Below are 57,671 nucleotides of genomic sequence, written 5' to 3'. Positions count from 1 at the left end.
ACGAGGGCCTGCACGGTCAGGGACAGGCCGTGCATGCCGCCGTTGGTGATCAGGATCCGGCGCGGGTCGACGCCCTCGCGCTCGGCGATCCAGCCGCGCAGCCCCTCGAAGCCGTGCGAGCCCGAGTACTGCAGGGACGCCGCGGCGCCGCCGGCGTCCCAGACCTCGCCGAGCGCCTCGCGCAGCTCGTCGAGAGGCAGCGCGGACGGGTCGGGGATGCCGCCGAGCAGGCGGATCGCGTCCCGGCGCGGCGACAGCAGGCTCTGGTCGCCGAAGCCCTTCGGGACCGTCAGGCCCCGGGCGAGGGCGGACGGGACGAGGGAGATCGGTGTCGTCGGCGACGGTGCGGCAGAGTCCGGGACTGTCGGGTCGGTGAGCGTCATGTCGTCTCCTCAGGGGTCGGGCGGTCGGGCGCGGGCGTCGGGCATGGGCAGGTGTGGCGCGCAGCCAGGGCGGGTAGCCGCGGCGTGCGGCTACGGCGGGCAGGTATAGGGCACGTCGCCCCGGACGCCACCGCCGGGCCGGAACTTCTCAGTCCCTGGACAGCGCGCCGCCGCCGGCCGCCCAGGATCCGAGACGTCGCGGCGGACCGTTGACTCGCGGGCGGGCGCCTCGTAGAACCGCCTCATGTCGACCCCCTCCGTGACGAAACCGGCCCCGCCGCCCACGACCCTCGCCGCCGCGCTGCTGGCGCACCTCGACCCGGCCGACGTGCTGACGGCCCCCGACGACGTCGAGCCCTACCGCTCGGACAGCACCGGCGTGCGCGCCGCCCGGCCGCCGGCCGTCGTTGTCGTCCCGCGCACCGTCGAGCAGGTCCAGGCGGTCGCGCGGGTCGCGAGCGCGCACGGCGTGCCGCTTGTCGCGCGCGGCGCCGGCACGGGCCTGTCCGGCGGGGCGACGGCGCCGGCCGGCGGCATCGTCCTGTCGACCCTGGGCCTCGCCGGCCTCCGGATCGACCCGGACGACCAGGTCGCCGTCGTCGGCCCGGGCGCGATCACCGACCACGTCGACGTCGCGGCGCGCGAGCACGGCCTGATGTACGCCCCGGACCCGGCGTCGTCGCAGACGTCGACGATCGGCGGCAACATCGCGACCAACGCGGGCGGTCTGCGCTGCGTCAAGTACGGCGTGACGCGCGAGTCCGTGCTGGCGCTGGACGTGGTGCTGGCGGACGGCACGCTGCTGCGCACCGGGCACCGCAGCGTCAAGGGCGTCACGGGCTACGACCTGGTGAGCCTGATAGTGGGCAGCGAGGGGACGCTCGGGATCGTCGTCGGCGCGACGCTGCGGCTCCTGCCCGCACCGACGGTGGTCCGCACGCTCGTCGTGTCGGTCCCGAGCCTGCCCGACGCCGGCCGCGCGGTCGGCGTCGTGACCGGGTCGGGCGTGCGCCCCTCCACCGTCGAGCTCCTCAACGCCGCGACGCTGGAGAACATCGACGCGCACAGCGGCACCGACCTGGTGGAGCGGCACGGCGGCGGCCTGGTGCTCGTCCGCACGGACGGGCCGGGGGCCGACGCCGAGATCGCGGCCCTGGCCGACGCGCTCGCGGCCGCCGGCCTGACGGCGCAGGTGCTCGACGACGCCGAGGGCGAGCGCTACCACGAGCTGCGCCGCACGGGACGCGGCCGGCGCGACGACCTGTGGTCCGTGGGCGAGGACGTGGCGGTGCCGCGCTCGGCCCTGGTGCCCGTGCTGGAGGCGATCGAGGAGATCGGCCGCCGGTTCGACGTCGGGGTGACCGCCGTCGCGCACGCCGGCGACGGCAACCTGCACCCGGGACTGAGCGTGCCGCGCCTGCCGGGGGAGACGGCGCCGCCGGCCCGCCTCCACGAGGCGGCCGACGCCCTGGTCCGCGCCGCGCTGGCGCACGGCGGCACGCTCAGCGGGGAGCACGGCGTCGGCTCGGCCAAGCGCCCCTGGCTCGAGGACGAGCTCGGGCCCGAGCAGGTCGCCCTGCAGCGCGCGATCAAGGCGGTCCTCGACCCGGCGGGCATCCTCGCGCCGGGCGGCTTCCTGGCCGACGACGGCAGTGCCGTGAACTGACCGGGCGGGCTGTCTCAGAAATGTGTCTCAAAATGTGAGAAGTCCGGCGTGAGGCATGGACGTGCGGCGTGCGCTCGCTACCGTCCGCGCCAGTTGCCAGACCACAGCACCTCAAGGAGACACCGATGACCACAACGCATGCCGGCCGCTGGGCCGGGCGTACGCGCAGGGCGATCCAGGCCGCCGTCGGCGCCCTCGCCACCGTCACGCTCGCGGCGGCCTGCGCGGCCGGCGGCCCGGCGTCGTCGGGCGGGGGCACGGGCGAACCGCACGACGGCGGGGACATCACCTTCCTCATCGACTCGCTCGGCGACACCTGGATCCCCAACAACAGCTCGATCTCGAGCTTCCAGGGCCACATCTGGGGCCACGTCGCCGACAAGCTCGTCTACGTCGACGAGGTGGGCGAGGTCAGCCCCTGGATCGCCGAGAGCTGGGAGCAGGACGACGACGCGACCGAGTTCACGCTCCACCTCAAGAACGGTGTGACGTTCTCGGACGGCAGCCCCCTCGACGCGGACGCGGTGGTCAAGAACCTCGACACCTGGGCGTTCGGCGCCCCGGACGCCGGGATCAGCCCCATCGGCCTGTTCCCCAAGACGTACGACCACGCCGAGGCCGTGGACGACACCACGGTCAAGGTCCACTTCGACGCCCCGACCCTCGGGTTCGTGCCGACCCTCGGCTACCACGGCTCGATCCTCATCTCGCCCAAGGCCCTCGCCCTGCCGGCCGAGGAGCAGGCCGACCTGTCCAACGACATCGGCTCCGGCCCGTTCGTCGTCGAGTCGTGGAAGGAGGGCGACAGCGTCGTCCTCAAGAAGCGCGCGGACTACGACTGGGGGCCCGAGGCGGTCGGCCACACCGGCCCGGCCTACCTCGACACGATCACCTACAAGCTCGTCGCCGAGTCCTCGACCCGCACGGGCGCTGTCCGGTCCGGCCAGGCCGACGTCGCCTACAACGCCACGCCGCAGGAGCTCGACTCGTTCAAGGACCAGGGCTTCGTCGTCGCCGTCCCGCGCTACCTCGGCTTCGTCAACGGGTACCGGCTCAACACCCGGGTGGCACCGTTCGACGACGCGTTGGTGCGGCAGGCGTTCCAGCACGGCATCGACCGCGACGAGATCCTGTCGACCGTCTACACCGACGACTGGTCCCCGGCCGAGTCGCTCATCCAGAGCAACGTCCCCGAGGCGACCGACCACTCCGACTCGTTCGCCTACGACCCCGAGCTCGCTGCCTCCCTGCTCGACGATGCGGGCTGGACCGAGGGCGCCGACGGCGTCCGCACCAAGGACGGCAAGAAGCTCGAGCTCACGCTCTACCCCAACCCGTACCTGGCCACGTCCAAGGCGATCGACGAGCTCGTGGCCCAGCAGCTGGGCGAGCTCGGCTTCGACGTCGACATCCAGGCGTACGACGTCGTCACGTTCGGCGAGCGGGTCTCCGACAACACGTCGCTGTCCAACTACGAGGTCACGCGCAGCTTCATCGACGTCGGCACCGTGGCGAGCATCCTCACCGACGCCGAGAACGGCGAGGACTGGTTCGGCCTGGGCGAGAGCGACCCGAGGACCAACAAGCTGCGCGACGCCGTCGCGCAGGCCACCGACCTGGACGAGCGCGCGAAGTCCGTCGACGAGCTGCAGGAGCACCTCCTGGACCAGGCCTACTTCGCGCCGGTCACCCAGATCGTGCAGCGCATCTACGTACAGAACCCCGAGCTCCACGACGTCACGTACAACGGCGTCGCCTACGCCAGCTACTACACGGCCTGGCTCGAGGACTGACGGCGGGGTGCGGCAGCCATGAACGCGAGCTATCTGCGGTACGCGGGCCGGCGCCTGGTCCAGGCGGTGGTGGTGGTGCTCCTGGCGTACGTGTTCACCTTCGTGGTGATCAGCGTGCTGCCGGGCGACCCGGTGACCAACACGCTCCGCAACCCGGAGAACGGGTTCACCGAGGAGGAGATCGCGCGGATCGTCTCCTACTACGGCCTGGACCAGCCCATAGCGGTCCAGCTCTGGCAGTCGCTGTCCCACTTCCTCGTCGGCGACCTCGGCGTCTCCCTGCGCTCGAACCTGCCGGTGACCCGGCTGGTCGCCGAGGTGGTGCCCTCCACGCTGGCGCTCGCGGCGTCCGCCCTGGCGGTCGCGCTGGTCCTGGCCTTCGCGATCGCCTACGGCACCCAGAACCTGCCGCGGAGGTACGGGCAGGGCGTGCTGCGGGCGTTCCCGTCGCTGTTCCTGTCGGTGCCGGCGTTCGTGGTCGGCCTGCTGCTCATCCAGGTCTTCGCGTTCCAGCTCGGGCTCTTCAGCGTGATCGAGCCGGACAGCGCGTGGGCGACGTTCTTCGCCGCCGTCGCGCTCGGCATCCCGGTCTCCGCCCAGGTGGCCGAGGTGCTCATCACGGGGCTCGACCACGAGTCGCGGCAGGAGTACGCGGCGGTGGCCCGCTCGCGCGGGCTCGGTCAGGCCCGGCTGTTCGCGAAGCACCTGCTCAAGCCGTCGTCCCTGCCGGTGGTGACCGTCGTCGCGCTGACCGTGGGCGAGCTGCTGGGCGGCGCGCTGATCATCGAGACGATCTTCGGCCGCACCGGCATCGGCAGCCTGGTGCAGCGGTCGGTCTCCACGCAGGACCTGCCGGTGCTCCAGGCGGTCGTCTCGCTCGCCGCCGTCGTGTTCGTCGTCGTCAACCTGCTCGCGGACCTCGTCTACCCGCTGCTCGACCCGCGGGTCCGGACGGAGCCGGCCTCCGCCTCGGGGAAGGCCGGGCTCGGGGAAGCCCCGGAGCAGCCCATCCTGGAGAGGCAGGTGAGCGTGCCATGACCGCCACCACCACCGTCGTCGGCTCGCGGGGTGTTGCAACGGTCCGCGGCTGGTCCGCCGTCGTGCCACCCACCGTCCTGGTCTCGTTCGCCGTGCTGCTGGTCGTGCTGCTGTGGTCGCTCCTGCCCGGGGTCCTCGCGAGCCAGGACCCGGTCAACGGCGTGCCGGCCGACAAGCTCCTCGGGCCGAGCGCCGACCACTGGTTCGGCACCGACCACCTGGGCCGCGACCTGTTCTCCCGGGTCGTGCACGGCACCGCCTCGTCGGTCGCCAGCGCGCTGGTGGCCGTGACGATCGGCGTCGTCGTCGGGGGCGCGATCGGCCTGGTCGCCGGGTCCGCCGGCGGCTGGGCGGACATCGTGCTGGCCCGCATCGTCGACGTGCTCCTGGCCATCCCGAGCTTCCTGCTCGCGGTGGTCATCGTCAGCTGGCTGGGCTTCGAGACGGTCAACGCGGCGATCGCGACGGGGGTCTCCGCCGTGGCCGTGTTCGCCCGGGTGATGCGCGCGGAGGTGATCAAGACGCGCCGCGCCGTGTTCGTCGAGGCGTCGGTCCTGCAGGGCGGCTCACGCACGCACGTCCTGCTGCGGCACGTGCTGCCCAACGCCTCGCGCTCGCTGCTCGCGCTGGCCGTGCTGCAGTTCGGCCTGTCGATCCTCGTGATCGCCGGCCTGGCGTTCCTCGGCTACGGCGACCCGCCGCCGGCGTCGGACTGGGGCCTGCTCGTCTCGTCGGGCAAGGACTACCCGACGGCGCCGTGGCTCGTCTACGCCCCCGCCCTGGTCGTCGTCGCGACCGTCCTGTCCGTGAACCGGATCAGCCGCTGGCTGCGCCGGACCGACTGATCTCGCCCTGTCCTTCGTGACCGGCCACGCCGTCCCCGTCCGCCACCCTGTCCCGACCAGCCACCTGTCCGGCGAGCCACCTGTCCCTACCCACCAGTCCCGACCCGCCCGCCGCCCTGTCCCATCACCGAGGGGGAGCACCGCCATGACCGTCACCGCCACCGCGCCCGCAGCGGGCGTCGTTGCACCCGCTTCGTCCGCCCTGCTGTGCGTCGAGGGCCTGTCGGTCGCCTACGGCCGCACCGAGGTCGTCTCCGACGTGTCCTTCTCCCTGGAGCGGGGCGAGAGCCTCGCGCTCATCGGTGAGTCCGGCTCCGGCAAGTCCACCATCGCCCGCTCGGTCCTGCGCCTGCTGCCCGACGGCGGCGCGGCTCGCGGGCGGGTCGAGTTCGAGGGGCGCGACGTCCTCGCGCTCCCCGAGCGGCAGTTCCGCCCGCTGCGCGGCCGGGCCCTCGGGTTCGTGCCGCAGGACCCGGGCAGCTCGCTCAACGCGGTGCGCACCATCGGCGCCCAGGCGCAGGAGGCTGCGGCGCTGACCGGCGAGCGCGACGCCGGGGTGCGGCAACAGCTGATCCTCGACACCTTCGCGCAGGTAGGCCTCGACGACCCGCGGCGGGCGTACGACTCCTATCCCCACCAGCTCTCGGGCGGGATGCTGCAGCGCGTCCTCATCGGGCTCGCGGTGCTGCCGCGACCGGCGCTGCTGGTCGCGGACGAGCCGACGTCGGCCCTCGACGTGACCATCCAGAAGCGGATCCTCGACCTGCTCTCCGAGCTGCGGGCGGACCTCGGCATCGGCCTCCTGCTCATCACGCACGACCTGGCGATCGCCGCCGAGCGGGCCGACTCGCTCGTCGTCCTGCGGGACGGCGCGGTCCAGGAGGCGGGGCCCACGGCGACCGTGTTCGCCGCGCCCAGCTCCGCCTACGCGCGCGAGCTGCAGGCCGACGTGCCTGCGCTCAACCCGGACCGCTACCGGGCCCTGCGGGAGGGCCGGTCTCCGTCGGCCCCGGCCGTCGCTCGGTCCGTCGACCTGGCCGTCGCCGGGGGCGCCGGCCTGGCCGTCGCTCGGGACGTCGACTCGGTCGCCGTTCGGGACCTCGACCCGGTCGCGGTTCGGTCCGTCGACCCGGCCGATCCGGCGGCGACCGCGCCGGTGTCCCCGCCGGTCGCCGCTTCCGAGGACGCCCCGGACGCCACGCCGAAGATCGAGCTGCGCGGCGTCACCAAGTCGTTCACCGTCGAGGGCCGCCGCCTCACCGCGCTCGACGGCGTGTCCTTCGCGATCGAGCGCGGCACGACGCACGCGCTGGTGGGGGAGTCGGGCTCGGGCAAGACGACGGCGGTACGCCTCCTGCTTGGCCTCGACCAGGCCGACGACGGCGAGATCCTCGTCGCCGGTGAGCCGGTCCACGGCCGGTCCGCCGCCGGACTCCGCGCCGTACGCCGCCACCTGCAGCTCGTCTACCAGAACCCGTTCACGTCGCTCGACCCGACGTGGCGGGTCGAGCAGCTCGTGCGCGAGCCGCTCGACCGGTTCAGGATCGGCGGCCGCGCCGTGCGCGCCGGCCGGGTACGCGAGGCTCTCGCGGCCGTCGGCCTGGCCGAGCACCTCCTGTCGCGGCGCCCCGCCGCGCTGTCCGGCGGGCAGCGGCAGCGCGTGGCGATCGCTCGCGCGCTGGTGCTGCGCCCCGACGTGCTGGTGCTCGACGAGCCGACGTCCGCCCTCGACGTGACCGTGCAGGCCGACATCGTGGAGGTGCTGGTGCGCCTGCAGGCCGAGCTGGGCCTGACCTACGTCTTCGTCTCGCACGACCTGGCCCTGGTGCGCCAGCTCGCGGACACGGTGTCGGTGCTGCACCGCGGCCGGGTCGTGGAGGCGGGCCCCGTCGAGCGGATCTTCGCCGACCCGGAGCGGGACTACACGCGCCGCCTGCTGGAGTCGATCCCGCGCCCGGGGGTCCCGGACGCCGTCGCCTCCTGACGGGAGACGCCCGTCCGGCCGCCCCGCGGTGGGCAGCCGGACGGGCGCGTGGTCCGGCCCGTCGTCCGGCTCGCCGCCGGTCCCGTCAGGAGCCGACGACGTCGGCCACGTGGGCGAACCAGCTTGCCCGGCCGCCGCCGTCGTACCCGACGGAGTTGAAGTACTCCCAGCCGAAGACGCCGCCGAAGTCCGGGTGTGCCGCCACCAGCGAGCCGACCGTGGCGTCGAAGGTGGGCCAGTCCACGTATCCGCTGCAGTTGGCGGGGTTGGTCACGGTGCCCGCCACGACGCGGTCGGGGGTGAAGCCGTTGGCGAGGATCTGGTCGTACACAGTGGTGGACCTCAGGTCGCCCCAGCCGCAGTAGAACTGGGTGTTGTACCAGTCGATCCGGTCGCCCGCCTGGCGTTCGAGCTCGGCGTACGAGAAGCCGCCGGAGAAGCTCGTCCGGCCCGCCATGTCGGTGGCGACTGGGGTCAGGGTGATGATGAAGTCGGGGCCGAAGTCGGCGCGCAGCGTGTCGACCAGGTGGATCGTGTCCGCCAGGGAGAACGTCTCCTCGATGTCGAGGTCCACGCCGTCCAGGCCGTAGGTGCGCAGGAAGTCACGCAGGACCGGGTAGTACCGGTCGAAGTCCTCGCGCAGGTACCGGTAGGTACCCGGGGCGGCGCCGCCGACGAACGCGCTGACCGTCACGCCCTGGTCCTGCATCGTCGCCAGGTCGTCCCACATGACTCCGAGCTCGGCATGGTTGGCGGGGATGTCGTTGACCGTGAGCGAGGCGTCGGAGTTCAGGTGGATCGCGCCAACGTTGACGTCCGTGACCGAACCGAGCAGCGGCTTGGGGTCGACGTAGCGGCGTATGCCGTCGGAGCCGGTCTCGTAGATCGTCTGGTAGAAGGCCAGGACCCGGTGGGAAGCCGCGGTCGGCGCCGGCTTCGGGTCGTGCTTCGGTGCCGAGGCCGCCGGCCCGGCCGCTGCCGTCAGTGCCAGCAGCCCGGCCGCGAGAGCGGCGCCAAGTCGGATGAGCGAGCGAGACATCGTTGACTCCCTTGTTCTCGATGCGGTGATCGTGGGGCGTCGTCCAGCGCTAAAGCGCTTTAGGACACCTTCGGGACCGTAGCGGCAGCAAACGCCGTCGGGCAAGAAGGCTGCCCAGATCCTGCGGATATCCCTGATGCCAACTCGGCGCCGGGATGCGGACGACGGACCGGCCGAACGTAGGGGTGGTAGGTGCATGAGCCCCGATAAGGCGACGAAGTCTACGTTCGGCGATGGAGCGACTATCCCGGAGCAGCGCGAAGGCCGGGCTCCCGTCCTACGGCGGGGGTCCCGGCCTCACTTCCGATCCTCCCAGCGGGAGGTGGCTGTCTTCAGTTTGCGTGGCGTGCTGACTTCGCGCCAGTCGTCCACGCACCTCGCGCCGCTGTCGGGCAGCCCAGGCTGCCCGACAGCGGACGGTGGATCATCAGGCCGCGACGGCCGCGCGGAGCTTGGCGCCCAGCTCCTCATCGACGTTCGTCCAGTACTGGAAGAACCGCTCACGGATCTCGTCGATCGTGATGGACTGCCCCTGGCCGGTCAGGGTCTCCAGCAGACGGGCCTTGGCGCCGTCGTCGTAGACCTCGCGGTAGAGCGTGCCGGGCTGGACGAAGTCGGAGTCCTCGCTGTGCAGCGTGGCGGCGGTGCGCACCAGCTCACCGTCCGACTCCCAGGTGCCGTCCTGGCCGCGGGCCGGGTCGGCGACGGGGCCACCGAACGAGTTCGGCGCGTAGTTGGGCGTGCCCACCTCGTTGAAGTGGTGCCGCTGCGAGCCGTCCTGCGAGTAGTTGTGCACCGGCGCGGCGTGCGGCTGGTTCACCGGGACCGACTGGTAGTTGGTGCCCACGCGGTAGCGCTGCGCGTCCGGGTAGGAGAACACGCGGGCCATCAGCATCTTGTCGGGCGAGATGTCGGTGCCCGGGACCTGGTTGGCCGGGGACAGCGCGATCTGCTCGATCTCCGCGAAGTGGTTCTTCGGGTTCCGGTTCAGCGTGAAGTGGCCGAAGTGGATCAGCGGGTAGTCCGCGTGCGGCCAGACCTTGGTCAGGTCGAACGGGTTGAAGCGGTAGGTCTTCGCGTCGTCGTACGGCATGACCTGGACCTTGATGTCCCACGTCGGGCTGTCGCCGCGCTCGATGGCCTCGTACAGGTCGCGGCGGTAGTAGTCCGCGTCCGCGCCGGCGATCTTCGCGGCCTCGTCGTTGTCGAGGAACTTGACGCCCTGGCGGGAGATGAAGTGGTACTTGACCCAGAACTTCTCGCCCGCGGCGTTGGTCCACAGGTAGGTGTGCGAGCCGTAGCCGTTCAGCTCGCGCCACGAGGCCGGCAGGCCACGGTCGCCCATGAGGTAGGTGACCTGGTGGGCCGACTCGGGCGACAGGGTCCAGAAGTCCCACTGCATGTCGGCGTCGCGCAGACCCGACCACGGCAGGCGCTTCTGCGAGTGGATGAAGTCCGGGAACTTGATCGCGTCGCGGATGAAGAACACCGGCGTGTTGTTGCCGACGATGTCGAGGTTGCCCTCGGACGTGTAGAAGCGCAGGGCGAAGCCGCGCACGTCGCGCCAGGTGTCGGGGGAGCCCATCTCGCCGGCGACGGAGGAGAAGCGCAGCGCCACCTCACCCTTGGCGCCCGGCTGGAAGGCCGCCGCACGCGTGTACTGCGACACGTCACCGGTGATCTCCCACTCACCGAAGGCGCCGCCGCCCTTGGCGTGCACGATCCGCTCCGGGATGCGCTCGCGGTTGAACTGGGCGAGCTTCTCGACCAGGTAGCGGTCGTGGAGGACCGTGGCGCCGTCGGCGCCGACGGTCAGCGAGTGCGCGTCGCTGACGACCGGCGTGCCGGTCTGCGTGGTGGTGTAGGGAGTAGTCATCTCAGACGTGCCTTCCTTTGCTGCTGCTTGCGGGGGTTCATTGCGGGGTTCCAGCGGGCTGGAAAGTCTTCTCGGTCAGGTACTTGGGGCGGCGCCCGAGGCGCGGCAGGCGGGACACAGGCCCCAGTAGGTGACCTCGGCGGTCTCGACCACGAAACCGTGGTCGTCGCTCGGGGTGAGGCACGGCGCGTGGCCGACCGTGCAGTCCACGTCGCCGATGGTGCCGCAGACGCGGCAGACGATGTGGTGGTGGTTGTCGCCGGTGCGGCGCTCGTACCGAGCGGGGTGGCCGGCGGGCTCGATGCGGCGCAGGAGGCCGGCGTCGGTCAGCGCGTGCAGGACGTCGTAGACCGCCTGCACGGACACGGTGCCGAGCTCCGCCCGGACCGAGCTCAGGACGTCGTCGGCCGTGGCGTGCTGGTTCTCGCCCACCGCGTGCAATGCCGCCACGCGGGCGGACGTCACGCGCAGGCCGACGCCGCGGAGGAGGTCCTCCGGCATGGCGGCAGCGGGAGCGGGTGAAGTCACGAACAGGAGCCTAGACCCTAAACTGGAATCGTTCCAGTTGTGGTGCGACGTCACATCGCCTGAACTGGGGATGACGGCGCCACCGTGCTAATCTGTTCCGCGACCGACCCGGCACCGTGGTAGACGCTACGAGGCTGGGTGCACCAAGTGGATTCCATCCCACCCGAGTCGCGACTGTGCGTCGTCCTGTTGATCGCAGGAGAAGCGCCGACAGTGTCCGGGTCCCGGTCGGACGGCACGTTGTTTCGTGTCGTCCCTTCCGTGCGATGGCTTCCACCTGTGTTCAGGGCGGGAGCCATTTCCCGTTCCTGGTGGTCAATCAACGACTTCTTAGGAGCATCACCATCACCGAGCCTCGCATCAACGACCGGATCCGTGTTCCCGAGGTCCGACTCATCGGTCCTGGCGGGGAGCAGGTCGGCGTGGTTGCCACGGCGGTCGCCCTGAAGCTCGCCCAGGACGCTGACCTCGACCTCGTCGAGGTTGCGCCGGACGCCCGCCCGCCCGTCGCCAAGCTCATGGACTTCGGCAAGTTCAAGTACGAGTCCGACATGAAGGCGCGAGAAGCGCGGCGCAACCAGGCGAACACGGTTCTCAAGGAGATCCGCTTCCGCCTGAAGATCGATCCGCACGACTACGGCACCAAGAAGGGCCACGTCGTTCGCTTCCTCTCGGCCGGCGACAAGGTCAAGGTCATGATCATGTTCCGTGGCCGCGAGCAGTCGCGTCCGGAGATGGGTCGTCGTCTGCTGGAGCGCCTGGCGGAGGACGTCGCCGAGCTCGGCTTCGTCGAGTCCATGCCGAAGCAGGACGGCCGCAACATGACCATGGTCCTCGGGCCGGTCAAGAAGAAGGCCGACGCGAAGGTCGAGCAGCGCAAGCGCGCCACCGAGATCAACGCTGGCCGGATGACCAAGTCGGAGGCCAAGGCACAGGCCCGTGCGGCAGACGAGACCGAGGGCTCGGAGCCGGTCGAGGACCTGGTCGACGAGACTGTCGAGACCTCGGTCGAGGAGCCCGTCGTGGCGCCCGAGCCCGTCGCGGAGACGGAGCCCGAGCCGGTCGCCGAGGTCGAGCCCGAGCCGGTTGTCGAGCCCGAGCCTGTCGCGAAGGCCGAGCCGGAGCCCGAGCCCGTCGTCGAGACGCCTGCTCCGGCAGCGCCGAAGCCGGCCACCAAGCCTGCGGTCAAGGCTGCCTCCAAGCCGGCAGCGAAGCCCGCCGCCAAGGCAGCTCCCAAGCCCGTTCCGGCCCCCAAGCCGGTGCCGAAGCCCGTGGCCCCCAAGCCGCGTGCACCACGCAAGGCCGGCTGAGGCCACGGTCCCAAAGACCACTACGACACCGGGCCGGCCCACCGGCCCAGGTACAACGTCGCCGCTCCAGCAGCGGTCGACCGACATGAGGAGAGACGGCAGTCATGCCGAAGAACAAGACGCACTCGGGCTCGAAGAAGCGGTTCAGGGTCACCGGTAGCGGCAAGATCATGCGTGAGCAGACCAACGCCCGCCACTACCTCGAGCACAAGTCCAGCCGTCGCACGCGTCGTCTGGCCATGGACCAGGTCGTTGCGCCGGCCGACGTCAAGAAGGTCAAGAAGCTGCTCGGTAAGTGATCTTTGTGGTGTGCGCCTGACGGGCGTCACCAAGAACCCTTTTAGCCCCGAAGTACAAGGAGTCTCACGTGGCACGCGTGAAGCGGGCAGTAAATGCCCAGAAGAAGCGCCGTACAACCCTCGAGCGCGCCGCCGGTTACCGCGGCCAGCGCTCGCGTCTCTACCGCAAGGCGAAGGAGCAGGTTACTCACTCGCTCGTCTACGCCTACCGCGACCGGAAGGCGCGCAAGGGTGACTTCCGCAAGCTGTGGATCCAGCGCATCAACGCTGCGTCCCGCGCGCAGGGTCTGACCTACAACCGCCTCATCCAGGGCCTCAAGGCCGCTGGTGTCGAGGTCGACCGCCGCATGCTCGCCGAGCTCGCGGTCAACGACGTCGCGGCGTTCAACGCCCTCGTCCAGGTCGCCAAGGACGCGCTGCCGGCGGATGTCAACGCCCCGGCCGCTGCCTGAGGTTGAGCAGTTCACCGGACGCCCGGACAGGTTCCTCTTCGGAGGCCCCGCCCGTGCCTGACGTGACGCTCGCGAACCCGCGAGCCGACCGCGTCAAGCACGTGCGGGCACTGGCCGGGCGTTCGGCGCGCTCCCGGCACGGGCTGTACCTGGTGGAAGGGCCCCAGGGAGTGCGGGAGGCGGTGCGGCACGCGCCGTCGTCGGTCCGTGACGTGTACCTGACGCCCTCGGCCGCGTCGCGCTACTCCGAGATCGTCGACGACGCACGCGCGGCCGGCCTGTACCTGCACATCGGCGCCCCCGAGGTGCTCGACGCGATGAGCGCCGACGCGCAGGGCGTGCTCGCCGTCGTGCGCTCTGCCGCGCCCTCGCTGCGCGAGGCGCTGGATGCACGGGATCCCGAGCGGGCCGGCCGGCCGCTGCTGGTCGCCGTGCTCGCCACCGTTCGCGACCCCGGAAACGCCGGCACGGTGATTCGCGCCGCCGACGCCGCGGGCGCCGACCTGGTGGTCCTCGCGGGAGAGAGCGTCGACGTGCACAACCCCAAGGTGGTGCGCTCGACCGCAGGGTCGCTGTTCCACCTGCCCGTCGTCACCGGCCTCCCGCTGGCCGCCGCGCTGGCGGAGCTGCGCGCGGCGGGGTGCCACGTCCTCGCGGCCGACGGCACGGGGCCGCTCGACCTGGACGACCTACTCGACGACGCCGGGAGCGGTGCCGCCCCGGACCTCGCCGGGCCGACCGCCTGGGTGTTCGGCAACGAGGCCTGGGGCCTGCCCGAGGAGGACCGCGCCCTGGCCGACGCCGTCGTGCGCGTGCCGATCCGGGGCAAGGCCGAGTCGCTCAACCTGGCGACGGCGGCGACGGTCTGCCTGTACGCGAGCAGCAGGGCGCAGCGCTAGCCTCCGGACGTCTCCGCCGGCGACCCGCCTTCGCCGCGACTCCCCTCGAACGCGCTGCTCCCGGGCGTGCGGGCTAATTTCGTACCACGCCGGTCGACGGTCACCTACGGTGGGCAGATGAGGTATGCACCTGATCTGAGCCGTATCAGCGAGGCCGTGGCCGAGTCGTTCGGCGTGCGGCAGGTGTACGGCGAACCGATCGAGCGCGACGGAGTGCTCGTCATCCCGGCTGCACGCGTGTGGTCGGGTGCGGGCGCAGGTGGCGGAGGCGGCACCGAGCCCGGTGCGGTGGTGGAACCCGCGGTCGGGGACGGAGCCGACGCCAAGGCGAAGGCCAAGGTCAAGACCAAGGCGGGCGGCGAGCCGGAGACCCCGGCCGAAGGCGGTGGCGGCGGCATCGGTTTTGGCCGTCGGGCCGAACCGGCCGGCGCGTTCGTCGTGGACGAGCACGGTGCGCGCTGGGTCCCGGCCCTCAACGTGAACCGCATTGTGCTCGGGGGCCAGGTGGCATTCGTGCTCGCGGCGGCCGTCCTCGGCTGGGCCGTGGCCCGCCGTCGGAGGAAGTAGGGATGTCGCAGGCCGACGACGGACCGAAGGTCATCATCGTCACCGGCATCATGGCGGCGGGAAAGTCGACGGTTGCGCAGGCGCTGGCCGAGCGCCTGCCCAGGTCCGTCCACCTGCGGGGCGACACCTTCCGGCGGGTGATCGTCAACGGCCGAGCGGAGCCCGTGCCCGACGCCGGGCCGGAGGCCGAAGAGCAGCTCGACCTGCGCTACCGCATCGCCGGCAAGGTGGCCGACGAGTACGCGGCCGCCGGGTTCACCGTCGTCGTGCAGGACATCATCCTGGGCCCGGCGCTCGGCGACATGCTGAAGTACGTCACCAGCCGGCCGGTCGCGGTGGTGGTCCTCGCGCCGAGCCCCGACGCCGTCCGGCGCCGGGAGGCCGGGCGCGCGAAGTCGGGCTACGGCGAGTGGACGCCCGAGATGCTGGACGCGGACCTGCGCGCCGAGACCCCGCGGATCGGGCTGTGGCTGGACACGTCCGACCAGGAGCCCGCGAAGACGGTCGACGAAATCATCTCCCGTCTCGACGAGGCGCTCGCCTAGGATCACCGGGTGCGGTTGTTCACGGCGGTCATCCCGCCCCAGAGTGTCCTGGACCATCTCGGGCTTGCTATCGATGGCGTGCCGGCCTCTCCACGGTGGGTCCCCCGGGAGAGCCTCCACATCACCCTCGCGTTCTACGCGGACCTCCCGGAGGGGACGATCCCCGAGCTGCGGGACGACCTGGCCGACGTCGCGCGCAAGCACGGGCCCATCGACCTGCGGCTGCGTGGTGCGGGATCGTTCGGCGCCCGCGTGCTGTGGATGGGTGTCGACGGCGGGACGGACGCGCTGAAGGGCCTCGCGACGGATTGCCTGGCGGCCTCGCCCCGCGAGGTGCCCGACCACGTCAGGCCGCACCGGGCCCACGTGACCGTCGCCTACGCGCGCGCCGGGCAGGTGAAGCCGCCGCGTGGGCGGGACCGCTGGGGCAAGCGCGCCGGGGGCGAGCCACGGTCGGCGCTGGAGCCCGCCGCGCAGGCGCTGTCCGTGTACGCCGGACCTGACTGGACGGCGGGCTCGTTCGCACTCGTCGAGTCCCACCCGGGGGAGGGCCCGCAGGGTGGTTCGCGGTACGAGATCGTGGAGACCTGGGACCTCGAGGGCTGACCGGCTCGCCGTCTCCTGAGCACCGTCTCCACGGCCGGGGCCAGGGCCGCCCCGGCCGTGGAGACATGGCTGTCCGACGCCTCGGGTGCGTGGCGAGACGGACGCGCCAGGGAAGAGGCCGGTGGAACCGGCCAACGCGTCCTGCTCGCTCGCACACCCTGCTTCGAACATGTGTTGCACAGTAGCGCAGCCCACCGACACGCATAAAAAGTGTGCCAAGCGTGTCGTTCTCGACCAGGGTAACCACGTTGCCCGGGCGCACCAGCGCATGGAATGATGGCGGCATGCAGCCATTGACCCGCCGATTTACGCGGCCCGCTACGGGCCGTTCGGCGAGCGCTGCGCGCGGGCACTGAGCTGCCCTGTGGACAACGCGTCCTGAGCCCTGGCGGGCACCTAGACTTCAGATGCCGGCACGGGTCCCCAGGCAGGGGACCGGGCCGGCTCCCGAATCCGCCAGGAAGGCAAGCATGTCCACGCCCGATGAGAAGGCACCCATCGATCCGCTCGACGAGGCGGCACTCGACGCCGCGGTCAAGACCGCTCTCGACGACATCGCGAAGGCCGGCGACCTCGATGCGCTGAAGGCCGTCCGTACCCAGCACACGGGGGACCGCAGCGCCCTGGCCCTCGCCAACCGGGGGATCGGCGCGCTGCCCGGCCCCGACAAGGCGAAGGCCGGCAAGCTCGTGGGCCCGCGCCGCGGTCGGATCAACCAGGCGATCGCCGCCCGCCAGACCGAGCTCGAGGCCGAGCGCGACGCGCGCGTGCTGGCGGAGGAGTCGGTCGACGTCACCCTCCCGGTCCAGCGCACGACGACGGGCGCCCGCCACCCGATCGAACTGGTCCAGGAGCGCATCGCCGACTTCTTCGTGGGCCTCGGCTGGGAGATCGCCGACGGCCCCGAGGTCGAGGCCGAGTGGTTCAACTTCGACGCGCTGAACTTCGGCCCGGACCACCCGGCCCGCCAGATGCAGGACACGTTCTACGTCGCCGGTGAGGACGGTGCCGACTCGAACCTGGTGCTGCGCACCCACACCTCCCCGGTCCAGGCGCGCTCCCTGCTGGAGCGCGGCGTGCCCCTGTACATCGCGTGCCCCGGCAAGACGTTCCGTACCGACGCGCTCGACCAGACCCACACGCCGGTGTTCCACCAGGTCGAGGGCCTCGCGGTCGACAAGGGCCTGACCATGGCGAACCTCGTGGGCACGCTGGACGCGTTCGCGAGGGCGATGTTCGGGCCGGAGGCCAAGACCCGCCTGCGCCCGGCGTTCTTCCCGTTCACCGAGCCGTCCGCCGAGATGGACCTGTGGTTCCCGCAGAAGAAGGGCGGCGCGGGCTGGATCGAGTGGGGTGGCTGCGGCATGGTCAACCCGAACGTGCTGCGCGCCGCGGGAGTGGACCCGGACGAGTACACGGGCTTCGCGTTCGGCATGGGCATCGAGCGCACGCTCATGCTGCGCCACTCGATCGCGGACATGCACGACATAGTGGAGGGCGACGTGCGCTTCTCCACCCAGTTCGGGACGGAGATCTGAAGTGCCCCTCATCGTGAAGGACTGGCTCGCGGACCACGTCGAGCTGCCGGCGGACCTGACCGCCGAGCAGCTCGCGGCCGACCTCGTGAAGGTGGGCCTGGAGGAAGAGGCGATCCACGGGGCGGCCGTCACCGGACCCCTCGTGGTGGGCCGCGTGCTCGAGATGAACCCCGAGCCGCAGAAGAACGGCAAGACGATCAACTGGTGCCAGGTCGACGTCGGCCCGGAGCACAACATCGACGGGTCCCGCGGCATCGTCTGCGGCGCGCACAACTTCGCGCCCGGCGACCTCGTGGTCGTGTCCCTGCCCGGCACCGTGCTGCCCGGCCCGTTCGCCATCGCCGCCCGCAAGACGTACGGGCACGTGTCCGACGGCATGATCTGCTCCACCGCCGAGCTCGGCCTGGGCGACGACGGCGCGCACGGCATCATCGTGCTGCCCCGCGACATGGGCTTCGCCGCCGAGGACCTCACCCCCGGCCAGGACGCGATCGCGCTCCTCGGCCTCGGGGACGAGGTCCTGGAGATCAACGTGACACCTGACCGCGGGTACGCGTTCAGCTACCGCGGCGTGGCGCGCGAGTACGCCCACTCCACGGGTGCGAAGTTCACCGACCGCGGCCTGGCCACTGGCGCGGAGCCGTCGGCGACCCCGGACGGGTTCGAGGTACGGGTGCAGGACGAGGCGCCGATCAACGGCGTCGTCGGCTGCGACCGGTTCGTTACGCGCATCGTGCGCGGCATCGACCCGTCCGCACCCACGCCCGCGTGGATGAAGCACCGCCTCGAGGGCTCCGGCATGCGGTCCATCTCCCTGGCCGTCGACATCACCAACTACGTGATGCTCGACCTCGGGCAGCCGCTGCACGCCTACGACCTCGCGCAGGTCTCGGCGCCGATCGTGGTCCGCCGGGCCGCCGTCGGCGAGCGCCTCACCACCCTGGACGACGCCGATCGCGCGCTGGACACCGAGGACCTCCTGATCACGGACTCGCCCGACGGCGCAGGCAGCCGCGTGCTCGGCCTGGCCGGCGTCATGGGTGGGGCGTCGTCGGAGGTCAGCGACACGACCACTGACGTGCTCGTCGAGGCGGCGCACTTCGACCAGATCACCGTCGCCCGCACGGCCCGCCGGCACAAGCTGCCCAGCGAGGCGGCCAAGCGGTTCGAGCGCGGCGTCGACCCGAAGCTGCCCCCGGTCGCGGCCCAGCGTGTTGTGGACCTCCTGGTCGAGCTCGGGGGCGGCACCGCCGACCCCGCAGTGAGCGACCTGGACAGCACTGCCGAGGCGACCCCGCAGCAGCCGATCGCGCTCAAGGTCACCGAGCCCACCCGGCTCGCGGGCGTCCCGTACACCCCCGAGCAGGTGCGCAGCACGCTCGAGGAGATCGGCGCCACCGTCGAGGCGGTTGCCGAGGGCGTGCTCACCGTCACGCCCCCGTCCTGGCGGCCCGACCTCACCGAGCCCGCCGACCTGGTCGAGGAGGTCGTGCGCATCCAGGGCTACGACCAGGTGCCGTCGGTGCTCCCGTCCGCAACGGGCGGTCGCGGGCTCACGGCCGAGCAGCGTACGCGCCGCTCCGTCGCGCGCGCCCTGGCCGAGGCCGGCTTCGTCGAGACGCTCAGCTATCCGTTCGTCGGCACCCCCGAGTACGACGCGCTCGGCCTGCCCGCCGACGACCCGCGCCGCGTCTCGCTCCGCCTCGTCAACCCGATGGCGGACGACAAGCCGCTGATGCGGTCCAACCTGCTGGTCACGCTGCTCGACACGGTGCGGCGCAACGTGTCCCGCGGGCTGACCGACCTCGCGGTGTACGAGGTCGGCCTCGTCACCGTCCCGGCAACGGACGCCCCCGCCGCGCCCACGCTGCCCGGCGGTGTGCGGCCCACCGACGAGCAGCTCGCGGCGCTCGCGGCCGCGGTCCCGGACCAGCCGCGCCGGGTCGCCGGTGTGCTGACCGGCAAGCGCGAGCTCGCCGGCTGGTGGGGCGCGGGCCGCGCCGCCGGCTGGGAGGACGCCCTCGCGGCGGCCCGCCTGGTCGCCGATCGCGCGGGGGCCGACGTCGTCGTCTCTGCCGACACCGACCGGATGCCGTGGCACCCAGGTCGCTGCGCGCGCCTCGAGCTCACGGACGGCACGGTCGTCGGCTACGCCGGCGAGCTGCACCCCAAGGTCGTCGAGGCCCTGGGGCTGCCCGCCCGTGCGGCGGCGTTCGAGGTGGACCTGAGCGTCCTGGTCGCCGCGGCGTCGACCGAGCCCGTAGCCGCCACGCCCGTGTCGGCTTTCCCGGCGGCCAAGGAGGACTTCGCCTTCGTGGTCGACGGCGGTGTGCCCGCCGAGGCGGTGCGGTCGGCGATCGTCGCCGGGGCCGGTGAGCTGCTCGAGGACGTGGCGCTGTTCGACGTCTTCACGGGGGAGCAGGTGGGCGAGGGCAAGAAGTCGCTCGCGTACTCGCTCCGGCTGCGTGCCAAGGACCGGACACTGTCCGCGGACGAGGTCCGTTCGGTGCGGGACGCCGTCGTGGAGTCGGCGGCGGCCGAGGTCGGCGCGGTGCTGCGTGGCTGACACGTCTTCGGCGGCCGAGCCCGTCGAGACCCCGCCGGCACGCACCGCGCTCGTCACGGGTGCCTCTCGCGGTATCGGCCGGGAGATCGCGTTGGGTCTCGCGCGAGCAGGGCTGGACGTTGCCCTGCTCGCGCGGGACGCGGCGCGGCTCGAAGCCGTCGCCGCGGAGATCCGCGCGGCCGGTGGGACAGCGGTGGTGCTCACCGCGGACGTGTCCGACCCGGCGGCGGTGCTTGCCGCCGTCGGGCAGGCGGAGGATGCGCTGGGGTCGATCGACCTGCTGGTCAACAACGCGGGCGCCATCGAGTCGGAGCACCCCCTGTGGGAGGCCGACCCCGACGAGTGGTGGTCGGTGTTCGAGACCAACGTGCGCGCGCCGTTCCTGTTCAGCCGCTACGCGGTGCCGGGCATGATCGCGCGCGGCGGTGGCCGGATCGTCGACCTGGCCTCGGGTGCGAGCTCGCACGAGATGCCGGGCGGCAGCTCGGCGTACAACGCGAGCAAGACCGCCCTGGTGCGGATGGGCGCCAACCTGCACAACGACGGCTTCCGGCACGGGATCCGCGTCTTCGAGCTGGCGCCAGGGGTCGTGCGGACCGACATGTCGACGGGCATGACGCTGCACGAGGGCCGCACGGAGTGGACCCCTGTCGAGCGGGTGACCGACGTCGTGAACGCGATAGCGACCGGCGAGCTCGACGCGTGCTCGGGCTGGTTCCTGCGCGTCACGGACGACACGCCCGAGTCGCTGAAGGCGCTGGCGGCCGACGCCGCGGAGCAGGGCGTCGCGGCGACGGCCCGCCGGCTGCGGGTGCTCCCCGCGGGCAGCAACGACCCGCAGGCGAGGGCCTTCACCAAGCGCTGACCAGCGGCTTCGCTGGTCGGCCCCGCAGGGCCCGTGGCGGGGTGACGGATGCACAGCGTTCACTCGGTTGTACTGGTTTGAGGGGTTTCACCCTCTACGGTGGGCATACACATGTCCCCTCATGACCAGGAGACCACCATGCGCCACCGTCGCTCCGCCCTTGCTGCCGCGAGCTCACTCGCAGGTGCCCTCGTCGCGGGCGCACTGTTCGTGGCTGCGACCGCGCCACCGGCGGCCGCCGCCACGACCCTCACCGCGAGCAACTTCCGCTACACGCTGTCCCAGACGTCGTCGTCCCTGGTCGGCGCACTCGACGCGGCGCTCCCGAACGTCTCCATGGGAACGGTGGCCGACGACGCCAACCGCACCCCGAGCTGCGACAGCGCACCGTCGGTCACGAACCGCACCGCGTACTACTGCTGGAACGCTGGCGACCAGGGCACGAGCGACTGGTACCCGCAGGGCATCACGACCAGCTCCGACGCGTACGAGGCCGGGACCTACGACGGCAAGCGCATCAACCTGGTGAGCTGGTACGACCACGCCGACGACGGCATCGACAAGGGCGTCCGCATCAGCGTGTCGAACCTGTCGGCGAGCGCGTCGGCACCGCCGTACCGGCACATCCTGCTGGTCGAGCCGAGCGGCACCACGAGCGCGCCGTCGTACAAGCCGATCAACGTCCACGCCGGCGGCATCATGTGGTACGGAAACCTGCTGTACGTGGCGGACACGGGCGGTGGCTTCCGCGTGTTCGACCTGGACCACCTGTGGCAGGTCTCGACGGGCAGCTCGTCCGCCATCGGGCGCCAGTCCGACGGCTCCTACCACGCCTTCGACTACAAGTACGTGCTGCCGCAGACGGCGAAGTTCACCGACTCGACGGCGGGCGGCTACGCGCAGTTGCAGCACTCGTCGGTCTCGCTCGACCGCACGAGCACACCCGACTCGGTGGTCGTCAGCGAGTACCGCACCGCCACGGACATCGCGAACGGCGCCCAGGTCAGGACGATCCGCGTCCCGATCGACTACACCAACCGGTACCTCAAGCCGGCCTCGGACGGCATCATCAAGGCGACCGAGGCCTACCGGATCGACCTGGAGAGCGTGCAGGGCTCGACGGCGATCAACGGCGAGTTCTTCTACTCGCAGAGCGACGGCACCAACTTCTCCGACCCGAATGCCGACGGCGACCTGCACACGTTCGCCGCGCCGTCCGGCGCCATGGTGCGGCACGGCAACGCGCTGACCGTGGGGTCGGAGGACCTGTCCTACGACCCCACCCGCGACTACCTCTGGTCGCTCGGCGAGCACCCTGGCTACCGGTGGGTTTACGCGGCGGACGCCTCGTCGTTCTGACCCCACGTGTCGGACGTACGGGTTGCTCGAGTGACCCGTACGTCCAGCGCGCTGCGGCTCAGCCGCGGGCGTCGCGCCAGGCGACCCACTCCTTGACCCTGGTCAGGTCGTAGTCCGGGCCGTCCACACCCAGCGTGAACAGCGTGGCACCCGCGGCGACGAGTGCCTCGCCGTCCACCGCGGGCGAGCCCTCGGCCTCCACCGACCGCTCCACGAGCGCCGCGGTGTCCCGGCCGACGGCGGCGCCGTGCTCGTCGAGGATCGCGGACTTGCTGGTGAGGGTCGGCAGGTCGCCGAACGAGTGCCAGATGTCCGCGTGCTCGGCCACGATCCGCAGCGTCTTCCGGACGCCGCCACCACCGATCAGGATCGGAATCTCGCGCGTGGGCGCCGGGTTGCCGGCCGCCAGCCGGGCCTTGATGCGCGGCATGGCCTCGGCCAGGCTCGCGATGCGCGACCCCGCCGTGCCGAACTCATAGCCGAACCGGTCGTAGTCCTTCTCGAACCAGCCGGCGCCCAGGCCCAGGATGAGCCGCCCGCCGGAGATGTGATCGACGGTCCGCGCCATGTCGGCCAGCAGGTCGGGGTTGCGGTAGCCGATACCCGTCACCAGCGCGCCGATCTCGACACGCTCGGTCTGCTCGGCCCATGCGCCCAGCATGGTCCAGGCCTCGAAGTGCTTGCCCTCCGGGTCGCCGTGAAGCGGGTAGAAGTGGTCCCAGTTGAAGATGACGTCGACACCGGCGTCCTCGGCGCGGAGAACCGCGTCACGGATACCGGAGTAGTCGGAGTGCTCGGGCTGGATCTGGACACCGACTCGAATCGGTCGCTCTGTCATGCCAGCAGCGTACGACCGGCATGCCAGTGCTTTTCGCTGCCGGACGGTTCCGGTACTCTCTGCGGCACGTGACACGGGGTGCCCCGCCCGGGGCTGAGACCACACCCGTCGAACCTGATCCAGATCATGCTGGCGAAGGGATGTCCACAATGACTTCTGCTGTCTCCGTTTCTACCTCTACCCCCGCCGTGCCGGCCGACGGCGCCGCCGTCCGCCCCTTCACTGAGGAAGCCTGGGAACGCATAGCGGGCTGGCGCGACGCGGTGGACCGCATGCCGTTCGTCCGGGCGCTCGCGGCCGGCTCGCTGCCCGCCGGGTCCTTCGCGTTCTATCTCAGCCAGGACGCCGCCTACCTGCGCGAGTACTCGCGGGTCCTGGCGCGGGCGGCCCAGCTCGCGCCCGACGCCGCCGCGCAGGGCTTTCTCGCCCGCTCGTCCGTCGAGGCGCTGGAGGTGGAGACGGCGCTGCACCGGGACTGGCTGGGCACGCACGCGGGCCTCGGCGCGGACGAGGTCGCGGCCGTCGAGCCCTCACCCGTGACCGCGGCGTACACCGGTCACCTGCATGCGGCGGCGTCGGGTACGTACGCGGAGACGGTCGCGGCGCTGCTGCCCTGCTTCTGGCTGTATGCGCACGTCGGGAGCGTGCTCGTGGACCTGGCCGGACGGCACCCCGGTGGCCTGGCCGGCCACCCGTACGCCGCGTGGATCGGCACGTACGGCGACGAGGGCTTCCAGGAGTCGACCCGGCAGGCACGGCTCCTGGCCGACGCCGCCGCGCGCTGGGTCTCCCCGGAGGAACGGGCGCGCATGCTGCGCGCGTTCGAGATCTCGTCGGTGCACGAGTACCGCTTCTTCGAGCAGGGCCTGACCTGCCCGACCTGGCCGACGCCACCCACGGTCTGAGCGGCCGGCCCGAGCGGCGGCCGGCCCGCACACCAGCGCCTGCTGGTGCACGGCGGCGTCGGCCCCTGCTCAGGCCCGGGTGGCCACCGCGAACACCCGGCGGAAGGCCAGCGGCGTGCCGTGGGCGTGCTCGGGGTAAGCCTCGCGCAGCGCCGCACCGAACTCCGCCTCGAACCGGGCGCGCAGCGCGGGGTCCTTGGCCTCCAGCGCCTGGAGCGTGGGCTGGGCGCCAGTTGCCGAGATCCAGCGCAACACGGGGTCCGGCCCCTGCAGCAGGTGCGTGTAGGTGGTCTCCCAGGTGTCCACCGTCCAGCCCGGCCGGGCAAGGAGGTCGAAGTACTCGGCGGGGTCGGCGGTGGCGCGTCGCTCGACCGGCCCGACGACGTCGGCGTACGGCTCCCGGGCGGCGACCTCCCGCAGGAGGAGGTGACTGGGCGCGTCGTGGTTGCCCGGGACCTGGAAGGCGAACGTCTGCGCGGCCCGGTCGGCGAGCGTGGTGAGGAGCACGCGGTGCGCGGGCACCCACTGGAGGGCGGCGTTGCTGATGACGAGGTCGGCGGTGCGGTCGTAGGTGCCGAGGTCGGCCAGCACGTACTCGGTGTCCGGGTCGGCGGCGCGTGCCTTCTCGATCATGGCGGGGGAGGCGTCCACCCCGGTCACCCGGGCCTCGGGCCAGCGCGCGCGGAGCACGGCGGTGAGGTGCCCGGGTCCGCACCCCAGGTCGACGATCGTGGCCGGTGACCCGGGTACCCGGGCGACCAGCTCCGTGAACGGACGGGACCGCTCGTCCGTGTACTGCAGGTACGCACCAGGGTTCCAGTCCGCCATCGCCGCTCCTCGTCGTCGAGTATCTTGATGTCAAGATATATCACGCGAGGGCCGTCCGGGGTGCCGATCCGCGCCGCGGCCCAGCGACTGCGCCCGGAGCAGGTGGCTGCTCTGGGCGCGATCGTTGGGCTGCGGCGTCCGCCGGGGACCGCCGCCCGGCGGCTAGGCGACCTCGATGTAGTCGAGCTCCGCGAACGCCGTCCCCTTGGCCAGCCGGATAGTGTTCCAGCCCGCCTGCAGGGTGACGTCCCGCGTCGACTGCCGCCAGTTGTCCCAGCCGGTCACGGGATAGCTGATGGACCCGGCCGCCGCTCCGTTCACCGTTACCGTGTGCGTCGCCGTCTCGACCGACCCGTTGGCGTAGCCGACGTGCAGCGAGTAGCTGCCGGACGTGGGCACGTAGATCGAGCGGACGTCGACCCAGCTGTCTGCGTGGTCGATGTACGCGGCGACCTTGCCGTCCGATGCGCCGGCCGCGTTCTCGCGGACCGAGCAGTTGTTCAGGGTGCCGCGCTCGGCCTCGTAGCGGACGCGGCTGCCGCGCACCACGGGGTAACCGTTGGCCCAGCCGAGGTCGGCGACGTACATGCCGCGGCCGCCAGCGTCCCGGTGGCCGTGGAAGACGAGCTTGTCGCCCCCGCCGTCGCGCAGGACGTCGGCGCCGCCGGGGCCGGCCACCGCGCCGTCGAGCGACTCGGTGGTCATGAGGAAGCGGAACGCCTTGGTGTAGGGCCCGGTGATCGAGCTCGACACCGCGTAGTTCGTGCCGTATTGGTTGGTCGAGTACGGGCCGGCCGAGTAGAACAGCACATACTGGCTGCCGACCTTGGTGATGACGGGCGCCTCGATGATGCCCGCCTCGTCGGCGCGGTCGTTGCGCAATACCTGTGTAGCTCCGCCCTGGAAGGTCACGCCGTCCGCGGCCACGCGCTGCACGTGGATCCAGGTGGTGGCGCCGATGGCGTTGCCGTCGTTCTTCCAGACCAGGTAACGGGCGCCGTCGGTGTCGACGAAGCTGGACGCGTCGATGGCGCCGCCCGCCGCCAGCGGGCACACGAGCGGTTCGCTCCCGACCGGGGCGAACGGGCCGCCGGGGGAGTCCGACAGGGCGGCGCCGATGCACTGCCGCCCGGACGCCGTGTGCCAGGCCGTGTAGTAGAGCAGGTAGCGGCCGTCGGACCGCTGCGAGACGTCGGGTGCCCAGGTGCGCCCCGTCTTGGCCCACGCCCCGAGGCTCGGCAGGGCGTCCGTTGACTGGTAGGTCCACGGCCCGTCCGGGTCGGGCGCCGTGGCCCACGGCAGGTTCTTGCCCTCGTTCGTCGCGTACGCGTAGTAGGTGTTCCCGAACTTGGTGACGTCCGGGTCGGGGAAGTTGCGGTCGAGCACGAGGCTCGGGCGAACGGTCGCCTGGGTGGAGATCTCGCCGCTGTGGGTGGCGACGTTGTCGGACGACGGCGGGGTGCCTGCGTCGTCGGCGTCGTCGGCGGGTGCGGCAGCGGCGGAGCTGGTAGTGAGGGCCCCGAGTGCCAGGGCGGTGATGGCCGCGCCGACAAGGAGAGCACGGGAGAAGCGAGGAAGTACCACGTTGAACCTCCGGGCGAGGGAAAACTCGACGGGTGAATTGTCGCGACCACGCCACTCTCTGTAAAGGGTGCGCTCCAAGGTTGTGGCGCTGACCCGCGTTCCGGTCCAACGTTGGACCGATCGATGGCGCGTCCGACGCCGCCCGTGTGCCTCCAGATCGGTCGTTTGTATCGAGATCGGTCGCATGCCCTGAGGCCGGCTCTGAGATCGGTCCCTTGCCTTGAGATCGGTCCATCGATGGACCGATCTCAAGGCAAGGGACCGATCTCAGCGAGCGCAGTCCAGCAAGGGACCGATCTCAGCGAGCGCAGTCCAGCATGGGACCGATCTCAACGGGCGTGGCGAAGCAAGGGGCCGAACTCAACGAGCGCGGTCCAGCATGGGGCCGATCTCAGCGAGCGCAGTCGACCAACCGGCCGACCTCAACCCCGGCTGACCCAGCAAGAGACCGACCTCGACCCCGGCGTCAGGGAACGAGCAGCACCTTGCCGGTCGTGGCCCGTCCCTCCAGCGCCCGGTGCGCCTCCCCGGCGTCGGACAGCGAGTAGGTGGCCCCGATGCGGACCTCCAGGTCGCCCGCCGCCGCGGACTCGAGCACATCGGAGGTGCGCCACTCGAGTTCGCCGCGCGTGCGTAGGTAGTGCGAGCTCGTCGGCCGCGTGAGGTACAGGGAGCCGCCCTTGTTGAGCCGCTGCGGATCGAACGGCGGCACCGGGCCGGACGCCGCGCCGAACAGCACCAGCATCCCGCGCACGCGCAGCGAGGCGAGCGAGGCCTCGAACGTGGACCGGCCCACGCCGTCGTACACGACGTGCATGCCCTGGCCATCGGTGAGGTCGCGTACGATCGACGGCAGCTCGGTGGTGATGTCGGCCATCGCGGCGTAGTCGATGGTGTGCGCGGCACCGGCCGCGGAGGACAGCGCCGCCTTCTCCGGTGTCGAGACCGTGGTCACGACCCGCCCGCCGCGTGCGACGGCCAGCTGCGTGGCCAGCAGGCCGACGCCGCCGGCGCCCGCGTGCAGCAGCACGTCGTGCCCGGGCTGCACCTCGAACGTGGAGCGCACCAGGTAGTGCGCGGTGATGCCCTGCAGGAGCAGCGCGGCGGCGGTGGTCAGGTCCAGCAAGCCGGGCACGTGCACGACCCCCGCGGCGTCCACGGCCACGAGCTCCGCGTACGAACCGGGACCGTCGAGCCAGGCCACGCGGTCGCCCACGGCGAAGCCCGTGACGTCGTCGCCGATGGCCTCGACCGTGCCCGCGCCCTCGACGCCCACCACGTGGGGGTACTGCATCGGGTAGACGCCGGCGCGGCGATAGGTGTCGATGAAGTTCACGCCCGCCGCGGCGACACGGACCAGCACCTGCCCTGGGCCGGGTGTCGGGTCAGGGAGCTCGGTGTACGACAGGACCTCGGGACCGCCCGGCTCGCGGGCTACGACTGCGTGCATGCGGCCGAGCCTACGACGCCGGTAGCGTGCTCGGCGTGACCCGAACCATCCGCCCCTTTGCCGAGGCCGACTGGCCTGCCGTCTGGCCGATCATCGACGCGGTCTGCCGGGAGGGCGAGACCTATACCTACCCCGTCGACATCTCCGAGGCAGACGCCCGCTCGTACTGGATCGAGCGCCCGCCCGGCGCCACCGTGGTGCTCGAGGAGGACGGCGAGGTGCTCGGCACGGCCAAGATGGGCCCCAACCGCCCGGGCAACGGCGCCCATGTCGGCACCGCGTCGTTCATGGTGTCCGACGCCGCCCGCGGGCGCGGGGTCGGCCGCGCTCTGGGCGAGCACGTGATCGCGTGGCACCGGGATCAGGGGTTCCGGGGCATCCAGTTCAACGCCGTCGTGGAGTCGAACACGGCGGCCGTGCGCCTGTGGCAGTCGCTCGGGTTCGAGATCGTCGGCACGGTGCCCGGCGCGTTCCGCTCGCCGACGCACGGGTACACGGGTCTGCACGTGATGTACCTGCCGTTGGTGGGGTCATGAGAGTTCTGCTTGTGTCTCGCCTTATCTCGCCTCCGCCGCGTCGATCGTGATCTCGATACCGCTGGATCCGTGGTCACGACGGGCATCAGAGCGTGCGTCGGCGACGTTCTCGTTGATCGTGAGCCTGACGTCTGCCGGTTCGATGAAGACCTCGACGACCTCGTACGTGCGGGCGTAACGCTGGTAGATCGCAAACTCTCGCGATAGGTCGGCGCTGCGATCCTGGTCTTCTTCGGCGTCGTAGTCGTAGCCCAGCTCGTCACTGATGTGGCCTCGCGGCATGCCCCAGGCGGAGACTGAAACGCCAACATCCTCGTCGCGCGCAACGCCGGCACATGCCTCCTGGACATCGCGATACACAGACACGACGCTCCGGTTCAGGCCATCGTCGACCTCAACAGTGGGGTTGTGAGCCGACGCCGAGATCAAGATCTCTTGAAGGCCATCGAGGCTGCGCAGCTGGTCGACGAGTCGCAGTCCGAGTCGACGAGCATCATCGTCGTCGTCCCGGAGCGTCAGTTCGGTCTGGTCAATCCTGAGGGTGACGGTGCCGTGGTCCCGGTCCTCGAAGTACGAGGCGGCGTCCTGCGCCAGGTCCTCGTACTCCTCGGTGACCGTGGCGACCGGAGCGAGCTTCATGGTCGTATTGCCGAACTCATCGTGGTACATGTCCAGGACGCCCGTGCGATCCCCGAAACGATCCTGGGCGCGCTCGAACTCTGCGGCAGCCTTGTCGCCGTTCAGGGTGCTGGTGATCTCATAGTTGAGCCATGCCAGCAGGAGGGCGACCACGACGACACCGACGGCGATGCTCGTCAAGCAACCATGAGCCCGCCCCTTCGTGCGTTCTGCGGGCCGGGCAGCTTGTGCAGACGTCATTGCGCGTCCCGCGCAGGGGCCGCTTGACGTGCTCTGCGGAGCTTGACGAGGCCGACGACGATGAAGCTGATCACGACCGGCCAGCTGACCACCGCTGCGATCTGGATCACGTACCCGAGCAAGCCCACCAGGTCGAGCGGGCCGGGGAGTGCTCCGGGCTTGGGGTTGTCCTGCATCGCGATCCACAAGCACAGGCGGCCGACGCCTATCCCGAGAACCACGAGCGTCGGCGGTAACCAGACGAAGCGCCAGGCCCGCGCCAGCTCGGATGACTGCGGACGCGATGCGGGGGCGATGGTGCTGGGATCCGTCGTCATTCCGCGTTCTCTTCGATCGTCACGGCACGCCTCGGGGCGCAGGCCGTCTTCAGCGTCAAGGCAACCGCGCTGCGCGCGGCCGTCGCCATCGAGTGCCGGACATCGCTCGGGCGCGTCATCGGGGCTCCGGGTCGAGTTGTCTGTCTTCGTTCGACAGGTCGACCGTTGTGGGCCGACTCCTGAGTCATACGGCTCCGCTCCCGAACCGTCGCTGGTCGGCCGCCATCTTCTCGTCGGCTTCGTCGTAGGCCCGGATTGCCTGGTCGGCGCCGTCGATGGCCTTGTTCGCCTGCGCTGCCAGGTCTCGAACGCGCCGTTCGTGGAGCACGTAGAACCCGGCCACGGCGCGGACGACGACGGGGTCGCCGCTCAGGCCCGACCCGTCGCTGCGCGCGGCAATCTGCTGGGCTGCCGAAAGCAGCCGCTCCGCGTGCCGGCCGGCCTGTCGCAGCGTCTTGTCAGTCAGGTCGGGGTTGATTCGGTAGGCGGTCATGAGTCGGATGCTGTGCGGTCCGTGGACGGGCTCACGATCGTGATGCTGACGTTCTGGGGTGCGGGGACGTCTCTGCGCGCAAAGCCGATTCCGACGTACCAGGCGTCGCCGTCCTGACCGCCGGGAAGGTCGTAGGCGTACTCACCGCCCATTTCGTTCAGGTCAGGTTCGCGGGCTGTCCATCCCTCGTCCTCCAGGACGGCTGCGATGCGGTCGGCGGCCTGTTCGGGCGTGATGGTTGCGTCGGGGGCGAGTTCGATGCCTCCGGTCCAGTGCCAGTACTGCCAGGGGTGGTCCTCCTGGTCGTGGCCCACGTCGTCCACGAACTCGCTCTGGCTGGCGATGATGTCGTCCTGGTAGCGCTCCACGTCCTCGATGGTGACCATGAGCCGGTCGGCGATCTGTTCGGCCTCGGTCTCGTACTCTTCGATCGTCACGTCACTCCTCGGGCCACATGCGGTAGTCATCGCCAGGACCACTGCGACACACGCGGTCAGCAGAGCGGGTCGCCGGACCCTCTTCAAGCGTGTCATCGGGATCCTCCGGGTTGTCGATGAGTTCTCACTGTTTCTCCTGTTCGGACACGTCGATCATGGTGGCCTCGTAGTCGGGGTGCTTGATGCCGTCGACCCACTCAACGCCCCCGTACCGGGTCCCGATGGTTTGGTTCTGGGAGAAGAGCTCGACCTGGGTACCGGTGAAGAAGCCGACATGCCCGTTGAACGCCGTCGAACCGACGTCGTACACGCTCGAGTGCTGCTTGAACGGGCCGGTTTCCTCGATCGTGCCGCTGGACGTGTCACCGTCCTCTTGGAACCCGGTCTCCAGGCGCGTTATGTGCTCGACGTACGGCGGCGCATCGCCATGAACACCGAAGGGGTCCTGCTGGACCAGGCCGACCACGCTGTCCCCGCGGCCAATCATCGAGTAGTGCGGCACGTCACCGGTGTTCGGGAACTCGGTCACGGAGTGCACCCCGTCGCCCAAGCCTGCTGAGGAGGTGTACATCACCCGGTCGGCAGCCAGCCCCGCAGCCTCGGCCCGGGCTACCGTGAGGCCCCCGTAGGAGTGCCCATCGATCGCTAACGCCGATGAGTCGGGCCGCGTGTCGACTGCGGCGACGAAGTCCCGGAGCTTGGGCCCCAAGTCCTCGGCGTACTTCCCGTTGATCGCCTCAGGGATGCTCGTCGGGAACTCACCGCCCGCCCAAGCGATCATCGCCGTCCGCCCAGGCCCGAACTTTTCGGCATTGGACCCGACATAGAGGTTGTAGGCGCGGGCGTCGGCGCCGTTGAAGTTGTCGGTCCGGGTCTTGGTGCCTGGCACATACACCCCGAGGTTCTCGACGTTCGCCGAGATGTCGCCGTTCTCGTCGTACCGGCCGTGGTAGGTCGCGATGCTGTGAGCAGTCGGGTCGAACGCGACGACTTCCACATTCGTGCGTGTGGTCCTCCGGCCGTTCTCGTCGTACTCGTTCTGCGGGGTGCGCAGGTGCAGGTAGTGCTCGTACTCCCGGATCGGTTCGTCCAGCCGGTCACGCTCGGCCTTGAGCCGTAGGAGCTCCGCGGCGATCTGCATGGGGTTGCCGCGACCGAACCGCTGTGCCTGTACCGCGGCCATCTCCTGGTCAATGCGGGCCTGCTCGGCACGTAGGTTCGCGATCTCGCCCGTCAGATTGATCGTGTTGGCCTCGGCGCGGTACTTGAGCGGCACACCGTTCAGGTTCCCGATCACCAGCGGCATCGCAGTGATCAGCGCGGACCGCTGGGCGGGTGTGAGCGCGTCCCACCAGGCGCGGACCTGATCGGCCGTGCCGCCCAGCACGTCCTGTCCCGGGGCGAACCCTGACACGTCCGCCGCGGGTGCCTGTCTGAACCTCCACCCCGGCGCCTGGACACCAGGCGCATACGGTCCCCACCCGTACTCGCTTGCCGCGGGGGTGAGTGGCGTGCCCGGGTCCAGCCCGTCCAGGCCCTGGGCGAGGTCTAGCCCTGCTTGGCGGATCTGCTCCATCAGGTCGAGGGCCTGGGAGACCAGGAGGAAGTTGCTGTCGATCGAGGGCTGGTGATGCTGCCACGGTGTCCGCCCGCCCTCACGTCGCAGCGTGTCCCAGGCTGCCCAGCTCAGGTGTTCGTTGCCCGGGCTCGGTGGCCGCAAGGTAAGCGCCGCTTCCTGTGCCGTCAGCCTGACGCCACCGGCAACTCGGGTACGGAGTTCCTGGGCTTCGGCCTCCAGCACCGACAGCTTCTGCCGCGCCGGCATCAGTTCTTCCACATAGGCGTCCATGAACCCGCCGGCCTGGTCCAGGATGTCCCACTCCTGGTCGCCCGACGCTTTGACAGGGTCCATCTTCGCGTAGAGATCCTCGCCCTCGGGCGCCTGGTACGACTCCCGCAGTCCCGCCCACGCCGAATACACGGCGCTGGAAGCATCCCCGACGGCCTGACCGGTCTGTCGGCAGAACCGCGCGTTCTCCGACACATCGTCCAGGCTCGTCCACAGCGCGCCTGACCGGAATGCGAACGCCTCGGGATCGATCAGCCCCGACGTGTCGGTCACCTCGCTGGTCACAAGCCCCCCACCCTCCACTCGATCCACCCGATCCACATGGATCGTGCCCGCACCAGCTATTGGGTGATGACGTGTGCCTCGCCGACGACGATCTGGGTCGTGCTGGTGCGGTCCAGGGTGAAGGTGCCGGACTGGCCGGCGCCATGCCACGCCACGACCCAGTGGGAGGTGGCGGTGACGGTGTAGGGGTCGCCCTGCTTCTCGTAGCGGTGGCCGCAGTCGGGGGAGTCCTTGGTGCCGTAGCTGTCCTTGTAGACGGTGCCAGTGCCGCGGCAGGTCACGGTGGTCCTGTCGCCCATGTCCCAGTCGATGCTCGCCACGCGTCCGGTGGAGGTCACGGTCGCGCTGCCTGCGGGGGCGGTGGCGGTCAGCGGGCCCATGGTGTGGATCCCGGGGTCTTGGACCCACATCCACACGGGCATTCCAACGAGGCCGATGCTGCCGGGTTTGTTCTCGGGCACGATCCCGATCGGGATCGTGGTCGGGTTGGCGCGGGCGAACGCCTCGCGGGCGATCTGCTCGACATCCACGCTGCCCTCGGGGACGGGCGCCCACCATCGAAACACGCAGTCCTCGGGCGGCAGATGAATCCCTGCGGACTGGTCGCACGCCTCGATCCGCAGAATGCAGGTCATGATGACGCCGTCGTCGTGGCCTCTCCAGATGGGATCGGTCTTGGCCGGCGGCGGATCCAGCACGGTCGCGTAGCAGCGCCCGTTCCACACGCCCCCGTCCCGGTCCGTGCAAGGGACTTCTCTGGTGCCCTCCCGACACACGGGCTCGTCGCCCTTGACGGGAGTCGTGTCACCGGGCGAGGAATCTCCGGGGGACTCGCCCTCCTGCCCCTCGCAGGTCCATCCGCCAATGCCATGGGGGCCACAGGTTCCCGAGTCCTGTCCGGGGGCATCAGACTCGCTCGCATAGGCAGTGGGTGCGATCGTGACAGCCAGGATCGTGAGAACGCAGATCGCCAGCACAACGGGCCGGAGCGCGTTCGCGAGCATGAAGCGGCCCACCTCAGCACTGCTTCTTCGTGTATGCGACCTCAACGATCGTCCACTTCTCACTTGGCTGCCCCTGCATCAGTACCTTCTCGATGTACTTGTCGGGGCTGTCGACGGGAACAACCTCCCCATCGGCATCGACAATGTCTGCTCCGGTTGCGTCGATACACAGGTCGAGGTGCACCCGGTGGCCGCTGATCGTGTCCGCGAGCGGGTCACCGTCGTACTTCGCATTGACCACCGAGACGACAGGCTTCCTGTCCCCGACCATCTTGTAGTCGTACTCGGTGATGTACTCCCACTTCATGTACTCGTTGTTGAGGATGTCCGGGTGGCCAAGGTAGAGCGCGAGCTCCTCGTAGCCGTTGGTGCCCGCCTTCTGATGCTTCTCGTCGATCGTGCGGTACTCCTCGTACCGCTGGAGCGCATCGTCGACGCGTTCCTGCTTGGCGGCCTCGGCCGGGTTGGCCGGCGACGGCGACGACGTGGGCGACGGTGACACCGACGCGGAGACCGACGGGGACGCCGTCGCCGCCGCGTCGGCTTGACCCGAACAACCGGACAGACCGATCGCGGCGACGACGGAAGCAATCACGCCGACGGTGGCAACCACCGGGTGGCTGGTGCTGAGCATCGGTTCTGACAGTCCTCTCTGGGCCGGCCGACCTGCCGGGAGAGGCCCGCCGCTCGACAGCAGGGCTAGCAGCGCCAGCGCACAGAATATTCACCCGCCCATTCCGGACGCAACGATAGTGTGCCGCGCCGTCCGGCCGGGTTTTCGCACCGCCGCATAATTATGTACACTACCGAATATGTCCAGCAGCCAGCTCATCCGAGTCGCCGTCGCCGGCGCGTCCGGCTACGCGGGCGGTGAGGTCCTGCGCCTCCTCGCGGCCCACCCCTTCGTCGAGATCGGCACGCTCACCGCGCACACCAGCGCCGGGTCGCGTCTCGGTGAGGTCCAGCCGCACCTGCGCGGCCTCGCGCACCGCATCCTGGAGCCCACCACTCCCGACGCGCTGCGGGGGCACGACGTCGTGCTGCTCGGCCTGCCGCACGGCGCGTCCGGTCAGGTGGCAGCCCAGCTGCCGGACGACGTCCTCGTCGTGGACCTCGGCGCCGACCACCGGCTGGAGTCCGCGAGCGACTGGGAGCAGTTCTACGGGTCGACGCACGCCGGGACCTGGCCGTACGGGCTGCCCGAGCTGATCCACGCCGAGGCGCCCGGCGTCGACGTCGCGACGGCCGCCCGCCAGCGGGACAAGCTGCCCGGCACGCGCCGCATCGCCGTGCCCGGCTGCAACGTCACGGCGGTGACCCTGGGCCTGCAGCCGGGTGTCGCGGCCGGCGTCGTGGAACCCACCGACATCGTGGCCGTGCTGGCCAACGGATACTCCGGCGCGGGCAAGGCGCTCAAGCCGCACCTCCTGGCGAGCGAGGCGCTGGGCGCCGCGCAGCCGTACGCGGTGGGTGGCACGCACCGGCACATCCCGGAGATCCAGCAGAACCTGCGGGCCGCCGGGGCGCCGCAGGTGACCATCAGCTTCACGCCGACCCTCGTGCCGATGGCGCGCGGCATCCTCGCGACGGCGACCGCCCCGCTGGTCAAGGGCATCGACCCGGAGCAGGTCCGCGCCGCTTGGGAGGCGGCGTACGCGGACGAGCCGTTCGTGCACCTGCTCCCGGAAGGCCAGTGGCCCAGCACCGCGATGACGCTGGGCGCCAACACCGCGTGCGTGCAGGTGGCGGTCGACGCCGCCGCCCGCCGGGTCGTCACCGTCACCGCCATCGACAACCTCGTCAAGGGGACCGCGGGCGCCGCGATCCAGTCCATGAACCTCGCCCTCGGCCTGCGGGAGACCGCCGGCCTCATCACCGAAGGAGTCGCACCGTGAGCGTCACCGCCGCACAAGGGTTCCGGGCGGCCGGGATCACGGCCGGCCTCAAGGCGTCCGGCACCCCGGACCTGGCCCTCGTCGTCAACGACGGCCCCGAGCACACCGCCGCCGCCGTGTTCACGAGCAACCGCGTGGTCGGCGCGCCCGTCATGTGGTCGCGGCAGGCGGTCAAGGACGGCGTCGCGCGCGCCGTGGTGTTCAACTCCGGCGGCGCCAACGTCTGCACCGGCCCGGGCGGGTTCCAGGACGCGCACGCCACCGCCGAGAAGGTCGCCGACGAGCTCGGGATCGGCGCGATCGACGTGCTGGTGGGCTCCACCGGCCTGATCGGCGTGCGCCTGGCCGCGGACAAGCTGCTCGCCGGCGTCCCCGTCGCGGTCGGCGCCCTCGCGGCCGACGACGCAGCGGGCAAGGCCGCGGCCACCGCGATCATGACCACCGACACCGTGGCGAAGACGGCGGTGCGCATCGTCGAGACGCCGTCGGGCACCTTCACCGTGGGCGGCATGGCCAAGGGCGCTGGCATGCTCGCCCCCGCCCTGGCGACGATGCTGTGCGTGGTGACCACCGACGCCGTCGTCCCGGCAGCGGACGCCGACGCCGCCCTGCGGGCTGCCACGCGGGTCACCTTCGACCGCGTCGACTCCGACGGCGCCATGTCCACCTCGGACACCGTGGTCCTGATGGCCTCGGGCGCGTCGGGCGTCACGCCGGACCTGGCCGTGCTCACCGAGGCCGTCACGGCGATCTGCGCCGACCTGGCCCGGCAGCTCATAGCCGACGCCGAGGGCGCGTCCCACGACATCGCCATCACCGTCACGAACGCCACCACCGAGGACGCGGCGCTCGCCGTCGCGCGCGCCGTGAGCCGGTCGAACCTGGTCAAGGCCGCGATCTTCGGCAACGACCCCAACTGGGGCCGCATCCTGTCGCAGGTCGGCACGGTGCCGGAGGAGGTCGCGCCGTACGACCCCGCGGAGCTCGACGTGAGCGTCAACGGGGTGCTGGTCTGCAAGGCCGGCGGCGCCTACGAGCCGCGGGAGAAGGTGGACATGGCCGCGGCGCGGGACGTGACGATCACGGTCGACCTGCACGCCGGCGACGCCGAGGTCACGCTCTGGACCAACGACCTGACGCACGACTACGTCCACGAGAACAGCGCGTACAGCTCATGAGCAGCGACATCGTGAACGGGCTGCGGCCCGACCAGAAGGCCGAGGTGCTGATCGAGGCCCTGCCGTGGCTGCAGGAGTTCTCCGGCGCGCTCGTCGTCGTCAAGTACGGCGGCAACGCCATGATCGACGCCGGGCTCAAGGCCGCGTTCGCGCAGGACATGGTGTTCCTGCGGCAGGTGGGGCTGCGGCCCGTCGTCGTGCACGGCGGGGGACCGCAGATCAACGCGATGCTGGACCGCCTCGGCATCGCCTCGGAGTTCAAGGGCGGCCTGCGCGTCACCACGCCGGAGGCGATGGAGGTGGTGCGCATGGTCCTGACCGGCCAGGTCAGCCGCGAGCTGGTCGGCCTGATCAACGCGCACGGCCCGGTCGCCGTCGGCCTGTCCGGGGAGGACGGCGGCCTGCTCGGCGCCGAGCGCCGGCACGCCATCGTGCAGGGCGAGCCCGTCGACGTCGGCCTCGTGGGCGACGTCGTGCAGGTGGACCCGCGCGCCGTGGAGGACCTGCTGGAAGCCGGCCGCATCCCTGTGGTGTCCACCATCGCGCCCGACAAGGACGATCCGACGCAGGTGCTGAACGTCAACGCGGACACGGCCGCCTCGGCGCTCGCGGTGGCCCTGGGCGCCAAGAAGCTCATAGTCCTGACCGACGTCGAGGGGCTGTACACGCGGTGGCCCGACCGGGGCTCGCTGGTGGAACGCATCACCGCGCCGGAGCTCTCGGAGCTGCTGCCGACCCTGGAGGCGGGGATGGTGCCGAAGATGGAGGCGTGCCTGCGCGCGGTCGAGGGCGGCGTGGCCGCCGCGACGGTCATCGACGGCCGCCAGCCGCACAGTGCGCTGCTGGAGGTCTTTACCACGAGGGGTAACGGGACGATGGTGGTTCCGGCGAAGGAAGGTGTGACCGCATGAGCACGGTGATCCCGGTCGAGGACGCCTCGGCCCTGGCCGCCAACGGGTCGGTCGCTGCATGGACCCAGCGGTACACGGGCGCGGTGATGGACACGTTCGGCCCGCCGCAGCGCGTGCTGGTGCGCGGCGAGGGCGCGTACGTGTGGGACGCCGACGGCAAGCGGTACCTCGACCTGCTCGGCGGTATCGCGGTGAACGCGCTGGGCCACGCCCACCCGACGCTCACCGCGGCGATCAGCGCCCAGCTCGGCACGCTGGGGCACGTCTCGAACTTCTTCGGCACGCCCGCCCAGATCGCGCTGGCCGAGACGCTGCTGCGCGCGGCGGAGGCACCGGACGGGTCGCGCGTGTTCCTGACCAACTCGGGCACCGAGGCGGTCGAGGCGGCGTTCAAGATGACGCGCCGCGTCGCGGCGTCGTCCGGAGTGGGGACCCGCACCCGGGTGTTCGCCCTCCAAGGGGCCTTCCACGGCCGGTCGATGGGGGCCCTCGCGCTGACCGCGAAGGCCGCCTACCGCGACCCGTTCTTGCCGCTCCCGGGCGGCGTCGAGCACCTGCCCTTCGGCGACCTCTCGGCCCTGGAGGCCGCGTTCACGCCCCAGTCCATCGCTGAGCACGGCGAGGTCGCCGCCCTGGTGGTCGAGCCCGTGCAGGGCGAGGCCGGGGTGCGGCCCCTGCCGCCCGGCTACCTCGCGGCCGCCCGCCGGCTGACCAAAGCGCACGGCGCGCTGCTCGTCCTGGACGAGGTCCAGACCGGCGTGGGCCGGTGCGGCTCCTGGTTCGCCTACCAGCAGCCGGAGATCGGCGGCGGCATAGTGCCCGACGTCGTCACGGTCGCCAAGGGCCTCGGCGGCGGCTTCCCCGTTGGTGCGGTGATCGCGTACGGCGCGGCCGCGCACCTGCTGGGCCGCGGTCAGCACGGCAGCACGTTCGGCGGCAACCCCGTCGCGGCCGCGGCGGCGCTCGCGACGATCGGCGTGATCGAGCGCGACGGCCTGCTGTCGAACGTGCGCGAGGTCGGGGCGCTGCTGCGCCAGGAGATCGAGATGTGCGGCAGCCCGCTCGTGAAGGAGGTCCGCGGGCGCGGGCTGCTGCTCGCGATCGTGCTGAACGAGCCCGTTGCGCCGCAGGTGGCCACTGCCGCGCTGGAGGCCGGGTTCATCGTGAACGCGGTGGCGCCGGACGCGATCCGGCTCGCGCCGCCCCTCATCCTGACCGCGGAGCAGGCCAAGGACGCCGCCCGCTTCTTCGCGACCCTCTCGCTGACCGAGAGCGCGACCAAGTCCGAGGAGGACCTGTGACCCGCCACTTCCTGCGCGACGACGACCTGACGCCGGCCGAGCAGAAAGCCGTTCTGGAACTCGGCCTCGCCCTGCGCGAGGACCGGTTCGCCCGGCGCCCGCTCGAGGGCCCGCGCGCCGTCGCGTTCATCACGGACAAGCCGACGCTGCGCACCCAGGTGTCGTTCGCGGCCGGGATCGCCGAGCTCGGCGGCTTCCCGCTCCAGGTCGACGGCAACCTCGCCAAGATCGGGCTGCGCGAGTCCATCGCCGACACCACGCGCGTGCTCGACCGCCAGGTCTCCGCCATCGTGTGGCGCACCTACGGGCAGGTGCGCATCGAGGAGATGGCCGCCGTCTCGCGCGTGCCGGTGATCAACGCGCTGACCGACCAGTTCCACCCGTGCCAGATCCTCGCGGACCTGCTCACGGTGGCGCAGCACCGGGGGCTCGACGCCCTCCCGGGCACCACGTTCGCCTACGTGGGCGACGCCGCCAACAACATGGGCAGCTCGTACCTGCTGGGCTGTGCCACGGCCGGCATGCACGTGCGGGTAGCGGGACCCGAGGGCTTTCTGCCCGACGCCGCCGTGGTCGCCCGGGCGAGCGAGATCGCCGCGCGGACGGGTGGTTCGGTGACCGTGACGACGTCGGCCAACGACGCCGTCACGGGGGCCGACGTCGTGGCCACCGACACCTGGGTGTCGATGGGCGACGAGGCGGAGGCCGAGCAGCGGGCCAAGCCGTTCTGGGACTTCCAGCTGAACGCGGAGCTGCTCGCGAGCGCCGCCCCGGACGCGCTGGTGCTGCACTGCCTGCCGGCGTACCGCGGCAAGGAGATCACCGCCGACGTCATCGACGGGCCGCAGTCCGTGGTCTGGGACGAGGCCGAGAACCGCCTGCACGCGCAGAAGGCGCTGCTGGCCTGGCTGCTGGAGCAGGGCTGATGGTCACCAGACAGACGACGGCGACGACCGCTACGACGAAGGCCGCCCGGCACGCCCGGATCACACAGATCGTCAGCCGGAACGCCATCCACTCGCAGGCCGAGCTCGCCGACGCCCTGGTGGCCGACGGCGTGAGCGTCACGCAGGGCACGCTCTCGCGTGACCTCATCGAGCTGCAGGCCGAGAAGGTCCGCGGCTCGGACGGCACGCTCGTCTACGCGGTCCCGGGCGAGGGTGGGGACCGCAGCGCGCAGTCGGACGCGGGCGAGGAGTACCTGTCCGCGCGGCTGGCCCGGCTGGCCAAGGAGCTGCTGGTCTCGGCCGAGTCGTCGGGCAACCTCGTGGTGCTCCGCACCCCGCCGGGGGCGGCGAACCTGCTGGCCTCGGCCATCGACCACTCCGTGTTCCCCGGGATGCTCGGCACCATCGCCGGGGATGACACGATCCTCGTCATCGCCCGCGACGCCGACGGCGCCGCGCTGGCGGGACGCTTCCTCGCGCTCAGCGCCTGAAGACACATCACAATCGCACTCGAAAACCACCACCGGAAAGAGAACGTCAATCATGACTGAACGCGTCGTGCTCGCCTACTCGGGCGGCCTGGACACCTCCGTCGCCATCGGCTGGATCGCCGAGGCCACCGGGGCCGAGGTGGTCGCCGTGGCCGTCGACGTCGGCCAGGGCGGCGAGGACATGAACGTCATCCGCCAGCGCGCGCTGGACTGCGGCGCCGTCGAGGCGTACATCGCTGACGCGCGCGACGAGTTCGCCGCGGAGTACTGCATGCCCGCGCTGCGGGCCAACGGCATGTACCTCGACCGCTACCCGCTGGTCTCCGCCATCTCGCGCCCCGTCATCGTGAAGCACCTGGTGCGCGCGGCCCGCCAGTTCGGTGCGACGACGGTGGCGCACGGCTGCACCGGCAAGGGCAACGACCAGGTCCGGTTCGAGGTGGCCACCACGTCGCTCGCCCCCGACCTGAAGTCGATTGCGCCGGTGCGCGACCTCGCCCTGACCCGCGAGAAGGCCATCGAGTACGCCGAGCGCAACAAGCTCCCGATCGCGACGACGAAGAACAACCCGTTCTCGATCGACCAGAACGTGTGGGGCCGCGCCGTGGAGACGGGCTTCCTCGAGGACATCTGGAACGAGCCCACCAAGGACGTCTACTCCTACACGGACGACCCCACGTTCCCGCCGGTGGCTGACGAGGTGATCATCACCTTCGAGCAGGGCGTCCCAGTCGCGATCGACGGCGTCTCGGTCACCCCGCTGCAGGCCATCCAGGAGATGAACCGCCGCGCCGGTGCGCAGGGCATCGGCCGCATCGACATCGTCGAGGACCGCCTCGTGGGCATCAAGTCCCGCGAGATCTACGAGGCCCCCGGCGCGATCGCTCTCATCACGGCGCACCAGGAGCTGGAGAACGTCACCCTGGAGCGCGAGCAGGCCCGGTTCAAGCGCCAGGTCGAGCAGCGCTGGAGCGAGCTGGTCTACGACGGCATGTGGTTCAGCCCGCTGAAGAAGTCCCTGGACGTCTTCGTCGACGACACCCAGAAGTACGTCTCGGGTGAGATCCGCATGGTGCTGCACGGTGGCCGGGCCACCGTCACCGGGCGCCGCTCGGAGCAGTCGCTGTACGACTTCAACCTCGCCACCTACGACGAGGGCGACGCGTTCGACCAGTCGCAGGCCCGCGGCTTCATCGAGATCTACGGCCTCACCGCCAAGCTCGCCGCCGCGCGCGACGAGAAGTTCGGCAACGGCGTGGACCTGGGGACCTCGGCGAGCCTCACCGCGGGCGCGCTGTGAGCGAGCACGACGGCGCGGTTCCGGACGGTGAGACCGGCCGGGACGGCACGACGGCGGGGAACGGGTCGGGTCCGGCCGGCAGCTCGTCGTCGGGCGGCGGCCTGACGGCGGGTGGTCCGACGTCGGACGTCGGCGCGGGCGGGAGGCCGGGTGCCGTCGGCGCGCCGTCCGGCGAGAAGGTCGCCCTCTGGGGCGGCCGCTTCGCCGGCGGCCCGTCCCCGGAGCTCGCCGCGCTCTCGCAGTCGACGCACTTCGACTGGCGGCTCGCGCCGTACGACATCGCCGGCTCGAAGGCGCACGCCCGCGTCCTGGCGGGCGCGGGCCTGCTCGCCGAGCCTGAGCTCGCCCGGATGATCGACGCGCTGGACATGCTGGAGCAGGACGTCGCCTCGGGCGCCTTCCTCCCGGTGCTCGACGACGAGGACGTGCACACCGCGCTGGAGCGCGGCCTGATCGAACGCGCCGGCCCGGACCTGGGCGGCAAGCTCCGCGCCGGCCGGTCCCGTAACGACCAGATCGCCACGCTGGTGCGGCTCTACCTGCGCGACCAGGCCCGCACCATCGGGACGCAGGTCCTGGACCTCGTGGACGAGCTGATCACCCAGGCGGTCGCCGCGGGCGACGCCCCCATGCCGGGGCGCACCCACCTGCAGCACGCCCAGCCGGTCCTGCTTGCGCACCACCTGCTGGCGCACGCCTGGCCGCTGCTGCGCGACGTCGACCGCTTCCTCGACTGGGACGTGCGCGCCTCGAAGTCGCCGTACGGCTCCGGGGCGCTCGCGGGCTCGTCGCTGGGCCTGGACCCGGCGGCAGTGGCCGCGGACCTGGGCCTGGAGGGCGGCCCGGTCGAGAACTCGATAGACGGCACGGCGTCGCGTGACGTGGCGGCGGAGTTCGCGTTCGTCGCGGCGATGATCGCCGTCGACCTCTCGCGGATCGCGGAGGAGGTCATCCTCTGGAACACGAAGGAGTTCGGGTTCGTCCGCCTGGACGACGCGTACTCCACGGGCTCGTCGATCATGCCGCAGAAGAAGAACCCGGACATCGCCGAGCTCGCGCGCGGCAAGGCCGGGCGCGTGATCGGGGACCTCACGGGCCTGCTCACCACGCTCAAGGGCCTCCCGCTCGCGTACAACCGCGACCTGCAGGAGGACAAGGAGCCGGTGTTCGACCAGGTCGCGACGCTCACTGTGGTGCTGCCCGCGTTCGCGGGCATGGTGCGGACCATGGTCTTCGACACGGACCGGATGGCCGAGCTCGCCCCGCAGGGCTTCTCGCTGGCCACCGATATCGCCGAGTGGCTCGTCAAGCAGGGCGTCCCGTTCCGGGTGGCGCACGAGGTCGCGGGCTCCTGCGTGCAGGAGTGCGAGGCGCGCGGCATCGAGCTGTGGGACCTGTCCGACGAGGACCTGGCCAAGATCTCGGAGCACCTCACTCCGGAGGTGCGTGGCGTGCTGTCCGTCGAGGGCTCCCTGGCCTCGCGCGACGCCGTGGGCGGCACCGCCCCGGTGCGCGTCGCGGAGCAGATCGAGGCTGCGAAGGAGCGCTCCACGGAGTACCGCTTCTGGGCCGACCCGGAGTAGTCGCGCTGTCCCGTTTCGCCGCCGGCCCAGCGATTGTGCCCAGAACTCAGGTGGTGAGTTCTGGGCACAATCGCTGAGCCGGCGGCTCTCAAGAGGAAGTGATGTCGACGTGACTGTCCCGCCTTCGGTTCTCGGCGATCTTCTGGACCGGATCCGGTCCGCCGACGCGCGTCTCGTATGCGTCGACGGACCAGCCGGTTCCGGCAAGACGACCTTGGCCGCCCAGCTGGGCGACGCCCTGGAGGCCCCGGTGGTCCACATGGACGACCTCTACGAGGGCTGGGCCGCCGGCCCCGACGGCGGCGCCGCGAACCTCCGCCGCTGGGTCCTGGACCCGCTGGTCGCGGGGGAGCCTGTCCGCTATCGCCGCTACGACTGGATCGACGGCGCATGGGCCGAGTGGCACGACGTCCCGCCGTCGGCCCACCTCGTGGTGGAGGGCTGCGGCGCGGCCGCGCGCCAGGTGGACGCGCTGGGCGCGTTCCGCATCTGGGTCGAGGCGGACGACGCCGAGCGGCTGCGCCGCGGGCTGGAGCGCGACGGCGAGGACGCCCGCGACCACTGGCTGCGCTGGATGACGGACGAGGCGGAGCACTTCGCGCGCGAACGAACCCGCGAGCGCGCTGATGTGTTGATCGACGGGTTCGGAACTCCGTCCTGAGCAACTCGCCGGGCCTTCGCATTTGCTTGTCAGTGTGAGGTAGCGCCTCTAACGTCTCGGTTGGTGTCTCGCCTGGGCGCCAGAGGATGGTCGACCACGACGGGGGACATGTGGCTGTGGTGCGTTGGTGGCGCAAGTGGTGGGTCTGGCTCATCGCCGGAGGCGTGGTGCTCGTCGGGCTGGGGGTCGCCGGCATCGTCACCCTGGTGTCGACCTTCCTGGGCTTCGTGGACGACGCCGCCGCGGAGGAGGAGGCGAGGCAGCCGTTCGAGCTGGCGCTCGACGATCTCGCGCAGACGGCCGCGGTGCGCTACCTGGGTCCGGTGGCGGAGGGCGTCGAGTACGACCTGAGCGTCACGTCCGACGGCGACGCCTACGGGACCGTCACGCTGTCCGAGGACACCTACCGGGTGCTGCGCGTGGGCGACGACGCCTACCTCAAGCCACCGGCCGGCACCCTGGCCGGTCCCGATGCGACCAAGGCACTGAAACATGAGCTCGACGGCCGGTGGCTCGTCAACGAGGGCGACCTGGCGCTCCCGGTCGATGACCTGATCCAGACGCCGCAGCAGTACGCGGACTACCTGCGGTCCGCGTTCGACGCGGGCGGCACCGTCTCGACGAGTGCCGTCGAGGTCGACGGCGTTCCCGCCCTGCGGGCCGACACGTGGGCCGGCTCGATCTACGTCACGAGCGAGCCACCCTACGAGATCCTGCATGTGGCGGAGCCCGACGACTCGACGCCGAGCGCGGAGTCCAGCCCGTCGCCCGAGAGTCTGCGCGACGGGAGCCCGAGCCCGCGCAGCGTCGCGCTCGCCGCGCTGCGAACGGAGACGGACGACGAGGGCGCGGCCTCCGAGGACGAGGGCGCCGACGTCGACGCGCCGGACGGTCCCGAGGGGCCGTCCGCGGTCTCGCAGCTATCCCGCGACGAGGTCGGCGACCTGTTCGACGGGATGGACGGCGCGACCCAGGAGCTCAAGAACGCTGTCAACCCGAGCATCCGCTTCGACCTGAACGGCCAGGCCCAGGTCAGCTGCAGCTCGGGTGGCTGCACGTCGAACGTTCAAGTGACCACCGACGTCTCCGCGGCTCAGGGCACGGTGACGGGCGGCACGGTGACGGGCGAGCTCGTCTCGGTCTTCACGGTGCAGGGCGGGCTCGCCGGGACCTGCGGGTCGTCGTCGAGCCTCGCGCTCAAGGGGACGTCGTCGATGAGTTGCTCGTCGCCTGCGGCGGGTGGCGTGTTCGCCGCCGCGGACGCGCGGGAGGGCGCGCAAGCACAGGCGAGGGCCAACGCCTGCCGCTGCACGGTCTCGTACCAGGTGCCGTACAGCGTGGATGCGCAAGTGCTCGCCGTGGCAAACGTGCGGGTCGAGGTACTGCGTTCCCAGCTCGGCGACCGACGCAAGGCGCTGATGGACCAGGGCAAGTTCTGCAGTTTTGCCGGGGCGACCCCAGTGCTCATGGGCGACGGCACGCGCAAGCCGATCCAGGACATCGAGGTCGGCGACAAGGTCTGGGCGGCCGACCCGGTGAGCGGGGAGCGCGGTCCGCGCGAGGTGACACACGTGTGGGTGCACCAGGACGAGCTCTTCGAGCTGGAGATCGACGGCGAGACGATCGTCACGACCGAGGACCACCCGTTCTGGTCCGTGACGGACCAGCGCTTCGAGCGCGCCGACGAACTCGGTGCGGGGGAGCGGGTGCTGGGCGCGGAGGAACGCAACCTCGTTGTTACGCACCCGATCAAGGCCTCACTCCCTGCGGACGGACTGGCGTACAACCTGACAGTCACCGGATGGCACACCTACCGTGTCGGTGAGCACAGCGTCCTCGTTCACAACGACAACAAGGGCAAGTACTGCGATATATCTGATCTGAAGGGAGACGAGCCGGATACAGCCCGTCGCCTCATGGAAGACCGGGACTACCCCAAGGACGGCGGGAAGCTCAGAGGTTTCAAGGACACAAACAACCCGGACTTCATCGATCAGAAGAATCGAACGTACGACGCGGTGGGCGGACCTACTGCGTGGACGCACAACGGATGGAAGCAGAATCCCGACCGCCAGATGAGCGCGATGCTCAAGTCGATCGAGAAGCACATCTACGAGAAACAGGGGAACACCTACACCGTTCTCGACCTGACCGGAGCGTCGAGAACACAGATCGACCAGGTCTTCGCGAGGCTGGACGAGCTCCAAGCCGGCCCTCGCAAGGAACTGAACAAGCTCATCATCCTCGGGGAGGACTACTGATGTCTGCGCTGGTGGTGGTGACCGACGACAGCAGCACCGATTGGTATGCGAACACCTCCTGGTGGACCGGATTCCTTGAGTTGCACCTCGAGCCGGTGGTTGGGCAGGTCAGGGCAGTGCTCGAAAAGTACGTCAGCGTCGTTGGTGTCGACTTCACGCAGATGGACGATGGCGATCCTGCGATCGTCGGATCGTGGTTGCACGGCGCGATCGGTGCCGAACTTGAGTCTGAGATGAGTCCCGAGTCGCGGCGACACCTGAGTGACCTCCGCGAGCGGCTTGCGGCTCTTGTGCTCCAGCAATCTCGAGGACAACCTGAGTGACGGAGTCATGACCATCCCGGCTCGTGACTTCTTCGACCGGCCCGTCGTGGACGTCGCCCGCGACCTGCTCGGCGCCACTCTCACCCGGCACACGCCGCAGGGCACGGTGGCCCTGCGCATCACCGAGGTCGAGGCGTACGACGGCACCAACGACCCCGGCTCCCACGCCTTCCGCGGCCCGAACCGGCGGAACGAGACGATGTTCGGCGAGCCCGGACGCCTGTACGTGTACCGGCACCTCGGTCTGCACTACTGCGCCAACGTCGTCTGCGGGCCGGAGGGGACGGCGTCGGCGGTTCTGCTCCGGGCCGGCGAGGTGACGGGGCCGGACCCCGACGGTGTTGCGCTCGCCCGGGCGAGGCGCCTCGCGTCCGGCGTGGTGCGCGCCGACCGCGACCTGGCACGCGGCCCGGCCCGCCTCGCGGTGGCACTCGGCCTGGACCTGGCCGACGACGGCGCCGACGTCACCGACCCGGAAGGTGCCGTGGTGCTGGAAGCCGCCGGGGCGCCGTCGGGCACCGTGCTGTCCGGGCCCCGCGTGGGTGTGAGCGGCGACGGCGGCCGCGCCGACCTGTACCCCTGGCGCTTCTGGCTCGACGGTGAGCCGACGGTGTCGGTCTACCGCGCCGCCCAGCCCCGGCGTCGACCCAGCGCCTAGGCAGCGCGAAGGCCGGGCTCCCGTCGTCCGGCGCGGGTTCCTGCCTGCCTGCACCACGAAGTTCGTGAGCCTAGGACTCCTATGCCTAGTTCTGCTAGGGTTCAACACCTGGCAGAACTAGGCATAGGAGTGCAGGTGCACATCGACAAGGACCTGGTCGCGGCGTCGGCCACACCGCTCGTCCTCGGCATCCTGGCCGACGGCGAGTCGTACGGCTACGCGATCCTCAAACGCGTCAACGAGCTCTCCGGCGGCCGCATGCAGTGGACCGACGGAATGCTCTACCCCCTGCTCCACCGGCTCGAACGGCTCGGATACGTCGGGGCGACGTGGGGCACGTCCGACGTCGGACGGCGCCGCAAGCACTACGCGATCACCCGCGCCGGCCGCGAGGCGCTCGCCGAGCGGCGACAGCAGTGGGCGGTCGTCTCGGAGGCGCTCAAGCAGGTCTGGCAGGACGTCCAGCCGGGTCCCGCCGTCGCGGAAGGGTGGGCCTGATGAGCGAGCAGAACGCCGACGGCGCAGTCGTCCCGACCGAGCACGCCGCCCTGGAGGAGCAGTTCGACCAGTGGCGCGGCTACGTCCAGCGGCGCCGGGCGATCTCGGCGGCCGACGTCGACGAGATGGAGGACCACCTGCGCGGCCAGGTCAACGACCTGACCGCGAGCGGGCTCGACGACGAGGAGGCGTTCCTCGTGGCGGTCAAGCGCATGGGCAACCTCGACGAGGTGTCGCGTGAGTTCGCCCGCGAGCACTCCGACCGGCTCTGGAAGCAGCTGGTGCTCGTCCCGGAAGAGCCCGGCGACGGCGGCCGCTGGCGCGAGCTGGGCGTCGTGCTCGCCCTGGCCGTCACCGCGGGCATCTGGGTCAAGATCTTGCTCGACATCGCTGGCGACGACGAGCTGGTGGTCGTGCGCAACGCGTCCTTCGCCGTCCTGCCGTTCCTGGCGGGCTACTTCGTGTGGAAGCGGCGCGTCCCGTGGCGTATCGGGGCGACGCTGCTCGCCGCCACGGCCGTGCTCGCGCTGGTGGTGAACCTCTACCCGTTCGAGTCGGGGCCCGACGGCGAACCCGGCATGACCCTGTTCCTCGCGATCACCCACACCCCGGTGGTGCTGTGGTTGCTCCTGGGGGTCGTGTACGCGGGCGGCGCGTGGCGGTCCAGCGCGCGGCGCATGGACTTCGTCCGGTTCACGGGCGAGCTCATCATCTACCTCGCGCTGATCCAGCTCGGCGGCGGCCTGCTCATCGGGCTCACGTTCGGCGTGCTCGACCTGGTCGGCGTCGACTTCGAGCCGTTCCTGGGCGACTGGCTCCTGCCGTTCGCGATACCGGGTGCGCTGCTGGTCGGCGCGTGGCTGGTGGAGGCGAAGAAGAACGTCGTCGAGAACATCGCCCCGGTGCTCACCCGCGTGTTCACGCCCCTGACGATCGTGATGCTGCTCGCCATCTTCGTCGTCCTGCTCGTGAACGGGCCGCTCACCGCGGTGGATCGCGACCTGCTCATCCTCATGGACGCGATCCTGGTCCTCGTCCTGTTCCTCCTGCTGTACTCGATCTCGGCCCGTGACCCGCACGCCCCGCCCGGGATCTTCGACTGGATGCAGCTGGTGCTGCTCGGCGCGGCGCTCGCGGTCGACGCCGTTGCGCTGACCGCGATGCTCACCCGCATCGCCGAGTTCGGGTTCACCGCCAACAAGGTCGCCGCGCTCGGGCTCAACCTGGTGCTCCTGGTGCACCTCGCGTGGGCGGCCTGGCTCGCGACCGGGTTCGTCCGCGGGCAGCGCACGTTCGGTGCGATCGAGCGCTGGCAGACCCAGTACCTGCCGGTCTACGCCGTCTGGGCGGCGATAGTGGTGGTGGCTTTCGGTCCGATCTTCGGCTTCGTGTAGACGAGCCGTCCGACGGGGCTGACGCCGCATCCCCGTCGGGGAACGGTTACGCGAGTGGGGTGTGTTGCTCTGCGTAGACGATGTCTACGCTGCGCAACACACCCCACTCGCGTGATCTCTCCCCGGACCCGCCCGCACCAGGGCTCGGGGGCCGGTGCTCAACGTGCTTCGGGGTACGTCTCCCGCAGCACGCGGGCCAGGTGGCGCACGATCTCGCGCGGGCCAGACTTCGCGGTGCCCTGCTCGACGTCGCTGTTGTAGTTCGTGTTGGTGTTCACGTCGTACGTCAGGACGCGGCCGTCGGCGGTCCGGATGTTCTCGATGCCCGCCACCTCGATGCCGTGCCGCTTCGTGAACGCGACGTACTTGGCGACCACCGGGTCGTCGTAGCCCTCGCGCTCGGAGAACAGTCCCCAGTCCTCGTCGGGTGCCATGGAGATGGTCGCGCCGACCGGCGGGACCGGACGGCCCGTCTCCGGGTCGATGACGCACGCGTCGGCGGGGCAGAGCTGGAACCCGCCGCGCTCGGTGTCGCCCCGGACGGCGTAGACCATCTCACCGCCGACGATCTCGACGCGCGTGATGCCGCCGTCGGCCGCGACGACGTACTCCTGGACCAGCGTGATGCCGTCAACGGGCTCCTCGTACTCGTCGGACCCGACGTAGTCGGCGAGGTCGTCGAACGACTCGAACTTGCGCACGCCCAGGCCCTTGCCGCCCTGGTTGTGCTTGGTGACGAACGGGGTGGGGAAACCCTGTGCGGCCTTCAGCACCTGGTCCCGCCCGACGGCGGCCACGGTGCGCGGGGTGTCGATCCCGGCGGCGCGCAGGGCGGTGAGCTGGTCCACCTTGCTGACCTCGAGCTCCAGCACGCGGCGGCCGTTGACCGTGCGGCGCCCGTACGCCTCCAGCCAGGACAGCACGGCGCGCGAGTAGTCCTTGGTGAGGCCGTGGTCACGCGTGTGGCTGCTCGCCGAGATGCGGGACCAGAAGATGCCCTCGGGCGGCGCCTCGTCGAGGTCGAGCACGCCGTCGGTCAGCACCCACTCCACGTAGTCGACGCCCTCGGCCGCGAAGGCCTCGGCGAACGGAGGGAACCACTCGGGGTTCTCGTGCAGGGCGTAGATCTTGGGGGTGGGCACAGGGACCTTCCGGGACACAGAGCTGCCGTCTATGGGACGCATCAATACTGGCACGCGGGCAGGGCCGGGTGAATGTGCTGTCCGGCACACGGCACGCCTCGGTCAGCGGGTGTGCTCCGGCGCGGCGTCCACCTTCGAGTCGGCCGCGGGCTCCGGAGCGGCGTCGACCTCCGCCAGCGAGCGTCGTGCCCCGGGGAACGCGAGGATCGCGCCCAGCACCGCGACCAGCAGGACGCCGGCCAGGATCAGCAGCGACTCCACGGAGAACTGGTCGGCCAGCGGGCCGAAGATCACCATGGACAGCGGCATGGCGACCGTCATGACGATGCCGACGAAGCCGAAGACCCGCCCCTGCATCTCGGGCTCGACGCGCTCCTGGATGATCGTCATCGCCGGGGTGTTCAGCGCGGCGAACATGACGCCGATCACCAGCCCGATCGAGAAGAACACCCACATGTTCGTGGACACACCCAGGCCGGCGACCAGCACGCCCGTGGCGATCACGGACCCCACCATGAGCCGGACCCGGCGAGTGATCCGGGGGCCGACGGACGCCATGATGATGCCGCCCAGCAGCATCCCGCCGCCCCAGAACAGCTCGTTGGCGGTCAGCTTCCACACCTCGTCGCCGAACGTGCGGGCCACCATGAGCGGCGTGAGGAAGCTCGGTGCGCCGACCAGGAACATCACCAGCGCGAAGAGGGTGATGAGCCACCGCATCGGCGCGTTCGACCGGATGTACCGCACGCCTGCCACGAGGTCACCGAAGTAGCTGACCGGCTCACCGGCGTCGGACCGGACCAGCCGCGGTACGGCGACCAGCGCGAGCATCCCCACACCGAGCAGGGCGGTCACCACGTCCACGAAGAACACGGTGACGATGTCGAACGAGGCGTAGATCGCGGCGGCCAGCGCCGGGGCGAGCAGCATCATCCCGGACTGGATCGACTGGAAGATCCCGTTGACGCGCATGAGCTGATCGGTGGGCGCGATCTGGGGGATCATCGCGCTGACCGCAGGTGTCTGGATGCCCGCGAACACGGACCGCACGGCAAGGGCCGCGTAGATGACCCACAGCGAGTCGACGCCGCTGACCATGAGCAGGGCGAGCCCGAGGGTCGCTACCGCGATGACCGTGTCCGAGCCCATGATCAGGAACTTGCGGTGGTGCCGGTCCGCCCACACGCCGCCGAAGATCGAGACGAACGCCTGCGGCAGCATGCCGAACACGATGCTCAGCATGAGCACGGACCCGGACTGCGTCTCGATGGTCAGGTGCCACATGACCGCGTACATGACCACCATCGACCCGAACAGGGAGATGGTCTGGCCGGCCAGGAACAGCCCGACGTTCCGCTTCCAGCGCGGCATTTCGACGTCGCTCACGGTTCCACCCTGCCTGAGGTCCCGGCGGAACGCTGAGGCATTTTCGTTTCCATGCGACGTCCGACGACGGACCTGACCCGAACTCATCGGTGCGATACCTGTTTTCTCATCCACGCCGGACGCTGATTCGGCGCGTTGCTGTCGTTAGCATTCGCTTGTGGGAGCGGAATGGTTCGAGGACGCGACAGCGCGCAGCGCGGTCGGCCGCGAGGCCCGGACCGTCGCGTGGGATGCCACGCCACTGGGTCCGCCGAGCACGTGGCCGCAGTCGCTGCGCCACGCCGTCCGGCTGTGCTTCTCGACGCGGTTCCCGGTGATGATGGTCTGGGGCCCGGACCTGACACTGATCTACAACGACGGCTACCGGGAGATGCTCGGCACGGACAAGCATCCCGGTGCACAGGGCGCTCCCGCGCGGGTGGTCTGGGCCGAGATCTGGGACGAGATCGGCCCGCTGTTCGACACCGTGCTGACCACGGGCCGGCCGACGCTGAGCCGTGACCTGTTCCTGCTGATGAACCGGTCCGGGTACGACGAGGAGACCTACTTCACCTTCTCCTACAGCCCCCTGTCGGACGACGACGGCCGGATCGTCGGCGTGCTGGACATCGCGACCGAGACGACGCACGAGGTCGTCAACCAGAGGCGCCTGGCGGCGCTGGGCGAGGTGCAGGCGGCCCTGCCGACGACCTTCACGCACCTGCGGAACTTCGCCCTGCCCGTGGTCAAGGCGCTGTCCGGGTGCCCGGACATCTCCCGTGCGGCCGTCTACGGCGTGACCGGGCCCCAGGTCGTGCTGGAGTCCGGGGAGGCCCGGGAGGCGGACGAGCTGGACCTCGTCGTCCGGGCCTTCCGTTCCGGTCGGCGCCAGGTCGTCCCCGGCATGGTGGTCAAGCCGGTGCGGTCGGACCGCGGCAGCGGCGTCCTCGCCGTCCTCGTCCTGCGCGCGACCGTGGTGCGACCGTGGGACGCGGACTACGCCCGCTTCATGGTGGTCATGTCGACGACGGTCGCCGCGGCGCTGCGCGACGTCGTCCGCCGCCGCGCCCACGACGACGCGCTGCGGCTCCGGGCCCTGCGCTCGGAGCAGGAGCGGGCCAGGGCCACCGAGGTGTCGCTGGCGCTCCAGCGGGCCGTGCTGACCGACCCGCCGAAGTTCGACGACCTGGAGGTGGTCGTGCACTACCAGCCGGCCGCGGCCGAGCGTGACATCGGCGGCGACTGGTACGACGCGTTCGCGACGCGTGACGGTTCCACGTTCGTGGTGATCGGCGACGTGATCGGGCACGACCTCGGTGCCGCGGTCGTGATGGGTCAGCTCCGCGCCCTCGTGCGGGCCATCGGGTACGACAGCCAGGAGACGCCCGCGCGGGTGCTGCAACGCGTCGACGCGGCCATCGACGGGCTCGCCCTCGGGAGCGCGGCGACGGCCACCGCGCTCGTGGCGCGCGTCGAGCGGACACCCGGGCAACGGCCGGGCCGGCTCCGCACGGTGCGGTGGTCCAGTGCGGGCCATCCGCCCCCGATCGTGGTCCGCGCCGATGGCAGGTCCGAGATCCTGGCGGTCCGCAACGACCTGTTGCTCGGCATGGACCCGGGCGCGCCACGACGGGACCACACGGTCGACATCGGCCCCGGCGACACGCTGGTGCTGTACACCGACGGGCTGATCGAGACGCGGGACAGCGGCCTGCGTGCCCGCCTGGACCAGCTCGCCAGGGTCCTCGAGGGAACCCACACCGCCGACCTGGGCTCCGTCGTCCAGACGGCCCTGTCCGGCATGCTCGAGGCCACCGCAGACGACGACGTCGCGATCGTGATGGTGCGCGCCACCCCGGACGGCGGCAGCGCCGTCGGGCCCTGACGTCGTAAAGGCGGGTTCCCCTACCGCCGTCGGGCAGACTATGACCAGCGGGCCGACGAGCCCGCCGAGCGGCCCGTCCCGGGCCGCGCCCCACGGAACAAGGAGTGACCACGGTGACCGACATCCTCGACGAGCTGCAATGGCGAGGCCTGGTGGCACAGTCCACCGACGAGGCCGCGCTGCGTTCTGCACTGTCGGAGGGCACCGTGGACTATTACGTGGGCTTCGACCCCACGGCCCCGTCGCTGCACATCGGCAACCTCGTCCAGATCCTCACGGCACGCAGGCTGCAGGACGCCGGCCACCGGCCCTACCTGCTGGTCGGCGGCGCGACGGGCCTCATCGGCGACCCCCGCGACTCCGGCGAGCGCACGCTCAACTCGCCCGAGGTGGTCGCCGGCTGGGTGGAGCGCATCCGCGCCCAGATCGAGCCGCACCTGTCCTTCGAGGGCGACAACGCCGCGCGCATGGTGAACAACCTCGACTGGACCGCCCCGATGTCCGCGATCGAGTTCCTGCGCGACATCGGCAAGCACTTCCGGATGGGCACCATGCTGTCCAAGGACATCGTGGCCCGGCGGCTCGCCTCGGACGAGGGCATCAGCTTCACCGAGTTCAGCTACCAGGTGCTGCAGGGCATGGACTACCGCGAGCTGTACAAGCGGCACGGCATCACCCTGCAGCTCGGCGGCAACGACCAGTGGGGCAACCTGCTGGCCGGCGTCGAGCTGATCCGCAAGTCCGAGGGCGTGAGCGCGCACGCGCTCACGACGCCGCTCATCACCAAGGCCGACGGGACCAAGTTCGGCAAGTCCGAGGGCGGCTCCATCTGGCTCGACCCGGAGATGACCAGCCCCTACGCCTTCTACCAGTTCTGGCTCAACCAGGCCGACGCCGACGTCGTGAACTACCTCAAGGTGTTCACGTTCCGGTCGCGCGAGGAGATCACCGAGCTCGAGCGCGAGGTGGCCGAGCGGCCCTTCGCACGCGAGGCCCAGAAGGCGCTCGCGGGTGACGTGACCACCCTGGTGCACGGCGCCGGTGCGACCGAGGCGGTCATCGCGGCGAGCCAGGCGCTGTTCGGCCGCGGCTCGCTCGACGACCTCGACGCCCGGACGCTCGCGGGTGCGGTGGCCGAGCTGCCGCGCGTGACGGCCAAGGCCGGCGACCTGGTCGCCGACCTGCTGGTGGGCTCGGGGCTCGTGGCGTCCAAGGGCGCCGCGCGGCGCGCGATCGCGGAGGGCGGCGCCTACGTGAACAACGTGAAGGTGACGTCCGACGACGCCGCGCTCGCCCCCGAGGACCTGCTCCACGGGAAGCACGCGGTGCTGCGCCGCGGCAAGAAGACGCTGGCGGTCGCGGCTTCGGAGTGACCTCCCGCTGACCGGCCACGCCGGTGCACGACGGCGGCCGCCTGCTGACCAGCGGGCGGCCGCCGTTCGTCTGCCCGGACGTCTTTCGAGCCGAGACTTGCCCGATTCCGGGCAAGAAATTGCGCTTCGCGATCCGGATGGGTCACTCTCTCAGACATGAGGACGTCTTCCGACCTCGTCGCCCACGTGGCGGCGACCACGGGGCTCACGCCCGCCGAGGCCGCGCGGGTGATCGGCGACGTGATGGCCTATTTCGCCACACCGGTCGAGGACTTCGTCCGACGGCGGCATGCTGAGCTGAAGGCCCACGGGGCGAAAAACCCCGAGATCTTCGCGCGCATAGCCGCCGAGCTGGGACACCGCGTCGTCGCGGCGCCGCAGCTCAGCGAGCGTCAGCTGCGCCGGATGATCTACGGCTGAGCCTGACGAGCCGCGCGGGTCGACCCGACCCGCCCGGTCCATGCATTCCCTCGGAGGAGCAGAATCATGTGCGGAATCGTCGGTTACGTCGGTGGCCAGAACGCGGCCCCGTTGCTCGTGGAGGCACTCGGCCGCCTGGAGCACCGGGGATACGACTCAGCGGGAGTCGCCGTCGTCGGCCCCCAGCTACGGGTGAGCAAACGCGCCGGACGGGTCCGCGACCTCGCCGAGATCCTGCCCAAGCGGATGCCCGGGCGGGTGGGGATCGGCCACACCCGGTGGGCCACGCACGGCCCCGCGACGGACGCCAACGCCCACCCGCACACCGACGCGAGCGGCACAGTGGCGGTGGTGCACAACGGCATCATCGACAACGCCGCGGCGCTCCGCGCGCGGCTCACGGATCAGGGCGTACCGCTCGTGAGCGACACAGACACCGAGGTGTTCGCCCACCTCGTCGCCCTGTCCGACGCCGACACGCTCGAGGGCAAGGTCGTCGACGCGCTGGACGCGGTGGTGGGGACCTACGGGCTGGCCGTGGTGCACGCGGACTTCCCGGACCGGATAGTGGTGGCCCGCAACGGCAGCCCGCTGCTGGTCGGCGTGGGGGACAAGGAGATGTTCGTGGCCTCCGACCTCGCGGCGCTCGTGCGCCACACCACCACGGTCGCACACCTGGCCGACGGCGAGCTGGCGACCGTCACGGCGTCGGGCTTCACGACGTTCCGCCGGGACCTGACGCAGACGCAGACCACGGCCCGCGAGATCGACGTCGACCCCAGCGCCTACGAGCACGGTCAGATCGACGGCCGCCCGCGCATGTACACCGAGATGCTCGAACAGCCGGCCAGCGTGGAGCGCACGCTGCGCGGGCGCCTGGACGAGCGGTTCGCCACCGCCCATCTGGGCGGACTCGACATGGACGCCCGCGAGTTGCGTGCCTTCCGGCGCGTCAAGATCCTGGGCTGCGGGTCGGCGTACTACGTGGGGCAGATGGGCGCCTCGCTCATCGAGGAGCTCGCACGCGTCCCCGCCGACGCCGAGGCCGCGAGCGAGTTCCGCTACCGCGGCCCCGTCATCGAGCCGGACACCCTGTACGTCGCGGTGAGCCAGTCCGGCGAGACCATCGACACCCTGCTGGCCGTGGAGGAGATCAAGCGCAAGGGTGGCCGAGTCATCGGACTTGTCAACGTGGTCGGCTCCGCGGTCGCCCGGGCCTGCGACGGCGGGATCTACCTGCATGCGGGGCCGGAGATCGCCGTCGCCTCCACCAAGGCGCTCACCACGATGTTCGTGGGCTTCGCACTGCTCGCCCTCCAGCTCGGGCGAGTGCGGGACCTCTCCGTCGCCGACGGGCGCCGGCTGATCGACGGGCTGCAGAGCCTGCCGGCCCAGATCGAGCAGGTGCTCGACGACGAGGAGCGGATCGTGCAGGCCGCCAAGGCGCTCGCGGCGGCCGACAGCCTGTTCTTCGTGGGCCGGGTCCGGGGGTTCCCGGTGGCGCGCGAGGGCGCGCAGAAGTTCAAGGAGATCAGCTACCGGCACGCCGAGGCCTACCAGATGTCCGAGCTGAAGCACGGGCCGCTGGCACTGATCTCGTCCGACGTGCCGACCGTCGCGATCGTGCCCGACGACGAGCTGACCGACCGCAACGTGGCCGCCCTGCACGAGATCGCCGCCCGCGGCGGCCCCCTCGTCGTCGTGACGCACGCCGGCGTGGACCTGGGCGAGCTGAAGGTGGAACGGATCGACGTGCCCCGCAACGAGAAGGAGCTCGACCCGCTGCTCCTCACCGTGCCGTTGCAGCTGCTGGCCTACCACGCAGCGCTGGCGCTCGGGCACGACGTCGACAAGCCGCGGAACCTGGCGAAGTCGGTCACAGTGGAGTGACGTTCGCGCTGCTGAGCGTCCGGTGATGCCATGGCGCAGCACCGGACGCAGGCTCATTGGCAAGCCGATTTGGCGTGGCGGCGGTGGCTGTGTACTGTTCCGGTTGTTCGCCCGGCAGGGAGACACGGACAGGAAGCGCGAAAAGCGCGACTGGCCGGTCCCGGGGCGGAAACCAACTCAGATCTGGCAGCAGCCTCGTGCGCTCCGGAACTGGGGAGGGCTTGCCAGATCGGCACCCCGATGAAGCGATCCTGACCAGGATGCTTGCGCCGGGGAGCGTGGTAGGGTAAGTTACAGAGGTTGCCTCCTGAAGGTAGATGGAGCGGCTAGCGCCGCGAGCTACCGGGAGACGTCCCTACCTCTGCAGATCGTCGAAGTTCACGCTTCCGACGGTGGCGAAAATGGGAACCAGAATTCACTCGGATACCCGAAGAATTCTCCCGGCCGACAGGCTGGCGGGGATTTGGAAAAGTCCGAAAGAGCCTGGTAAGTTTGAGGAACTGCCCCGGGCGGTGAAGCGATCGGAATGGTTGCGGATCTGGCGGTGTGCGTCGGTTGTTTGAGAACTCAACAGTGTGCTTGATAGTCAATGCCAAATTGTTTGGCCCTTTGCGGGGTGTGGCTTTGCTGAC

53 protein-coding genes and 1 riboswitch (1 of these 54 running past the window's edge) are annotated in these 57,671 nt (G+C 70.8%); of the genes, 36 read left to right on the top strand and 17 right to left on the bottom strand.

What is annotated here, in order from left to right; all coding sequences use genetic code 11:
* Positions 1-383: the beginning of a PLP-dependent aminotransferase family protein gene (locus C8K30_RS00265; RefSeq protein WP_108490915.1), read on the bottom strand. Its footprint begins 850 nt before the window's first position; 383 of the gene's 1,233 nt are visible here — the first part of the coding sequence; it begins with the start codon at positions 381-383; its stop codon lies beyond the left edge, outside the window.
* A gap of 244 nt (positions 384-627) precedes the next feature.
* Here C8K30_RS00265 and C8K30_RS00260 point away from each other — a divergent pair, with 244 nt between their 5' ends.
* From C8K30_RS00260 to C8K30_RS00240, 5 genes are all read left to right on the top strand, one after another.
* On the top strand, positions 628-2,049 hold the full coding sequence (locus tag C8K30_RS00260; protein WP_108490914.1) for an FAD-binding oxidoreductase: 1,422 nt from the start codon (positions 628-630) through the stop codon (positions 2,047-2,049).
* A 125-nt stretch (positions 2,050-2,174) separates the two neighbouring features.
* Entirely contained in the window at positions 2,175-3,842 is a 1,668-nt protein-coding gene (locus tag C8K30_RS00255; protein ID WP_108490913.1) for an ABC transporter substrate-binding protein, read from the top strand.
* 18 nt (positions 3,843-3,860) lie between these two features.
* Entirely contained in the window at positions 3,861-4,880 is a 1,020-nt protein-coding gene (locus C8K30_RS00250) for an ABC transporter permease (RefSeq protein WP_108490912.1), read from the top strand.
* Complete coding sequence (locus C8K30_RS00245) at positions 4,877-5,725, top strand: ABC transporter permease (protein WP_108490911.1); 849 nt, start codon at positions 4,877-4,879, stop codon at positions 5,723-5,725. Before C8K30_RS00250 ends, C8K30_RS00245 begins: the two co-directional genes overlap by 4 nt.
* A 145-nt stretch (positions 5,726-5,870) precedes the next feature.
* Positions 5,871-7,709, top strand: a complete 1,839-nt coding sequence (locus C8K30_RS00240) for an ABC transporter ATP-binding protein (protein WP_108490910.1) — start codon at positions 5,871-5,873, stop codon at positions 7,707-7,709.
* An 85-nt stretch (positions 7,710-7,794) separates the two neighbouring features.
* Here C8K30_RS00240 and C8K30_RS00235 read toward each other — a convergent pair whose 3' ends face one another.
* The 3 genes from C8K30_RS00235 to C8K30_RS00225 all read right to left on the bottom strand — a co-directional run bounded on the left by C8K30_RS00235 (position 7,795) and on the right by C8K30_RS00225 (position 11,125).
* Entirely contained in the window at positions 7,795-8,748 is a 954-nt protein-coding gene (locus C8K30_RS00235; RefSeq protein WP_158280887.1) for a glycosyl hydrolase family 18 protein, read from the bottom strand.
* Between the two features lie 427 nt (positions 8,749-9,175).
* A complete protein-coding gene (locus tag C8K30_RS00230) occupies positions 9,176-10,624 on the bottom strand; it encodes a catalase (protein WP_108490908.1) in 1,449 nt (482 codons plus the stop codon).
* 75 nt (positions 10,625-10,699) lie between these two features.
* A complete protein-coding gene (locus tag C8K30_RS00225) occupies positions 10,700-11,125 on the bottom strand; it encodes a Fur family transcriptional regulator (protein WP_108490907.1) in 426 nt (141 codons plus the stop codon).
* Between the two features lie 293 nt (positions 11,126-11,418).
* Here C8K30_RS00225 and infC point away from each other — a divergent pair, with 293 nt between their 5' ends.
* The 11 genes from infC (at position 11,419) to C8K30_RS00170 (ending at position 22,158) form a co-directional block, all read left to right on the top strand.
* Positions 11,419-12,462: a translation initiation factor IF-3 gene (gene infC, locus C8K30_RS00220; protein WP_108490906.1), complete on the top strand. Its 1,044-nt coding sequence runs from the start codon at positions 11,419-11,421 to the stop codon at positions 12,460-12,462.
* 104 nt (positions 12,463-12,566) lie between these two features.
* Positions 12,567-12,761, top strand: a complete 195-nt coding sequence (gene rpmI, locus C8K30_RS00215; protein WP_108490905.1) for a 50S ribosomal protein L35 — start codon at positions 12,567-12,569, stop codon at positions 12,759-12,761.
* Between the two features lie 68 nt (positions 12,762-12,829).
* Entirely contained in the window at positions 12,830-13,213 is a 384-nt protein-coding gene (rplT, locus tag C8K30_RS00210; RefSeq protein WP_108490904.1) for a 50S ribosomal protein L20, read from the top strand.
* Positions 13,214-13,266: 53 nt separating this feature from the next.
* Positions 13,267-14,112, top strand: a complete 846-nt coding sequence (locus tag C8K30_RS00205) for an RNA methyltransferase (RefSeq protein WP_108490903.1) — start codon at positions 13,267-13,269, stop codon at positions 14,110-14,112.
* 117 nt (positions 14,113-14,229) lie between these two features.
* Positions 14,230-14,679 carry a hypothetical protein gene (locus C8K30_RS00200; RefSeq protein WP_199230282.1) on the top strand — a complete coding sequence of 150 codons (450 nt, stop codon included), beginning with the start codon at positions 14,230-14,232 and terminating at the stop codon, positions 14,677-14,679.
* Between the two features lie 2 nt (positions 14,680-14,681).
* Positions 14,682-15,224 (top strand): AAA family ATPase, encoded by a 543-nt coding sequence (locus tag C8K30_RS00195; protein ID WP_108490902.1) that lies wholly within the window; start codon positions 14,682-14,684, stop codon positions 15,222-15,224.
* Between the two features lie 9 nt (positions 15,225-15,233).
* Positions 15,234-15,830, top strand: coding sequence for an RNA 2',3'-cyclic phosphodiesterase (thpR, locus tag C8K30_RS00190; protein ID WP_108490901.1), 597 nt, complete (start codon positions 15,234-15,236; stop codon positions 15,828-15,830).
* Positions 15,831-16,300: 470 nt separating this feature from the next.
* Positions 16,301-17,368 (top strand): phenylalanine--tRNA ligase subunit alpha, encoded by a 1,068-nt coding sequence (pheS, locus tag C8K30_RS00185; protein WP_108490900.1) that lies wholly within the window; start codon positions 16,301-16,303, stop codon positions 17,366-17,368.
* Position 17,369: 1 nt separating this feature from the next.
* A complete protein-coding gene (gene pheT / locus C8K30_RS00180; protein ID WP_108490899.1) occupies positions 17,370-19,934 on the top strand; it encodes a phenylalanine--tRNA ligase subunit beta in 2,565 nt (854 codons plus the stop codon).
* Positions 19,927-20,799 carry an SDR family NAD(P)-dependent oxidoreductase gene (locus C8K30_RS00175; protein WP_108490898.1) on the top strand — a complete coding sequence of 291 codons (873 nt, stop codon included), beginning with the start codon at positions 19,927-19,929 and terminating at the stop codon, positions 20,797-20,799. The genes pheT and C8K30_RS00175 overlap by 8 nt, the downstream gene beginning before the upstream one ends.
* Before the next feature lie 111 nt (positions 20,800-20,910).
* Positions 20,911-22,158 carry a hypothetical protein gene (locus C8K30_RS00170; RefSeq protein ID WP_199230281.1) on the top strand — a complete coding sequence of 416 codons (1,248 nt, stop codon included), beginning with the start codon at positions 20,911-20,913 and terminating at the stop codon, positions 22,156-22,158.
* A gap of 58 nt (positions 22,159-22,216) precedes the next feature.
* On the opposite strand, the gene C8K30_RS00165 is transcribed toward C8K30_RS00170, so the two are convergent.
* The gene (locus C8K30_RS00165) at positions 22,217-22,996 is read right to left on the bottom strand and encodes an LLM class F420-dependent oxidoreductase (RefSeq protein WP_108490896.1); all 780 of its coding nucleotides are present in this window, start codon (positions 22,994-22,996) and stop codon (positions 22,217-22,219) included.
* A gap of 64 nt (positions 22,997-23,060) precedes the next feature.
* A riboswitch (TPP riboswitch) is annotated at positions 23,061-23,154 on the top strand.
* On the opposite strand from C8K30_RS00165, the gene C8K30_RS00160 reads away from it, so the two are divergent.
* Positions 23,146-23,901 (top strand): TenA family protein, encoded by a 756-nt coding sequence (locus C8K30_RS00160; protein ID WP_108490895.1) that lies wholly within the window; start codon positions 23,146-23,148, stop codon positions 23,899-23,901. Its footprint overlaps the riboswitch before it by 9 nt.
* A gap of 69 nt (positions 23,902-23,970) precedes the next feature.
* Here the strand turns inward: C8K30_RS00160 and C8K30_RS00155 are convergent, their stop codons facing one another.
* The 3 genes from C8K30_RS00155 to C8K30_RS00145 form a co-directional block, all read right to left on the bottom strand.
* Positions 23,971-24,729 carry a methyltransferase domain-containing protein gene (locus C8K30_RS00155; protein ID WP_108490894.1) on the bottom strand — a complete coding sequence of 253 codons (759 nt, stop codon included), beginning with the start codon at positions 24,727-24,729 and terminating at the stop codon, positions 23,971-23,973.
* A 162-nt stretch (positions 24,730-24,891) separates the two neighbouring features.
* Positions 24,892-26,313 carry a family 43 glycosylhydrolase gene (locus tag C8K30_RS00150; RefSeq protein ID WP_108490893.1) on the bottom strand — a complete coding sequence of 474 codons (1,422 nt, stop codon included), beginning with the start codon at positions 26,311-26,313 and terminating at the stop codon, positions 24,892-24,894.
* Positions 26,314-26,779: 466 nt separating this feature from the next.
* Positions 26,780-27,763 (bottom strand): quinone oxidoreductase, encoded by a 984-nt coding sequence (locus C8K30_RS00145; RefSeq protein ID WP_108490892.1) that lies wholly within the window; start codon positions 27,761-27,763, stop codon positions 26,780-26,782.
* Positions 27,764-27,798: 35 nt separating this feature from the next.
* Between C8K30_RS00145 and C8K30_RS00140 the strand changes: the two genes are divergently transcribed.
* The gene (locus C8K30_RS00140; protein WP_108491817.1) at positions 27,799-28,299 is read left to right on the top strand and encodes a GNAT family N-acetyltransferase; all 501 of its coding nucleotides are present in this window, start codon (positions 27,799-27,801) and stop codon (positions 28,297-28,299) included.
* A gap of 21 nt (positions 28,300-28,320) precedes the next feature.
* Here C8K30_RS00140 and C8K30_RS00135 read toward each other — a convergent pair whose 3' ends face one another.
* The 7 genes from C8K30_RS00135 to C8K30_RS00105 all read right to left on the bottom strand — a co-directional run bounded on the left by C8K30_RS00135 (position 28,321) and on the right by C8K30_RS00105 (position 34,197).
* Positions 28,321-29,118 carry a hypothetical protein gene (locus tag C8K30_RS00135; RefSeq protein WP_108490891.1) on the bottom strand — a complete coding sequence of 266 codons (798 nt, stop codon included), beginning with the start codon at positions 29,116-29,118 and terminating at the stop codon, positions 28,321-28,323.
* Positions 29,119-29,174: 56 nt separating this feature from the next.
* The gene (locus C8K30_RS00130; protein WP_108490890.1) at positions 29,175-29,495 is read right to left on the bottom strand and encodes a hypothetical protein; all 321 of its coding nucleotides are present in this window, start codon (positions 29,493-29,495) and stop codon (positions 29,175-29,177) included.
* A gap of 184 nt (positions 29,496-29,679) precedes the next feature.
* Positions 29,680-29,988, bottom strand: a complete 309-nt coding sequence (locus C8K30_RS00125; protein ID WP_108490889.1) for a DUF6507 family protein — start codon at positions 29,986-29,988, stop codon at positions 29,680-29,682.
* Positions 29,985-30,425 carry a hypothetical protein gene (locus tag C8K30_RS00120; RefSeq protein ID WP_108490888.1) on the bottom strand — a complete coding sequence of 147 codons (441 nt, stop codon included), beginning with the start codon at positions 30,423-30,425 and terminating at the stop codon, positions 29,985-29,987. The genes C8K30_RS00125 and C8K30_RS00120 overlap by 4 nt, the downstream gene beginning before the upstream one ends.
* 124 nt (positions 30,426-30,549) lie before the next feature.
* Entirely contained in the window at positions 30,550-32,559 is a 2,010-nt protein-coding gene (locus tag C8K30_RS00115; protein ID WP_108490887.1) for an alpha/beta hydrolase, read from the bottom strand.
* A 56-nt stretch (positions 32,560-32,615) separates the two neighbouring features.
* Complete coding sequence (locus C8K30_RS00110) at positions 32,616-33,194, bottom strand: ATP/GTP-binding protein (RefSeq protein WP_146197285.1); 579 nt, start codon at positions 33,192-33,194, stop codon at positions 32,616-32,618.
* A 382-nt stretch (positions 33,195-33,576) separates the two neighbouring features.
* Complete coding sequence (locus C8K30_RS00105; RefSeq protein ID WP_108490885.1) at positions 33,577-34,197, bottom strand: hypothetical protein; 621 nt, start codon at positions 34,195-34,197, stop codon at positions 33,577-33,579.
* A gap of 178 nt (positions 34,198-34,375) precedes the next feature.
* Between C8K30_RS00105 and argC the strand changes: the two genes are divergently transcribed.
* The 14 genes from argC (at position 34,376) to C8K30_RS00035 (ending at position 48,964) form a co-directional block, all read left to right on the top strand.
* Positions 34,376-35,458, top strand: coding sequence for an N-acetyl-gamma-glutamyl-phosphate reductase (argC, locus tag C8K30_RS00100; protein ID WP_108490884.1), 1,083 nt, complete (start codon positions 34,376-34,378; stop codon positions 35,456-35,458).
* Positions 35,455-36,636, top strand: a complete 1,182-nt coding sequence (gene argJ, locus C8K30_RS00095) for a bifunctional glutamate N-acetyltransferase/amino-acid acetyltransferase ArgJ (RefSeq protein ID WP_108490883.1) — start codon at positions 35,455-35,457, stop codon at positions 36,634-36,636. Before argC ends, argJ begins: the two co-directional genes overlap by 4 nt.
* On the top strand, positions 36,633-37,547 hold the full coding sequence (gene argB / locus C8K30_RS00090) for an acetylglutamate kinase (RefSeq protein ID WP_108490882.1): 915 nt from the start codon (positions 36,633-36,635) through the stop codon (positions 37,545-37,547). Before argJ ends, argB begins: the two co-directional genes overlap by 4 nt.
* Positions 37,544-38,848, top strand: coding sequence for an acetylornithine transaminase (locus C8K30_RS00085; protein ID WP_108490881.1), 1,305 nt, complete (start codon positions 37,544-37,546; stop codon positions 38,846-38,848). The genes argB and C8K30_RS00085 overlap by 4 nt, the downstream gene beginning before the upstream one ends.
* Complete coding sequence (gene argF, locus C8K30_RS00080; RefSeq protein ID WP_108490880.1) at positions 38,845-39,774, top strand: ornithine carbamoyltransferase; 930 nt, start codon at positions 38,845-38,847, stop codon at positions 39,772-39,774. Before C8K30_RS00085 ends, argF begins: the two co-directional genes overlap by 4 nt.
* Positions 39,774-40,286 carry an arginine repressor gene (locus tag C8K30_RS00075; RefSeq protein WP_108490879.1) on the top strand — a complete coding sequence of 171 codons (513 nt, stop codon included), beginning with the start codon at positions 39,774-39,776 and terminating at the stop codon, positions 40,284-40,286. The genes argF and C8K30_RS00075 overlap by 1 nt, the downstream gene beginning before the upstream one ends.
* Before the next feature lie 52 nt (positions 40,287-40,338).
* Positions 40,339-41,586, top strand: coding sequence for an argininosuccinate synthase (locus C8K30_RS00070; RefSeq protein ID WP_108490878.1), 1,248 nt, complete (start codon positions 40,339-40,341; stop codon positions 41,584-41,586).
* A gap of 101 nt (positions 41,587-41,687) precedes the next feature.
* Positions 41,688-43,169: an argininosuccinate lyase gene (gene argH, locus C8K30_RS00065; RefSeq protein ID WP_108491816.1), complete on the top strand. Its 1,482-nt coding sequence runs from the start codon at positions 41,688-41,690 to the stop codon at positions 43,167-43,169.
* A 109-nt stretch (positions 43,170-43,278) separates the two neighbouring features.
* Positions 43,279-43,830, top strand: coding sequence for a uridine kinase (locus C8K30_RS00060; protein ID WP_108490877.1), 552 nt, complete (start codon positions 43,279-43,281; stop codon positions 43,828-43,830).
* Between the two features lie 110 nt (positions 43,831-43,940).
* Positions 43,941-46,091, top strand: coding sequence for a polymorphic toxin-type HINT domain-containing protein (locus C8K30_RS00055; protein WP_146197284.1), 2,151 nt, complete (start codon positions 43,941-43,943; stop codon positions 46,089-46,091).
* Positions 46,091-46,414, top strand: coding sequence for a hypothetical protein (locus C8K30_RS00050; protein ID WP_108490875.1), 324 nt, complete (start codon positions 46,091-46,093; stop codon positions 46,412-46,414). The genes C8K30_RS00055 and C8K30_RS00050 overlap by 1 nt, the downstream gene beginning before the upstream one ends.
* A gap of 7 nt (positions 46,415-46,421) precedes the next feature.
* Positions 46,422-47,072 carry a DNA-3-methyladenine glycosylase gene (locus C8K30_RS00045; RefSeq protein ID WP_108490874.1) on the top strand — a complete coding sequence of 217 codons (651 nt, stop codon included), beginning with the start codon at positions 46,422-46,424 and terminating at the stop codon, positions 47,070-47,072.
* A gap of 135 nt (positions 47,073-47,207) precedes the next feature.
* Positions 47,208-47,570, top strand: a complete 363-nt coding sequence (locus tag C8K30_RS00040) for a PadR family transcriptional regulator (protein ID WP_108490873.1) — start codon at positions 47,208-47,210, stop codon at positions 47,568-47,570.
* Positions 47,570-48,964: a permease prefix domain 1-containing protein gene (locus C8K30_RS00035; protein WP_108491815.1), complete on the top strand. Its 1,395-nt coding sequence runs from the start codon at positions 47,570-47,572 to the stop codon at positions 48,962-48,964. The genes C8K30_RS00040 and C8K30_RS00035 overlap by 1 nt, the downstream gene beginning before the upstream one ends.
* Positions 48,965-49,122: 158 nt before the next feature.
* On the opposite strand, the gene C8K30_RS00030 is transcribed toward C8K30_RS00035, so the two are convergent.
* Both C8K30_RS00030 and C8K30_RS00025 read right to left on the bottom strand, forming a co-directional pair.
* Positions 49,123-50,106: a RimK family alpha-L-glutamate ligase gene (locus C8K30_RS00030; RefSeq protein WP_233256885.1), complete on the bottom strand. Its 984-nt coding sequence runs from the start codon at positions 50,104-50,106 to the stop codon at positions 49,123-49,125.
* 102 nt (positions 50,107-50,208) lie between these two features.
* The gene (locus tag C8K30_RS00025) at positions 50,209-51,492 is read right to left on the bottom strand and encodes an MFS transporter (protein ID WP_108490872.1); all 1,284 of its coding nucleotides are present in this window, start codon (positions 51,490-51,492) and stop codon (positions 50,209-50,211) included.
* A 157-nt stretch (positions 51,493-51,649) separates the two neighbouring features.
* Here C8K30_RS00025 and C8K30_RS00020 point away from each other — a divergent pair, with 157 nt between their 5' ends.
* The 4 genes from C8K30_RS00020 (at position 51,650) to glmS (ending at position 57,039) form a co-directional block, all read left to right on the top strand.
* Positions 51,650-53,356 (top strand): SpoIIE family protein phosphatase, encoded by a 1,707-nt coding sequence (locus tag C8K30_RS00020; protein WP_108490871.1) that lies wholly within the window; start codon positions 51,650-51,652, stop codon positions 53,354-53,356.
* A gap of 113 nt (positions 53,357-53,469) precedes the next feature.
* Complete coding sequence (gene tyrS, locus C8K30_RS00015; protein ID WP_108491813.1) at positions 53,470-54,729, top strand: tyrosine--tRNA ligase; 1,260 nt, start codon at positions 53,470-53,472, stop codon at positions 54,727-54,729.
* Positions 54,730-54,885: 156 nt separating this feature from the next.
* Positions 54,886-55,149 carry a hypothetical protein gene (locus C8K30_RS00010; RefSeq protein WP_108490870.1) on the top strand — a complete coding sequence of 88 codons (264 nt, stop codon included), beginning with the start codon at positions 54,886-54,888 and terminating at the stop codon, positions 55,147-55,149.
* A 66-nt stretch (positions 55,150-55,215) separates the two neighbouring features.
* On the top strand, positions 55,216-57,039 hold the full coding sequence (gene glmS / locus C8K30_RS00005; RefSeq protein WP_108490869.1) for a glutamine--fructose-6-phosphate transaminase (isomerizing): 1,824 nt from the start codon (positions 55,216-55,218) through the stop codon (positions 57,037-57,039).
* Positions 57,040-57,671 lie beyond the last annotated feature (632 nt).

Origin of the sequence: Promicromonospora sp. AC04 (assembly GCF_003058225.1) — a bacterium.
In the GTDB taxonomy this organism is placed as follows: Bacteria; Actinomycetota; Actinomycetes; order Actinomycetales; family Cellulomonadaceae; genus Promicromonospora.
This window is presented reverse-complemented; position numbering and strand designations above follow the sequence as displayed.

Coding starts and splice junctions, on each gene's coding strand:
- rpmI (WP_108490905.1), top strand. CDS start 12,567: ATGCCGAAGAACAAGACGCACTCGGGCTCGAAGAAGCGGTTCAGGGTC.
- C8K30_RS00130 (WP_108490890.1), bottom strand. CDS start 29,495: ATGACGACGGATCCCAGCACCATCGCCCCCGCATCGCGTCCGCAGTCA.
- C8K30_RS00250 (WP_108490912.1), top strand. CDS start 3,861: ATGAACGCGAGCTATCTGCGGTACGCGGGCCGGCGCCTGGTCCAGGCG.
- C8K30_RS00145 (WP_108490892.1), bottom strand. CDS start 27,763: ATGCACGCAGTCGTAGCCCGCGAGCCGGGCGGTCCCGAGGTCCTGTCG.
- glmS (WP_108490869.1), top strand. CDS start 55,216: ATGTGCGGAATCGTCGGTTACGTCGGTGGCCAGAACGCGGCCCCGTTG.
- C8K30_RS00240 (WP_108490910.1), top strand. CDS start 5,871: ATGACCGTCACCGCCACCGCGCCCGCAGCGGGCGTCGTTGCACCCGCT.
- C8K30_RS00165 (WP_108490896.1), bottom strand. CDS start 22,996: ATGACAGAGCGACCGATTCGAGTCGGTGTCCAGATCCAGCCCGAGCAC.
- C8K30_RS00035 (WP_108491815.1), top strand. CDS start 47,570: ATGAGCGAGCAGAACGCCGACGGCGCAGTCGTCCCGACCGAGCACGCC.
- C8K30_RS00200 (WP_199230282.1), top strand. CDS start 14,230: ATGAGGTATGCACCTGATCTGAGCCGTATCAGCGAGGCCGTGGCCGAG.
- C8K30_RS00105 (WP_108490885.1), bottom strand. CDS start 34,197: ATGCTCAGCACCAGCCACCCGGTGGTTGCCACCGTCGGCGTGATTGCT.
- C8K30_RS00125 (WP_108490889.1), bottom strand. CDS start 29,988: ATGACCGCCTACCGAATCAACCCCGACCTGACTGACAAGACGCTGCGA.
- C8K30_RS00160 (WP_108490895.1), top strand. CDS start 23,146: ATGACTTCTGCTGTCTCCGTTTCTACCTCTACCCCCGCCGTGCCGGCC.
- C8K30_RS00085 (WP_108490881.1), top strand. CDS start 37,544: ATGAGCACGGTGATCCCGGTCGAGGACGCCTCGGCCCTGGCCGCCAAC.
- infC (WP_108490906.1), top strand. CDS start 11,419: ATGGCTTCCACCTGTGTTCAGGGCGGGAGCCATTTCCCGTTCCTGGTG.
- C8K30_RS00195 (WP_108490902.1), top strand. CDS start 14,682: ATGTCGCAGGCCGACGACGGACCGAAGGTCATCATCGTCACCGGCATC.
- C8K30_RS00225 (WP_108490907.1), bottom strand. CDS start 11,125: ATGCCGGAGGACCTCCTCCGCGGCGTCGGCCTGCGCGTGACGTCCGCC.
- argC (WP_108490884.1), top strand. CDS start 34,376: ATGTCCAGCAGCCAGCTCATCCGAGTCGCCGTCGCCGGCGCGTCCGGC.
- C8K30_RS00075 (WP_108490879.1), top strand. CDS start 39,774: ATGGTCACCAGACAGACGACGGCGACGACCGCTACGACGAAGGCCGCC.
- C8K30_RS00235 (WP_158280887.1), bottom strand. CDS start 8,748: ATGTCTCGCTCGCTCATCCGACTTGGCGCCGCTCTCGCGGCCGGGCTG.
- pheS (WP_108490900.1), top strand. CDS start 16,301: ATGTCCACGCCCGATGAGAAGGCACCCATCGATCCGCTCGACGAGGCG.
- C8K30_RS00230 (WP_108490908.1), bottom strand. CDS start 10,624: ATGACTACTCCCTACACCACCACGCAGACCGGCACGCCGGTCGTCAGC.
- C8K30_RS00170 (WP_199230281.1), top strand. CDS start 20,911: ATGTCCCCTCATGACCAGGAGACCACCATGCGCCACCGTCGCTCCGCC.
- argB (WP_108490882.1), top strand. CDS start 36,633: ATGAGCAGCGACATCGTGAACGGGCTGCGGCCCGACCAGAAGGCCGAG.
- C8K30_RS00155 (WP_108490894.1), bottom strand. CDS start 24,729: ATGGCGGACTGGAACCCTGGTGCGTACCTGCAGTACACGGACGAGCGG.
- C8K30_RS00010 (WP_108490870.1), top strand. CDS start 54,886: ATGAGGACGTCTTCCGACCTCGTCGCCCACGTGGCGGCGACCACGGGG.
- C8K30_RS00245 (WP_108490911.1), top strand. CDS start 4,877: ATGACCGCCACCACCACCGTCGTCGGCTCGCGGGGTGTTGCAACGGTC.
- C8K30_RS00110 (WP_146197285.1), bottom strand. CDS start 33,194: ATGACCTGCATTCTGCGGATCGAGGCGTGCGACCAGTCCGCAGGGATT.
- C8K30_RS00045 (WP_108490874.1), top strand. CDS start 46,422: ATGACCATCCCGGCTCGTGACTTCTTCGACCGGCCCGTCGTGGACGTC.
- C8K30_RS00050 (WP_108490875.1), top strand. CDS start 46,091: ATGTCTGCGCTGGTGGTGGTGACCGACGACAGCAGCACCGATTGGTAT.
- C8K30_RS00260 (WP_108490914.1), top strand. CDS start 628: ATGTCGACCCCCTCCGTGACGAAACCGGCCCCGCCGCCCACGACCCTC.
- C8K30_RS00070 (WP_108490878.1), top strand. CDS start 40,339: ATGACTGAACGCGTCGTGCTCGCCTACTCGGGCGGCCTGGACACCTCC.
- C8K30_RS00255 (WP_108490913.1), top strand. CDS start 2,175: ATGACCACAACGCATGCCGGCCGCTGGGCCGGGCGTACGCGCAGGGCG.